Origin of the sequence: Halomonas sp. KAO, assembly GCF_015595025.1 — a bacterium.
Lineage (GTDB): Bacteria > Pseudomonadota > Gammaproteobacteria > Pseudomonadales > Halomonadaceae > Halomonas.
Genome location: NZ_JADNRL010000010.1, coordinates 173,712 through 230,728, shown reverse-complemented (window position 1 = coordinate 230,728; position 57,017 = coordinate 173,712). Strand labels below are relative to the sequence as shown.

Annotated in this window: 48 protein-coding genes (1 of these 48 only partly in view); 24 read left to right on the top strand and 24 right to left on the bottom strand. The window is 64.5% G+C overall.

The annotated features are described in order from the left end of the window. From IOC61_RS04995 to IOC61_RS04980, 4 genes are all read right to left on the bottom strand, one after another. Positions 1 to 42, bottom strand: the 5' portion of a protein-coding gene (locus IOC61_RS04995) for a hypothetical protein (RefSeq protein WP_195687766.1). It extends 201 nt beyond the left edge of the window; 42 of the gene's 243 nt are visible here — the first part of the coding sequence; it begins with the start codon at positions 40 to 42; its stop codon lies beyond the left edge, outside the window. 139 nt (positions 43 to 181) lie between these two features. Next, a complete protein-coding gene (locus IOC61_RS04990; protein WP_195687765.1) occupies positions 182 to 1,915 on the bottom strand; it encodes an NADP-dependent isocitrate dehydrogenase in 1,734 nt (577 codons plus the stop codon). Between the two features lie 102 nt (positions 1,916 to 2,017). Beyond that, on the bottom strand, positions 2,018 to 3,322 hold the full coding sequence (locus tag IOC61_RS04985; protein WP_195687764.1) for a cation:proton antiporter: 1,305 nt from the start codon (positions 3,320 to 3,322) through the stop codon (positions 2,018 to 2,020). 56 nt (positions 3,323 to 3,378) lie between these two features. After that, positions 3,379 to 4,650, bottom strand: coding sequence for a threonine ammonia-lyase (locus IOC61_RS04980; protein WP_195687763.1), 1,272 nt, complete (start codon positions 4,648 to 4,650; stop codon positions 3,379 to 3,381). A gap of 156 nt (positions 4,651 to 4,806) precedes the next feature. Between IOC61_RS04980 and IOC61_RS04975 the strand changes: the two genes are divergently transcribed. Both IOC61_RS04975 and IOC61_RS04970 read left to right on the top strand, forming a co-directional pair. After that, a complete protein-coding gene (locus IOC61_RS04975; protein WP_195687762.1) occupies positions 4,807 to 5,598 on the top strand; it encodes a tellurite resistance TerB family protein in 792 nt (263 codons plus the stop codon). Then, positions 5,598 to 6,071: a phosphatidylglycerophosphatase A gene (locus IOC61_RS04970; RefSeq protein ID WP_195687761.1), complete on the top strand. Its 474-nt coding sequence runs from the start codon at positions 5,598 to 5,600 to the stop codon at positions 6,069 to 6,071. The genes IOC61_RS04975 and IOC61_RS04970 overlap by 1 nt, the downstream gene beginning before the upstream one ends. Here the strand turns inward: IOC61_RS04970 and IOC61_RS04965 are convergent. Continuing rightward, positions 6,056 to 7,987 (bottom strand): alkaline phosphatase D family protein, encoded by a 1,932-nt coding sequence (locus tag IOC61_RS04965; protein ID WP_420706331.1) that lies wholly within the window; start codon positions 7,985 to 7,987, stop codon positions 6,056 to 6,058. The two genes, IOC61_RS04970 and IOC61_RS04965, sit on opposite strands and share 16 nt — an antisense overlap. A gap of 135 nt (positions 7,988 to 8,122) precedes the next feature. On the opposite strand from IOC61_RS04965, the gene IOC61_RS04960 reads away from it, so the two are divergent. After that, positions 8,123 to 8,689 carry an NnrU family protein gene (locus tag IOC61_RS04960; RefSeq protein WP_195687759.1) on the top strand — a complete coding sequence of 189 codons (567 nt, stop codon included), beginning with the start codon at positions 8,123 to 8,125 and terminating at the stop codon, positions 8,687 to 8,689. Positions 8,690 to 8,783: 94 nt separating this feature from the next. Continuing rightward, complete coding sequence (locus tag IOC61_RS04955; RefSeq protein ID WP_195687758.1) at positions 8,784 to 9,683, top strand: cation diffusion facilitator family transporter; 900 nt, start codon at positions 8,784 to 8,786, stop codon at positions 9,681 to 9,683. Positions 9,684 to 9,762: 79 nt separating this feature from the next. On the opposite strand, the gene IOC61_RS04950 is transcribed toward IOC61_RS04955, so the two are convergent. Further along, on the bottom strand, positions 9,763 to 9,990 hold the full coding sequence (locus IOC61_RS04950; protein ID WP_195687757.1) for a hypothetical protein: 228 nt from the start codon (positions 9,988 to 9,990) through the stop codon (positions 9,763 to 9,765). Here IOC61_RS04950 and IOC61_RS04945 point away from each other — a divergent pair. After that, on the top strand, positions 9,989 to 10,141 hold the full coding sequence (locus IOC61_RS04945; RefSeq protein WP_195687756.1) for a hypothetical protein: 153 nt from the start codon (positions 9,989 to 9,991) through the stop codon (positions 10,139 to 10,141). The two genes, IOC61_RS04950 and IOC61_RS04945, sit on opposite strands and share 2 nt — an antisense overlap. Positions 10,142 to 10,237: 96 nt before the next feature. On the opposite strand, the gene IOC61_RS04940 is transcribed toward IOC61_RS04945, so the two are convergent. Further along, a complete protein-coding gene (locus IOC61_RS04940; RefSeq protein ID WP_195687755.1) occupies positions 10,238 to 11,893 on the bottom strand; it encodes an FMN-binding glutamate synthase family protein in 1,656 nt (551 codons plus the stop codon). 57 nt (positions 11,894 to 11,950) lie between these two features. After that, complete coding sequence (locus tag IOC61_RS04935) at positions 11,951 to 12,520, bottom strand: gamma-glutamylcyclotransferase (protein ID WP_195687754.1); 570 nt, start codon at positions 12,518 to 12,520, stop codon at positions 11,951 to 11,953. A 355-nt stretch (positions 12,521 to 12,875) separates the two neighbouring features. Between IOC61_RS04935 and IOC61_RS04930 the strand changes: the two genes are divergently transcribed. The 4 genes from IOC61_RS04930 to IOC61_RS04915 all read left to right on the top strand — a co-directional run bounded on the left by IOC61_RS04930 (position 12,876) and on the right by IOC61_RS04915 (position 15,832). Continuing rightward, positions 12,876 to 13,082 carry a cold-shock protein gene (locus IOC61_RS04930; RefSeq protein ID WP_023005734.1) on the top strand — a complete coding sequence of 69 codons (207 nt, stop codon included), beginning with the start codon at positions 12,876 to 12,878 and terminating at the stop codon, positions 13,080 to 13,082. A gap of 150 nt (positions 13,083 to 13,232) precedes the next feature. Next, the gene (locus IOC61_RS04925) at positions 13,233 to 13,901 is read left to right on the top strand and encodes an alpha/beta hydrolase (RefSeq protein ID WP_195687753.1); all 669 of its coding nucleotides are present in this window, start codon (positions 13,233 to 13,235) and stop codon (positions 13,899 to 13,901) included. A 288-nt stretch (positions 13,902 to 14,189) separates the two neighbouring features. After that, the gene (locus tag IOC61_RS04920) at positions 14,190 to 15,527 is read left to right on the top strand and encodes a sensor domain-containing diguanylate cyclase (protein ID WP_195687752.1); all 1,338 of its coding nucleotides are present in this window, start codon (positions 14,190 to 14,192) and stop codon (positions 15,525 to 15,527) included. Positions 15,528 to 15,610: 83 nt separating this feature from the next. Continuing rightward, a complete protein-coding gene (locus IOC61_RS04915) occupies positions 15,611 to 15,832 on the top strand; it encodes a hypothetical protein (RefSeq protein ID WP_195687751.1) in 222 nt (73 codons plus the stop codon). 172 nt (positions 15,833 to 16,004) lie between these two features. On the opposite strand, the gene IOC61_RS04910 is transcribed toward IOC61_RS04915, so the two are convergent. Continuing rightward, complete coding sequence (locus IOC61_RS04910; RefSeq protein ID WP_195687750.1) at positions 16,005 to 17,399, bottom strand: PhoH family protein; 1,395 nt, start codon at positions 17,397 to 17,399, stop codon at positions 16,005 to 16,007. A gap of 230 nt (positions 17,400 to 17,629) precedes the next feature. Continuing rightward, entirely contained in the window at positions 17,630 to 18,658 is a 1,029-nt protein-coding gene (locus IOC61_RS04905) for a patatin-like phospholipase family protein (protein WP_195687749.1), read from the bottom strand. An 866-nt stretch (positions 18,659 to 19,524) separates the two neighbouring features. Between IOC61_RS04905 and IOC61_RS04900 the strand changes: the two genes are divergently transcribed. The 4 genes from IOC61_RS04900 (at position 19,525) to IOC61_RS04885 (ending at position 22,616) form a co-directional block, all read left to right on the top strand. Continuing rightward, positions 19,525 to 20,547 carry a hypothetical protein gene (locus tag IOC61_RS04900; protein ID WP_195687748.1) on the top strand — a complete coding sequence of 341 codons (1,023 nt, stop codon included), beginning with the start codon at positions 19,525 to 19,527 and terminating at the stop codon, positions 20,545 to 20,547. Between the two features lie 110 nt (positions 20,548 to 20,657). Next, complete coding sequence (locus IOC61_RS04895; protein ID WP_195687747.1) at positions 20,658 to 21,134, top strand: hypothetical protein; 477 nt, start codon at positions 20,658 to 20,660, stop codon at positions 21,132 to 21,134. 48 nt (positions 21,135 to 21,182) lie between these two features. Continuing rightward, a complete protein-coding gene (locus IOC61_RS04890) occupies positions 21,183 to 21,887 on the top strand; it encodes a C39 family peptidase (protein WP_195687746.1) in 705 nt (234 codons plus the stop codon). A gap of 15 nt (positions 21,888 to 21,902) precedes the next feature. Beyond that, positions 21,903 to 22,616 (top strand): hypothetical protein, encoded by a 714-nt coding sequence (locus IOC61_RS04885; protein WP_195687745.1) that lies wholly within the window; start codon positions 21,903 to 21,905, stop codon positions 22,614 to 22,616. A gap of 185 nt (positions 22,617 to 22,801) precedes the next feature. On the opposite strand, the gene IOC61_RS04880 is transcribed toward IOC61_RS04885, so the two are convergent. The 3 genes from IOC61_RS04880 to IOC61_RS04870 all read right to left on the bottom strand — a co-directional run bounded on the left by IOC61_RS04880 (position 22,802) and on the right by IOC61_RS04870 (position 26,476). Then, complete coding sequence (locus IOC61_RS04880; protein WP_195687744.1) at positions 22,802 to 23,899, bottom strand: transporter; 1,098 nt, start codon at positions 23,897 to 23,899, stop codon at positions 22,802 to 22,804. A gap of 21 nt (positions 23,900 to 23,920) precedes the next feature. Further along, a complete protein-coding gene (locus tag IOC61_RS04875; protein WP_195687802.1) occupies positions 23,921 to 25,291 on the bottom strand; it encodes a sigma-54 interaction domain-containing protein in 1,371 nt (456 codons plus the stop codon). A 453-nt stretch (positions 25,292 to 25,744) separates the two neighbouring features. Continuing rightward, positions 25,745 to 26,476, bottom strand: coding sequence for a murein L,D-transpeptidase catalytic domain family protein (locus tag IOC61_RS04870; protein ID WP_420706330.1), 732 nt, complete (start codon positions 26,474 to 26,476; stop codon positions 25,745 to 25,747). A gap of 114 nt (positions 26,477 to 26,590) precedes the next feature. On the opposite strand from IOC61_RS04870, the gene IOC61_RS04865 reads away from it, so the two are divergent. After that, positions 26,591 to 28,177: a L,D-transpeptidase family protein gene (locus IOC61_RS04865; RefSeq protein ID WP_195687743.1), complete on the top strand. Its 1,587-nt coding sequence runs from the start codon at positions 26,591 to 26,593 to the stop codon at positions 28,175 to 28,177. Positions 28,178 to 28,386: 209 nt separating this feature from the next. On the opposite strand, the gene IOC61_RS04860 is transcribed toward IOC61_RS04865, so the two are convergent. From IOC61_RS04860 to IOC61_RS04850, 3 genes are all read right to left on the bottom strand, one after another. Next, the gene (locus IOC61_RS04860; RefSeq protein WP_311430481.1) at positions 28,387 to 30,234 is read right to left on the bottom strand and encodes an ABC transporter ATP-binding protein; all 1,848 of its coding nucleotides are present in this window, start codon (positions 30,232 to 30,234) and stop codon (positions 28,387 to 28,389) included. A gap of 82 nt (positions 30,235 to 30,316) precedes the next feature. Then, positions 30,317 to 32,116, bottom strand: a complete 1,800-nt coding sequence (locus tag IOC61_RS04855; RefSeq protein WP_195687741.1) for a peptidoglycan DD-metalloendopeptidase family protein — start codon at positions 32,114 to 32,116, stop codon at positions 30,317 to 30,319. Positions 32,117 to 32,343: 227 nt separating this feature from the next. Then, a complete protein-coding gene (locus IOC61_RS04850; protein ID WP_195687740.1) occupies positions 32,344 to 33,213 on the bottom strand; it encodes a pirin family protein in 870 nt (289 codons plus the stop codon). Between the two features lie 100 nt (positions 33,214 to 33,313). Between IOC61_RS04850 and IOC61_RS04845 the strand changes: the two genes are divergently transcribed. The 4 genes from IOC61_RS04845 to IOC61_RS04830 all read left to right on the top strand — a co-directional run bounded on the left by IOC61_RS04845 (position 33,314) and on the right by IOC61_RS04830 (position 38,358). Beyond that, positions 33,314 to 34,210 (top strand): LysR family transcriptional regulator, encoded by an 897-nt coding sequence (locus IOC61_RS04845; RefSeq protein WP_195687739.1) that lies wholly within the window; start codon positions 33,314 to 33,316, stop codon positions 34,208 to 34,210. Between the two features lie 133 nt (positions 34,211 to 34,343). After that, a complete protein-coding gene (locus tag IOC61_RS04840) occupies positions 34,344 to 35,351 on the top strand; it encodes a glutathione S-transferase family protein (protein ID WP_195687738.1) in 1,008 nt (335 codons plus the stop codon). Between the two features lie 251 nt (positions 35,352 to 35,602). Beyond that, positions 35,603 to 36,478: an Hsp33 family molecular chaperone HslO gene (gene hslO, locus IOC61_RS04835; protein WP_195687737.1), complete on the top strand. Its 876-nt coding sequence runs from the start codon at positions 35,603 to 35,605 to the stop codon at positions 36,476 to 36,478. 326 nt (positions 36,479 to 36,804) lie between these two features. Beyond that, entirely contained in the window at positions 36,805 to 38,358 is a 1,554-nt protein-coding gene (locus IOC61_RS04830; RefSeq protein ID WP_195687736.1) for a phosphoenolpyruvate carboxykinase, read from the top strand. A gap of 197 nt (positions 38,359 to 38,555) precedes the next feature. On the opposite strand, the gene IOC61_RS04825 is transcribed toward IOC61_RS04830, so the two are convergent. Continuing rightward, positions 38,556 to 40,265: an AMP-binding protein gene (locus IOC61_RS04825; RefSeq protein ID WP_195687735.1), complete on the bottom strand. Its 1,710-nt coding sequence runs from the start codon at positions 40,263 to 40,265 to the stop codon at positions 38,556 to 38,558. A 309-nt stretch (positions 40,266 to 40,574) separates the two neighbouring features. Between IOC61_RS04825 and IOC61_RS04820 the strand changes: the two genes are divergently transcribed. The 4 genes from IOC61_RS04820 to IOC61_RS04805 all read left to right on the top strand — a co-directional run bounded on the left by IOC61_RS04820 (position 40,575) and on the right by IOC61_RS04805 (position 46,131). Beyond that, a complete protein-coding gene (locus IOC61_RS04820; RefSeq protein ID WP_195687734.1) occupies positions 40,575 to 42,944 on the top strand; it encodes a Tex family protein in 2,370 nt (789 codons plus the stop codon). A gap of 175 nt (positions 42,945 to 43,119) precedes the next feature. Further along, positions 43,120 to 44,730 (top strand): glutamate--cysteine ligase, encoded by a 1,611-nt coding sequence (gene gshA, locus IOC61_RS04815; protein WP_195687733.1) that lies wholly within the window; start codon positions 43,120 to 43,122, stop codon positions 44,728 to 44,730. Beyond that, positions 44,727 to 45,239 (top strand): disulfide bond formation protein B, encoded by a 513-nt coding sequence (locus tag IOC61_RS04810; RefSeq protein WP_195687732.1) that lies wholly within the window; start codon positions 44,727 to 44,729, stop codon positions 45,237 to 45,239. Before gshA ends, IOC61_RS04810 begins: the two co-directional genes overlap by 4 nt. A gap of 31 nt (positions 45,240 to 45,270) precedes the next feature. After that, positions 45,271 to 46,131 carry an alpha/beta hydrolase gene (locus IOC61_RS04805; protein ID WP_195687731.1) on the top strand — a complete coding sequence of 287 codons (861 nt, stop codon included), beginning with the start codon at positions 45,271 to 45,273 and terminating at the stop codon, positions 46,129 to 46,131. 117 nt (positions 46,132 to 46,248) lie between these two features. Here the strand turns inward: IOC61_RS04805 and IOC61_RS04800 are convergent, their stop codons facing one another. The 5 genes from IOC61_RS04800 to IOC61_RS04780 form a co-directional block, all read right to left on the bottom strand. Beyond that, a complete protein-coding gene (locus IOC61_RS04800; protein ID WP_195687730.1) occupies positions 46,249 to 46,929 on the bottom strand; it encodes an ABC transporter ATP-binding protein in 681 nt (226 codons plus the stop codon). A gap of 5 nt (positions 46,930 to 46,934) precedes the next feature. Beyond that, on the bottom strand, positions 46,935 to 47,678 hold the full coding sequence (locus IOC61_RS04795) for an ABC transporter ATP-binding protein (protein WP_195687729.1): 744 nt from the start codon (positions 47,676 to 47,678) through the stop codon (positions 46,935 to 46,937). Beyond that, positions 47,671 to 48,639: a branched-chain amino acid ABC transporter permease gene (locus IOC61_RS04790; RefSeq protein WP_324254685.1), complete on the bottom strand. Its 969-nt coding sequence runs from the start codon at positions 48,637 to 48,639 to the stop codon at positions 47,671 to 47,673. The genes IOC61_RS04795 and IOC61_RS04790 overlap by 8 nt, the downstream gene beginning before the upstream one ends. 73 nt (positions 48,640 to 48,712) lie before the next feature. Then, the gene (locus IOC61_RS04785; RefSeq protein ID WP_195687727.1) at positions 48,713 to 49,633 is read right to left on the bottom strand and encodes a branched-chain amino acid ABC transporter permease; all 921 of its coding nucleotides are present in this window, start codon (positions 49,631 to 49,633) and stop codon (positions 48,713 to 48,715) included. Between the two features lie 12 nt (positions 49,634 to 49,645). Next, positions 49,646 to 50,788 (bottom strand): ABC transporter substrate-binding protein, encoded by a 1,143-nt coding sequence (locus tag IOC61_RS04780; protein ID WP_195687726.1) that lies wholly within the window; start codon positions 50,786 to 50,788, stop codon positions 49,646 to 49,648. A 228-nt stretch (positions 50,789 to 51,016) separates the two neighbouring features. Between IOC61_RS04780 and rsd the strand changes: the two genes are divergently transcribed. Further along, positions 51,017 to 51,517 carry a sigma D regulator gene (gene rsd / locus IOC61_RS04775; protein WP_195687725.1) on the top strand — a complete coding sequence of 167 codons (501 nt, stop codon included), beginning with the start codon at positions 51,017 to 51,019 and terminating at the stop codon, positions 51,515 to 51,517. Between the two features lie 9 nt (positions 51,518 to 51,526). On the opposite strand, the gene IOC61_RS04770 is transcribed toward rsd, so the two are convergent. Both IOC61_RS04770 and IOC61_RS04765 read right to left on the bottom strand, forming a co-directional pair. Then, the gene (locus IOC61_RS04770; protein WP_195687724.1) at positions 51,527 to 54,604 is read right to left on the bottom strand and encodes an efflux RND transporter permease subunit; all 3,078 of its coding nucleotides are present in this window, start codon (positions 54,602 to 54,604) and stop codon (positions 51,527 to 51,529) included. A gap of 1 nt (position 54,605) precedes the next feature. Then, complete coding sequence (locus IOC61_RS04765) at positions 54,606 to 55,736, bottom strand: efflux RND transporter periplasmic adaptor subunit (RefSeq protein WP_195687723.1); 1,131 nt, start codon at positions 55,734 to 55,736, stop codon at positions 54,606 to 54,608. Between the two features lie 231 nt (positions 55,737 to 55,967). On the opposite strand from IOC61_RS04765, the gene IOC61_RS04760 reads away from it, so the two are divergent. Continuing rightward, positions 55,968 to 56,942, top strand: coding sequence for a malate dehydrogenase (locus IOC61_RS04760; protein WP_195687722.1), 975 nt, complete (start codon positions 55,968 to 55,970; stop codon positions 56,940 to 56,942). The last annotated feature ends 75 nt before the right edge of the window (positions 56,943 to 57,017 follow it).

Genomic DNA, 57,017 nt, shown 5'->3' with positions numbered 1-57,017 from the left:
CTGGTCGTCGAAGGCCATGATGGTGCGTTCGTGCTCGCTCATGGGGCTGTCTCCGGCAGGTGGGATGGCAGTCAGTATCGGCATTTTTGACGCCAGTAGCGAGTGGCAAAACGCAACGGGGCCTGCACAAAGGCAGGCCCCGTGGTGGTCAAACGCGATGTCGAGCGGCGATGTCGGGCGATCAGAGCCGGCTGGCCACGGCGTCGAGGAAGCCCTGCATATCGACCAGGGTCTCGCTAGCCGGATCGCTGGTCTTGCCCTTGAGGTCGCCGGTGATGAAGCCGGCATCGACGGTGTCGATCAGCGCCTCCTTGAGGCGCTGGGCGTACTCCATCAGCGCGGCGTTCGCTTCACGCTCGCCTAGGGTCTCCAGGGCGTTGGCCACGGCGAACAGCAGGGCGGAGGAGTTGAAGTGAGCCTCCTTGCCATCGGTCTCCAGGTACTTGAGGTAGAGATCGTGGGCCGTGCCATGGGGCGCCTCGAACAGCATGGTGCCGTCCTTGCTCTCGATGATCGAGCTGGCGGTGGCCAGGCTGCCGCCCAGGGCGGCGGAGATATCCGAGAAGATGTCGCCGTCCAGGTTCTGCGCCGGGTAGAGGGCGTTGCGGGGCGGATCGGTGATCATCTTGGTCAGCTGGCTGGAGGGCCGCATGATCATGAACGAGGGCGGCGCGGTGTCGTTTTCGGCCAGCTTGCGGCGCACGTCGGTGATCACGGTGCTGAACACCTCGTCGTACTCCATGTACTCGCGCTTGAGGCCGAAGTAGACCTCCTTGTTCTTGCGCGAGGCATCACGGAATACCTGCAGTACCCAATCCCTGATCGCCACATGGTCGTTGGACATCAACAGGATCGGATCGCCCTTCTTGATGTGGCGGGCATGCTTCTCCTCGCCGTCGACGATCACCTTGAGGATGCCGTCCTCGTCGGCGGGGGCGTTGAAGCTGCCGTACTGGTCGCCGCCACCGGCACTCATGCGCGAGATGGAGACCTGGGCCTTGCGGTCGGGAATGCCGAACTGCTTGAGCTGCTCGACCAGCTTGTAGAGCTTGCGCCCGGTGTTGTTGTCGGGCACGCCCCAGATGGCCCGCTCCGGCGGGTTGGCGACCAGGCGTGCGGCCTGGGCGTCGATCAGCTCATAGAAGTAGCTGAGACCCAGGGCTTCGGCCTGCTCGCGGTAGTGCTCTTCGAAGATGGTCTCGATGGCGGCACGCATCACGCCATCATAGCCGGCGATGACGGTATCCTTGAGGCCAAGATAGATATCGCGCTTCTCGTCGATGGCGCGCTGGAAGAAGCGGTGTGCCCAGGCCTTGACCTTCTCCAGGTCATTGGTTGCCAGCAGCCAGGGGTCACCCTTCTGCACTTCGCGACGGTGGAGCTCCACCGGGTTACCGCTGGAGCCCACGAACATCAGCCTGACCACGCCGGTGTCGCGGGAGAGCTCGTTGAAGCTGTCCTTGATGCCGCCGGTGTCCATGGTGTCGACCACGATATCGCGGCCGACCCACTCGGGGCGCTTGACCAGCAGGTTGCGGAACTGGATGTCCTCGCGGGTGATATTGCCGCCGATGCCCTTGCGGATGGCGCCGTTGGGGGATTTGGTGGCCAGCGGATGCAGTCGGCTGCTGTCGATGTCCGGGTGCTTGGCGAGCAGCTCGCCGAGCTGCGCGCGGTTGACCGTCATGCCGGCATTCTTGATGCCCACACCGTAGTGCTTGAGCGCCTCCACGGCATCGATCACCACCTGGCCATTGGTCACCAGGCGGTTCTCGGCGGAGAGGTCGATCTCGACGAGGGGGATCTCTAGCCGGGAGGTCACGAAGGTGTCGAGAATCTTCTCGAAGGCTACCTGAGCCATCTCGTCACCGTGGAGAATGACCAGGGGGGCCTCGACTTTGATCTTGCTGCTCATCGCCTCGTCTCATTTTACGTACAGAAGGGTGTATAGGGTACGCCGGAAGGTCCGATGGTGCCATGCCTCCAAGGGGGGAGGCAGGGTTGAGGCCTACTGGCATCAGCCGCACCTTGTGCGTTCTCGCTGGTGACGCCGCTCGCGAAGTGCCATGACGGGGGTGGCCATCACGCCATGCACGCAGATCGAGAGTGTCACCACAAAGGCGCAGGTCGCCCACAGCAGCTCGGTGTCTTGAAAGTCGCCGTTGTGCAGCGCATAGGCGAGATAGTAGAGACAGCCGATACCGCGAATGCCGAAGAAACTGGCGATCAGGCGGTCAAGGAAGGGTAGCCTTCGGCTACCCAATGTCGCCACAAGGCCGGCCAGCGGGCGTATCACGAAGATCAACAGCACGCCGAGCAGCGCGGCCTCCCAGGTGAGTGGAGCCAGTACCCCGCCGGCGATGGCACCGCCCAGAGCGATCAGGATGCCGGTCATCAGCAGCTGCTCCGACTGCTCGGCGAAGGTGTGCAGCGACCTGTGGGTCTGGTGCGTCCTTTCGCGATGCTTGATGGTCAGCGCCCCGATGAAGACCGCCAGGAAGCCGTAACCACCGACGGCCTCGGTCAGGCCGTAGAGCAGCAGCGTACCCGCCAGCGCTCCGGTTCCGGCCTTCATCCTCTGCTGTTCGGTCTCGATCGGCAGCCGCAGCAGGATGGCGGCGAGCAACCAGCCGATGGCGGCTCCCGCTCCGGCTCCCACGACGATCTTGTAGAGCACATCGACGAGCAGCCACTGCGTCAGCCAGCCGGATGGCGTCATCCCCTCGGCAAGCATCAGCAGGGCGAGATAGGTGAAGGGGAAGGCGAGGGCGTCGTTCAGGCCGGCCTCGGAGGTCAGCGTGAAGCGCAATTCATCCTCGCTCTGTCGAGGATCGATACCCTCACCCGGCGCCTCTCCTGGCTCGTCGACCTGCACGTCCGAGGCCAGCACCGGGTCGGTGGGGGCAAGTACGGCGCCAAGCAGCACGGCGGCGGCGGGGGCCAGGCCCAGCATCCCCCAGCCCAGCAGGGCCACGCCCAAGATCGACAGCGGCATGCAGATGCCCAGCAGGCGCCAGGTGGAGCCCCAGGTGCGCAGGCTCGGCAGGCGATCGATCTTCAACCCCACGCCCATCAACGAGATGATCACCCCGACCTCGGTCAGGTGTAGCGCCAGGCGGCCGTGCCGCTCGGGATCCGGTGGGGTCAGGCCAAGGGGCAGGGCGAAGGCGAGATAGCCCAGGGCCAGAGGGATGATCGGAAAGGAGAAGGGAACATCGCGGAAACGCTGGAGCAGCGTCGCCAGCGCCAATACGCCCAGGCCCACCACCACGACCATCAGGTTGTACTCGCCCAGTACCTTGAGCGTACTCGTCAGTTCCATAGGAGGTCTCCCGGTGTCGCTGAGCGTGATCGAAACGGTGTGACAGCCGAGTCAGGCTAGCCGGCACCGCTTGCAGTCTCAAGGCGCTCGCTGCCGGCCCAGCGCTCGTCCGGGTGGACCTCGTTGGCCGGCAGTACCGGGTCGTAGCCATCGCGGCGCAGCGCTTCGATCACCTCATGGGTGTGGTCGCTGCCCAGGGTCTCCAGGGTGGCTTCCACTTCGGTGGCGCGCAGCGAGAGGTCGGTAAAGGTGCGGTGGTGGGCAATATGGATGACGTTGGCGTGCTGTTCGGCAAGCTGTCGGGTCTGCTCGGCCAGGGCACCGGGGACGTCGGGGATCGCCACGCGCACGCGCACGATTCGTCCCGTGCGCACCAGGCCACGCTGAATCACCGAGGAGAGCGCCAGCATGTCGATATTGCCGCCGCACAGCACCAGGCCCACCTTGCGTCCACGATAGCGCTCGGGGTCGGAGAGCACGGCGGCCAGGCCGGCGGCGCCGGCGCCCTCGGCCACGCTCTTCTCGATCTCCAGCAGCAGCAGGATGGCGCGCTCGATCTCCGGTTCGTCCACCAGCACGATATCGCGTACCCGCTCGCGCACGATGGGCAGGGTCAGCCTGCCGGGCTGCTTGACCGCAATGCCCTCGGCCAGGGTGGCCAGGCCACACTGGATCTCCTCGTTGGCCAGCGCCTGCTGCATGGCGGGGAAGCGCCGGGTCTGCACGCCCACGATCTCGATGCCGGGCTTGAGCTCGGTGGCGGCGATGGCATTGCCACTGATCAGCCCGCCGCCGCCGATGGGAATCACCAGGGTGTCGAGGTCCGGGGCGTCCTCGAGCATCTCCAGGGCGATGGTGCCCTGGCCGGCGATGATGCGTTCGTCGTCGTAGGGGTGCACGAAGACCAGGTCGCGTTCGGCGGCCAGGCGGTGGGCGACCTCGCCGGCCTCGGCCACCCCTTCGCCCTCGAGGTGAACTTCCGCCCCCAGCTTGCGGGTGTTGTGCACCTTGAGGTTGGGGGTGTGGCGAGGCATGACGATGGTGGCACGGATGCCCAGGCGTGCCGCGTGATAGGCCACCGCCTGGGCGTGGTTGCCGGCGGACATGGCGATGACGCCGCGCTGTCGCTCCTGCTCGCCAAGCGTCAGCAGGTGATTGAGTGCTCCGCGCTCCTTGAAGGCGGCGGTGAACTGGTGGTTCTCGAACTTGATGTAGAGTTCGCAGCCGGCGATGCGGGACAGGGTATGCGAGAGCAAGCAGGGGGTACGCTCCACGCTGCCTCGGATGCGCTCGGCGGCGGTGCGAATATCATCGAGAGTGACGCTCATGGCGAGGGTGGCTCCTGTTTCCTTTCCGGTTTTCATGATGCGGTCTCGGGTGGTGGATGTCGAAATGAATAGCGAAACGGATGTTTCAAGGCCGGTGCCTGGGATAGAGTCGACCCAAGCCCCGTAGGGGGAGTGTTCAGCCAGGAGGAGAGCGCGATGAATGCCAGCAAGATACTCGAGCAGCTGATGAAGCAGGCCGGCGGTTCCGGCAGCCGGTCTAACGAGGGCGGCCAGGGCCTGGATATCAAGGGCATGCTCGATGGCCTCTCCCGCCAGTTTGGCGGTGGACAGGGCGGCGGTAATCAGGGTGCAAATAGAGAGGGTGGAGATAGCCAGGGCAGCGGCAGCCAGGGCGGTGGCTCGGGCTTCGATGTCAAGAGCCTGCTGGGCGGCGGCGCCCTGGGACTGCTGGTGGGCTCCAAGCGGGGCCGCAAGCTGGGCGGCAAGGCGCTCAAGTATGGCGCCATCGCCGGCGTGGGAGTGTTGGCCTGGAAGGCGTGGCAGAACTCGCGCGACGGCGCCTCCTCATCAGGCGGGCAGGGCGGTGCAGCGCCCGCCGAGGGTGAGCCGGTGGAACAGCTGGGGGGCGAGGCGCGCGAGCGGCGCAGCCTGGAGCTGCTGCAGGCGATGATCATGGCCGCCCGCGCTGACGGGCATATCGATGATCAGGAGCGGGAACTGATCGCCGGCCAGATCGATGCCCTGGGGGCCGATCAGGAGCTGCATGCCTGGGTGGAGCGTCAGCTTCAGGCGCCGCTGGACGCCGAGGCGCTGGCGGCGCAGGTCGATTCGCCCCAGGCGGCCCGCGAGATGTACCTGATCAGCGTGGCGGTGGTCGACGAGCAGAACGCCATGGAGCGCGCCTGGCTCGACCAGCTCGGCCGCGCCCTGTCACTGCCGGGGGAGGTGACCACGGAGCTTGAACACCAGGCCCGGGAGGCCGGTTGATGGTCGACCCTCTGATGACCCTGGCCACCGGCCTCGGCCTGGGGCTCTCGCCCTGGGCCTCGGGCACGCTGGGCTCGCTGCTCGGCCTGCCGCTGGCCTGGTGGCTGCTGGGACGCACTTGGCGGATACAGGTCGCGGTCACGCTGACGCTGCTGCTGGCCGCGGTGCCGGTATGTCACCTGGCCGAGCAGGCGCTGGGCGACAAGGATGATGGGCGCATCGTGCTCGACGAGATCGTCGCCTTCCCGGTGGCGGTAGTGGGTCAGGCGGCGGCGCGTCAGCCTCTGGCGCTGGCCTCCGCCTTCGTGGTCTATCGCCTGTTCGACGCCACCAAGCCGCCGCCGGTGAGCCTGGTCGAAACCATGCCCGGCGGCGTCGGCATCGTGCTCGACGACGTGATCGCCGCCGCCATGACCTGGCTGGTGATGGCCGGTGGCCTGATGCTCTGGCGGCGGCGTCAGGCCTCTTGGTGAGATTCCGGTGGAAAGCGCACCTCGAAGCCGCGGGCGTCCAGCTGGCGGATATCGCGGGGGCGGCCTTGTTCATCGAAGTCGACCAGGCCGATCCCGCTGCCGTTCCAGAGCCGCTCGCCGGCGCGGGCACGATCCGGGTCGCGGGGCGTGATGGCCAGGCGTCGGCGCTTGGTGAGCCAGTTGAGCGGTGACCAGGGCGCATAGAGCCAGCGGTTCAGGCGGTCGAACCAGTCGAGCAGGGTGTCGGGAAAGGCGTTCTTGATGCCGCTGGAGGTGATCTGCCAGAGCCGTGGTCCATGGCTGCGCTGGCGGATTCGGATGTCGTAGGCGAAGGAGTAATGCACGTCGCCGGAGAGGATGACGTAGTTCCCCGGGGTGCGCGAGTGGCGGAAGATATTGAGCAGCACCTTGGCGGCGCCGCGGTGAGCCATCCAGTTCTCGGCATCGACTACCAGCGGCTTGCCGGCCAGGCTAAAGAGTTTCTGGATCACTTCGATCAGCTTGACGCCGAACATCGGCGCCGGTGAGACGATGATCGTCGAGGGGTGGCCGAGCAGTGCCTGCTGGAAGTCGCTGAGCGCCTCCCAGTCCATCAGCCCCGAGGGACGCTTGGGACTGCGCTCGCTGCGCCAGCGCCGGGTTCGGGTATCGAGCACCACCAGAGGTGGCTCCCCCGGCACCTGATACTCCCAGCCTTCGAAGCGCAGCAGGCGCTGGATCATGGCATCCAGGGCCTCGCCGTCGAGCCAGCCGCCATTCCCCCTGGCGGCCTCGAGCACATGCGTGCATTCGTTCAGCGGTTCGGCCAGGCGTTCGGGGTCGTTGCCCCAGCCCTGGCACAACAGGTAGCCCAGCAGGGCGTTGCCGATGATGCGCCGCGAGAAGGGGTGGCCGTAGGCGGTGTGCTCCCAGTCGGCGGTGAGGTTCCAGTCGTCGGTGATATCGTGATCGTCGAAGATCATCAGAGTGGGCAGCCGAGCAAGCAGGCGTGCGCAGGCCGGCAATCCCGCCACGAAGCGCTCGATCACCGCCTGTTGTTCGCGGAACAGCGACGTATGCTCGGCGTCGAGCGTCGGCGGTCCCACCTCGACCAGCTCCCAGGGCGTCGGCGACCACACCAGCAGATACATGGCGACCATCTCGGCGAAGGTGGCCAGATGGTTGTGGGCATTGGCCGAGGTGAATATCGGCTTGCGCACGCCGCCGAAGAAGCGCTCTCGCAGATTCTCCGAACTCTCGACATCGGGCAACAGCGACTCGCGGTCGTAATAGTGTGCGGCGTCGCCATGCAACGCCCGGCTATCGGCCACCACGGCACCCTCCAGCGGCTCGTCGAACAGCTCCAGGCGATGGATCAGGGCATGAATCGCCACCAGCATGGGACCGGCGACATCGTCGGCGTAGACCTGGTCGCCGGTCATCAGCAGCCAGGCGGGGCGCTCCTCGGGGGCTGCGCGGCGCTCGGCCAGCCACGCCTCGGCGCGCACCAGACCGTCGCCGCCGTCATGGTGGGGCTTGCGACAGGAGCCATGCAGCAGCCGGTGGTGGCGACTGGCCAGCACGAAGGTGGGCAGTTCGCCATCGGCGTCGAGCAGGTGTGGCCCCCAGCCGGCGATGCCGCGCTCCTGATCACCATCGTGCAGGTAAAGGTCGTAGGTGATCAGGGCATCCCGAGGCAGCGGGTCCTCCAGCGGCAGGTCGATCAGATACAGCCAGGCGTGGCGCCCCACCGGCACTCGCCGGCAATGATCGTCGGCAATGGCTAGCCGGCGAGGCGATTCATTCGTGGGCACCAGCTCGAGCGATAGCGACAGGGGGCGGCTGGTGGCCAGCCACAGTGCCAGGCGGTCGGGAGCCAGGCGGCGCAGCAGGGGGCCGGCGAGCACATCGGGCAGGGGAGTCGTATCTTGTGGCATGGCCATCCTTTGCTGATGTCAGTCTGTTCGGTGAGCCCCGGCGATCGACCTCCCTGGCCCCAGCCAAGGCAAACGACTACGCTGGCAGCGGCTTTGTTCCACGCCGACCCCTTTTCATTGATGGAGGTTACGACCATGACCGTGCTGCTGATCGGCCTGTTGATCTTTCTCGGGGCGCACTCGGTGCGCATTCTGGCCGATGACTGGCGAGGCGCCCAGATACGACGAATGGGTGAGCTGCCCTGGAAGGCGGCCTACTCGGTAGTTTCGATTCTCGGTCTGGCCATGGTGATCTGGGGCTATGGGCAGACGCGCCTGGATCCGGTGTGGATCTGGCAGCCGCCGGTGGCGCTGCGCCATGTGGTGTCGCTGTTCATGATACCCGCCTTCGTGCTGCTGGTGGCGGCGTATGTGCCGCGTAATCACCTCAAGGCGAGGCTCGGTCATCCGATGATCCTGGCGGTGAAGCTTTGGGCCTTCGCCCATCTGCTGGCCAACGGGCGGCTGGGCGATATCGTGCTGTTCGGCGCCTTCCTGGTATGGGCAATCTTCGATTTTCGATCGGCTCGCCGCCGCCCACGTGCAGAGGTGCCAGCTCCGAGTGCGGCCGGTACCGTCACGGCCGTGGTGGTCGGCCTGGTGGCCTATCTCGTGTTTGCCTTTTATCTGCATACATGGCTGATCGGTGTACCGGTGATGTGACTGCCTTGGCGTCACCGACTCCATCCCCGGGCGGCTCGGGCGAGATACCGCTCGCCCCGCTGGGTTGACCCATGCCGACACTCGCGGAGAGGTCATGGCTCACGATCATTCTCATCAACACGACTCGAACAGCCACGACAGCCAGCGCCGGCTGTTCTGGGGCATCCTGCTCACCGCCGGTTTCATGCTTGCCGAGGTGGTGGGCGGTATCCTGTCAGGTTCGCTGGCGCTGCTGGCCGATGCCGGCCATATGCTTACCGATGCCGCGGCCCTGGGGCTGGCCTGGTTCGCCGCCTGGATCAGTCGCCGACCGGCGGACAGCCGGCGCAGCTATGGCTACCACCGGGTGCAGACCCTGGCCGCCTTCGTCAATGGCCTGACGCTGATCGCCATCGTGGTGTGGATTGGCATCGAGGCGGTGCGTCGCTTCATGTCACCGGTGGCGGTCATGGGAGTCCCTATGCTGGTCATTGCCACCCTGGGGCTGGTGGTCAACCTGCTGGTGTTCGCTATCCTTCACGGCGGTGATCGCGACAATCTCAATATCCGTGGTGCGGCCCTGCATGTGCTGGGTGACCTGCTCGGCTCGGTAGCGGCTATCATCGCCGCGCTGGTGATACTCGCCACCGGCTGGACGCCCATCGACCCGCTGCTGTCGCTGCTGGTCGCGGCGTTGATCCTGAAGAGTGCCTGGAAGCTGACCCGGGAGTCGGGGCATATCCTGCTCGAGGGGGCGCCGCAGGAGCCTACCGGCGAGCAGCTGCGCCGGGAAATTCCCGCGGCACTGCCGGCGGTGCATGATGTTCACCATGTGCATCTATGGTCCCTGACCCCGGCGCGCCACCTGGCTTCGCTACATGCAGCGGTGGACGGCGGAGAGGACCGCCAGGCGGTTCTGATCGAGATCAAGACCCTGCTGATGGAGCGCTACGGCATCTATCACGCCACCATCCAGCTCGAGGATCGCCACGACTGCGCCGATACGCGGGAGTGAGCTGCGGTTCAGGAGCGTTCTCGCAGCGCGCTGCCGAGTGCCTCACTCAGGGCGCGGTCGTCCTTCACCGGCAGTACCTTCATGGCGCCTCCTCCCGGCGGCGCATGGCATCGATCCTTACCCTCTCCATGCCGACCAGCTCGCCGCTTTCTGCGTCGAACTCGACCTCTAGGTGGAAGGCTGGCTCGATGAGGCGTGGCAGCCGAGGTGAGCTTTGACCTGACCAGCGGGAGAGCCTCAAGGAGGAGCGCAGGTGGCGTGACAGCGGTGCCTGGGGGCTCAGTGAGGCCGAGGTGCGCGATGCCATGGTACTGGCCGTGGCCGAGGGCCTGGTCGAGTTCGATGAGTTCCAGGCCGACCACGATGGTCGCATCGAGATCGAAGACTATGAGGCCGATGGTCGTGAGCTGAAGGTCAATACCCTCGATGGAGAGGTGCTCGAGGTCGAGCGCGACTGAGCCGTCGTCGGGGAGCCGCCCGGCAACCAACGCAGGCATGCAGAAGAGGACCCGGCGCATCAGGCGCCGGGCCCTCTTGTCGGGTGGTGGAATGAGCTAGTAGAGCTTGCTGTCGCGCAGTCTCGCCAGCGCTTCGGGCGGGGCGAAGCTATCGGCGCAGGCACTCTCCCAGTAGTCGCGGAACACCGGGTGGCGCTCGGCACCGCCCACCAGCAGCTCACCTGGAGTCAGGAAGTCGTGGAGCTCGGCGAAGCTCTTCACCTCGTGGCGTGTGAGGCGGTGGGAGATATGCTCCGGGCCCAGCTCGGAGGCGTGGCGAAGCCCCGCGGCGCCGAGCATCTCGGCCAGGGCGGCAACGGTATTGGCATGGAAGCTTGCCACCCGGTGCGCCTTGGTCGGCACGTCCAGGCGGCTGCCGCGCAGGGTATCCTGGGTGGCCACGCCGCTGGGGCAGCGGTCGGTGTGGCAGCTGCGGGCCTGGATGCAGCCCAGGGCAAACATGAAGCCCCGGGCAGCGTTGCACCAGTCGGCTCCCAGCGCCATGGCGCGTGCGATATCGAAGGCGTTGACCAGCTTGCCGGCCGCGGCCAGGTTCACACGGTCGCGCAGACCGGCCCCCACCAGGGTGTTGTGGACCAGCAGCAGGGCCTCGTCCAGCGGCATCCCCAGGCGGTTGATGAACTCCAGGGGGGCGGCGCCGGTACCGCCTTCACCGCCGTCGACCACCACGAAGTCGGGGTGCTCGCCGGTCTCGAGCATCGCCTTGACGATGGCGAACCACTCCCAGGGGTGACCGATGGCCAGCTTGATGCCCACCGGCTTGTCGCCGGCCAGTTCACGCAACCGCACGATGAAATCGATCAGCTCGCGAGGGGTCGTGAAGGCCGTATGAGCCGCCGGGGAGATGACGTCGCGTCCCGGGGGGACGCCGCGGGTGCTGGCGATCTCCTCGGTGACCTTGGCGCCGGGCAGGATGCCGCCGTGGCCCGGCTTCGCTCCCTGGGAAAGCTTGATCTCGATCATCCTGACGGCGTTATCCCGAGCGTTCTCACGGAAGCGCTCGGGGTCGAAGTCACCTGCCGAGTCGCGACACCCGAAGTAGCCCGAACCGATCTCCCATACCAGGTCGCCGCCGCGACGATGATAGGGCGAGATGGCCCCTTCGCCGGTGTCGTGATAGAAGCCGCCTTCGCAGGCGCCATCGTTGAGGGCGCTGATGGCGTTGGCGGAGAGCGCGCCGAAGCTCATCGCCGAGATATTGAACACGCTGGCCGAGTAGGGTCTGGTGCGTTCGGCCCCTACGGTGATACGCAGGCTGGTGGGGGCGATATGGGTTGGCGCCAGGGAGGGGCTTATCCATTCGTAGCCGGGATGGCGCATATGATGCAGCGAGCCGAAGGGGCGCTTGTCGCTGATGTTCTTGGCACGCTGGTAGATCAGCCGCCGCTGCTCGCGGGAGAAGGGCACTTCCTCGGTGTCGCTCTGGATGAAGTACTGGCGGATCTCCGGACCGAACGACTCCAGGTTGTAGCGCAGGTGGGCCAGGATCGGGTAGTTGCGGCTGACCGTATGGCGGCGCTGGCACAGGTCATAGGTGCCCAGAGCGGCGAGCAGGCCGAAGGAGAGTACCCCCCAGCCCCAGGTGCCACCGGCAACACTCAGGCCCACCAGGCTGGCAGCCAGGCCCAGCAGGCTGAGCGCGTAGGCGCCGAAGCGCAGAGGGGGGGACGCGAGGCGGGACAGGTGAGACATGATGCACTCCTTTGCGACTAAGAGACCGCCCCATTGCATGGGGCGGGTAAGGTAATGTCAATCGGCCGGAGGCAGGCGTGCGGCCAGGGCGAAGACGTGCTCATCCTCGACCTCGAGCTCGCGCAGTGCCGCGGCCAGGTTGACCAGATAGTCGCGATTGGGGCCACTGGGGCCGTGGGAGGCGGCGATCTGTGCGGCGATGGCGTCCAGCGGTGCCTCGCCGAGATAGGCGGCGTTGTCGGCGCCGGCCAGATAGACCAGCCCCTGGGTGCTGCCGCCGAGCCCGTCATCGAAACACAGCGTGGTTACCTCGCGCAGGTAGCCGTTCTTCTCGCGCACATCGAGCGGCGCGAGCACCTCGGGGGTGATGCGGTAGGCCATGCCATGGCAGACCGCCCCTGGTTCGCGCACCAGGGTGGCGACACGGCCCGGGGCGGCCTGGGTGCCGCGGTGGTCGTGAGAACCCTGCCAGAAGCGTCGCACCCAGCCATGGATATGTGCCGGGCGGCGCTCCAGGTAGGGGAAGTCGGCCTTCCAGATCAGCGAGCCGTAGCCGAACAGCCAGATGGCCTCGTGGCCGGCGAAGTGGTTTCTCTCGCGGTTCAGCCGGGTGGTGTCGTGACTCATTATGCTCCTTGAGAATCGTTCATTTTGTCGTGCTTGCATGAAAATATCAGATTCTTCGCAGACCGACGCGATGGTCAGCCGCGTGGCACTGGTGGTCCACCCAAGCCCGGTAAGCGACAGCGCACCGGGCAGGCGCAAGAGAGCCTCGGAGCATCGCCGCCAGTGACGCAAATAGTGTTTGACCTTCGCGCGGCAAGGGGGCATGCTGGGGGCAGTTGGTTAGCAAGTCGTAACACCCCAGGTAGGCATCGAACGCTCTAGCGCGACTCGATTTTCCCGGGAACGTTTCTTGTTTTACCCACTGCAACTCGGGTATTACCCGGCAAAATCAAAGTGCTATTGAAGGAATTCGATAATGGCTACCGGTACCGTCAAGTGGTTCAACGACACCAAGGGCTACGGCTTCATCTCTCCGGACGACAGCGGCGACGACCTGTTCGCACACTTCTCCGAGATCCAGGCCGACGGCTTCAAGACCCTGCAGGACGGCCAGAAGGTCTCCTTCGAGGTCACTCAGGGCAAGAAAGGCCTTCAGGCCTCCAACATCAAGGTCATCGACTGATCTGATGTGACTGCCCGGGCAGAGATGCCTGCAGTGTGATGAAAGGCTCGCCTCGGCGGGCCTTTCTGCTGTCTGGGGCACTGGCCCCGCCATGGCCAGCCCGGGCACATTGCGCTAGGGTGAGCCTTTTTCCGCTGGAGACCCCTGACCATGAGCGAGCCCGGTGAGCTGATCATCGACCCCAAGGGCGGCAAGCCTGCCGACGCCTGCGTCTTTATTCTTCACGGCCTGGGCGCCGATGGGCGCGACTTCGAGCCGCTGGTGCCGGCGCTATCGCTGCCCGCCGACGCCGGAGTGCGCTTTATCCTGCCCCACGCACCGCGCCTGCCGGTGACCATCAATGGTGGCATGGTGATGCCGGCCTGGTATGACATCAAGGAGATGAGCCTCGACCGCCGTGTCGACGAGGCGCAGCTGATACGTTCGGCCGAGCGCATTCAGGGGCTGGTGCGAGAACAGATCGATCTCGGTATCGAGAGTCGGCGCATCATTCTGGCCGGTTTCTCCCAGGGAGGCGCGGTAGCCTATCAGGCGGCGCTCTCCTTCGAGCAGCCTCTGGGGGGGCTACTGGCGCTCTCCACCTACTTCGCAACTGCCGAGAACATCTCCCTGGCCGAGGCCAATCGCGAGCTGCCCATCGAGGTGCATCACGGCAGCTTCGACCCGGTGGTGCCCGAGGCGCTGGGGCGTGCCGGCTTCGAGAAGGTCAAGTCCCAGGGCTATCCCGCCCACTATCGCCAGTACCCCATGGCGCATGCCGTCTGCCCTCAGCAGGTGACGGATATCGGTCACTGGCTAAGCAAGCAGCTGGTGAGCTGAGAGCCACTCTCTCACGACAAGTGTCGTCAAAGGTCGTCTCGACAGTTCGGGCGCCTGCAGGCAGGGTAGTCGTCACGATTTTCATGCCCGCAGGCTCTCCGAGACACTGGACGGTGCCTGGACCCCCTCAAGCGCGAGGGCCTGAATCATACCGGCGCCCGGCGAGTCGGGCGCCTTGCTTGCCGGCACCGGTACGCGCGGTACATGCCCGGGGTGAAACTGGGCTAGGCTGGTAGAAGGGCATGGAAAGGCCCGATTTTTGTGCAGGGAATAACGCGGGGAGAGGAGATGGCAGCAATCGGGGAGAGGTGGTTGCGGTGGTGGCGTGGTCGATCGGTCAGGGAGCCTGATCTGGATGCGCTGCTTCTGGAGTATTACCCGGGCAGTGTCATGCTGCTCGACGAGCAGGGGGTGGTATGCCGGGTCAACCCCGACTTCGAGCGCCATGCCGGCTTTCCGCCCGGCCAACTGCTCGGCAGGCGTGCCGTGACGCTCGATATCGACCCGCTGCATGGTGATATTTCCCAGGCCATCGAGCAGAGCGTGACGACTCTGATGCCTTGGCAGGGCGTGTTGCTGTGTCGCCGTGCGGATGGCTCCCTGCGTCACCAGACCACCATTATTCAGCCGCTGAAGCGTGATCACGGTCCCCTGCGGCTGTTGGTCATTCAGTATGACGTCACCGGCATGCGACAGCGGGCTCTCTACGAGCGCCAGCTGCTGGAGCGCCTGGATGGCACCGTCTCCAGGGTGCCGGGAGTTCTGTTTCGGCTCCGGCAGGATAGCGATGCCCGGCTCGAGTTCCTCTATGTCAGCGCTGTGCTGCGCTCACTGTTCGGCTTGACGCCGGAGCAGTGCCAGGAAGACCCCGAAACCCTGCTTGGCTGTTTACCCGTGGATGATCGACAGCGCCTGGAGACTTGCCTGGCTCAGTCTACGGTATCGTTTACGCCCTGGCAGCTGGAGTTCCGCCTCACGCTTCCTCAAGGGGTTCGCTGGGTTGAGGCTCGCGCTACGCCCCTGGCGCGTGGAGGTGGCGATGTGATATGGGATGGGCTGCTTATCGATATCGATGAGCGCAAGCAGGTGGAGCGCCGTGTGCAGCAGCTGGTGGCTACCGATATGTTGACCGGGGCCCTCAACCGGCGTGCCTTTTTCGAGCAGGGTGACGCAGCGTTGGCACGTGCCGCTCGCCACGGCGAGACTCTGTCGCTGGCCATGCTCGATATCGACCATTTCAAGAACCTGAACGACACCTATGGCCATGCTCTGGGAGATCTGGCGTTGCAGGCGTTTGCTACGACCTGTCGTGAATCGCTGCGCCCTTATGATCTCTTTGCGCGTATCGGCGGAGAGGAGTTTGCCGTGGTGCTGGTGGACAGCCAACCTGAAGAGGCGTGGAGCATGCTGGAGCGCGTGCGGGAGGCGGTCGCCGCCATTACGCTGGAGACGGGCAACGAGACGGTCCGCTTCACCGTCAGCCTGGGGCTTGCGGCGTTCGGTGGCGATACCTCGCTGGAGTCGGGACTCGCCCAGGCGGATCGCGCGCTTTATCGCGCCAAGCGGGCTGGCCGAAACCGGATCTGTGGACCCGAGACACTTATACAGGCTCCCGAAACTCAGTGAGAAAGTGAAGGTGGGGTGGCAATCCGCCCCTCACCTCGTCACGATGGCAGCACACCATCCCCAACCAGAAGGAGACCTTCAGCATGTCCGGACTATCCGAAGACCTACGCCTGCCGGTGCCCTGCCCGAGCTGTGGTAGCCATCTGATGCGCGTCTCCCAGGTGAAGAACCCGGATGACAAGGTGCATTGTGCCTCATGCGGCAAGATGATCTGTCTGTGGCATGAGGCCCAGACGGTGCTCAGGCAAGGACCTGGGAGCCAGAGCGAGGCGTTGATCGAGGCGGCGGTCAATCGCAACCGCTGAACATCGCTCCTGAAGGCAGCACACCCTCCTTGGCCACCCAGCTCCAGAGCGGGGGCACCGCCTGCTGCACAAAGGTTAGGTCTCCCCGCGCTTGTACCCCTCCTCCGCGAACTTCAGTTCGCGGAGGAGGGAAGGCGCCTACTTACCAGTTGCAGCTTCCGGCATAGCCGGGTTAAAGCAGCTCCTCCCCGGCCAGCGCCAGGCGAGAGCGCTCCACGCTCTTGAGGGTCACGTGGCCCGCATGGGGCCAGTCGCGGAAGCGCTGCACCAGCGCCGCCATGCCACAGGTATTGGCGGTAAGATAAGGCGTATCGATCTGTCCCACGTTGCCCAGGCAGACAATCTTGGTGTTGCGCCCGGCTCGAGTGACCAGCGACTTGAGCTGCTTGGGAGTAAAGTTCTGTGCCTCGTCGATGATCAGGAAGGTGTCGTTGAGTGTTCGCCCGCGCATGAAGCCGGGAGCCCGGATCTGGACACGTGCGCCAAGCAGCTGGCGGGTGGCTCCGTTGTCCCAGCTGGACTCGCCATCTTCATTGCGCAGCAGGTTATCCATGTTGTCATGGAAGGCCCCCATCCAGGGCGACATCTTCTCCTCCTCGGTGCCCGGCAGGAAGCCGATATCCTCGCTCATGGAGATAGGCGCTCGGGTGAAGACCATGCGCTCGAACCGCTTGCTGTCCAGGGTCTGTTGAAAGGCCGCGGCCAGGGTCATGAAGGTCTTGCCGGTGCCGGCGCTTCCGGCAATGGTGACGAGATCGATGTCATCGTCCATCAGTAGGTTGAAGGCGAAGTTCTGGCGGCAATCACTGGCGTGCACTCCCCAGACGCTGGCGCCGTGTCGATAGTTGGTCAGCAGCTTCAGGCGGGCGTGCCTGTCGCCTAGTTCGCGCACCACGGCCTCGAAGCCGGCATCGTCGTCGGCGACCAGCATCCCGGGGTGCCAGGCGACGGGGATCTCGCCGCTCAGGTGGTAGGTGAGGTGCTGGTGGTCGCGCTCCACCGTGACATCAAGGGCGAGGTCGTTCCATAGTTCACTGCCGGTATTGGGGTAGATCTTGACCCCTTCCAGCATGGCATCGCTGTCGGTGAAGACGCGATCGGTGAGGTAGTCCTCCACCGGCACGCCGAGGGCAGCGGCCTTGACGCGCAGGTTGATGTCCTTGGTGATCAGGATTACCGAGGCGTCACTGCGCTCGCCATGTAGTCGGCAGGTTTCGGCGAGGATGCGGTTGTCGGGGCTGTCTTCCAGGGTTTCGAGTGTAGTCAGGTCGGTATAGCAGAGCAGGCGCAGCCGGCCCTCGGGGCCGTTGAGGCGCGGTATGGGGATGCCTTCGCGGATCTGGTCGAGACCGGCATTGGCGGTGAGGTCTGACAGGGTGCGACTGACCTGGCGGGCCGAGCGGGCGATCTCGCGAATGCCGTTCTTGTGCTTGTCGAGCTCTTCGAGCACGGTCATGGGAATGACGACCTCATGCTCATCGAATTGGTAGATGGCGGCGGGGTCGTGCAGCAGCACGTTGGTGTCCAGCACGTACAGCCGGGTGGCCTTCTTGTCGATGCGTACCATCGGCGCAGCTCTCCTGAATGTCGCTAGACGGGCGTCATGTGACACCCCGATGTCGACACTGTCAGCGCTCGATGTCAGGAAGGTGACAGCGGCCTGACGGTGTCAGTAGCGCTGAGATATCCCTCCTCTGGCCTGGACTGTGGCGGGGCGAGTGGTGCCCCCGCATTGCTGAGCATGGTGGGCCATTCCGGTGCTGGCAAGGTGGGGGGCTTGCGGAGTGTCAACGCAGATTACGACTCCTCTATCTGATAGACCTGCTCCACGTCGAGAGTGGAGTGGTGACCGAGGGCTGGAAAGTGCTCCGCTAACCACGCCTCGGCAGTATTGCGTCCCGCGTCACGCAGATGGCAGAGGAAGGGCCATTCCGCATTCATCTTGCTCGAGATGGAGAGCTCGTCCAGCACCTCGTCGCCGATGATGCGATGAAAGAGGGTGTCGGCATAGCAGCCGATATCTACCTCCTGGTCGCCCAGCAGGCGCTGGAGCATGGCGATCATTCGCACCTCCTTGATCAGTGAGGCGTTGAAGGTGATCTCATTGAGACGGTTCATTATCGCCGCGGCGCTGGTGGGAAGTGCCTCGCGATAGATCGGGTTGATCTGCACGATGACGATATCCCGGGACTTGCAGTTTTCCATCAGTGGCATCAGCGAGGGATTGCCCATGTAGCCCCCATCCCAGTAGGCCTCACCGTCGATCTCTACGGCCTTGAATACCGTGGGCAGGCAGGCCGAGGCCATCACGGCATCGAGACTCATCTCCTCGCGCTTGAAGATGCGCTGCTTGCCGGTTCGCACATTGGTTGCGGTGACGAAGAGATGAAGATCCTGGCAGCGACGTACCCGCTCGAAATCGACGCGCTCGGCGACGATATCCCGCAGAGGGTTGAGGTCGAAGGGATTGAGCTGATAGGGCGAGAGCAGCCGGCTCATCAGATCCATGGTCACATACCCCGGGGAGTGATCCAGGCTCCAGTTGTCGGTCAGTATGTCCAGGGGGCCGCGGCGGATTGGGCTGGCCATGCCGGCTCGGCTGACTGCCTGCCAGAAGTCATGCAGTGCCTGGCGGGCGGTATCGCGGTCGCCGCGGGTCAGGGCATCGGCCATGACCACACCGTTCATGGCCCCAGCGCTGGTCCCGCTGATTCCCTCGATCTCGATGCGGGGGTCTTCCAGCAGGCGGTCCATGACGCCCCAGGTGAAGGCGCCATGGGCACCGCCACCCTGTAGTGCCAGGTCGATGCGTTTGGTCTCTTTCATGCTTCTCCTCGTCGGATATCGGTAATGCGGCAATGTATCGCCGCAGCATAGCGGTAGCGACCGGCGGGGAACAGACGGCTACTGCATGGCCTGCGTGAGAAGCTGGAGCCCGGACTGGTGGCGCGAGCCCGGGTGACCGAGAGCTTGTGGCATTTTCATCATGAGACAAAAGAGCATCGGTGCTGTTCCTGTCCATTTTCATTGGCTTTTTCTGTGTCAAAGCCAAGAACACAAACAGGCCGTGAGAGTACGTCCAATGTAAGGAATAGGTGGGTAATGTAAGGTAAGGCATCTTGCTGACTATATCTTCTGACGATTTCGACCTATTAAAAAGTTAGCGATACGCCCTAATAGTCTTATTAATGCGGCACTTTTCAGAGTCTCTCGAAACCTTAATTGGGGCGGAGTTTGGCCTGTATATAGGCCAATGTAGTCTCCCACTGTCTCAGCAATTGGACATTTTCTGTTAAGGCCTCTGGCTGCGTAATGCCGGTTTTCCTAAGAGAGCGGAGAAAAGTTTCTTTGTGTTGTCATGTGTTACATGCCCTGGCCGCCTTGGTGGCATGAGGGTTGCTTGGTATTTACCGACTGCGAACGCGAGCGTCATTCAAGGGGCCGGGAAATAAGCGGGTCAAACCGGTGACGCAGGTTCGTAGGCTGCAGCAGCAATAACAAATGGAGACATGATCATGAAAAAGCATCTTGTACTCGCGGGTACGCCTCTGCTGGCCTTGGTAATGGCCATCTCTACGGCACATGCCAACCCAACCGCAACCTTCTCTGATGGAGCCGATCAGGATGTAACCTCCACCGCTACCGCTGTTGGTGGTTCTAGTGGTGGTTCCACTGGCGGAGCAGGGTTCGGCTTGGGCGCTGGTGGTGCTGGTACTGGCGGTAGTGCCGATGGCGGCGACGACAACGACGGCGGCCTGCTGGGTGGTGGCGGTTCCGGTGGCGCGGGTGGCACCGGCGGCGCAGGTTCAGGTGGCTATGGCAGTGGTACCGGCATGGGCGGCATGGGCGGCTCTACCGGCCGTGGCGGCGACGCCTGGGCCATGAGTGAGTCCTACAACACCTCCACCAGTGTGATCTCTCGCCAGGATATGACGTCAACTGTCACTGGAGCCCGCATTAATATCAATGGTGGTGCTGGTGCTACCGGTGCTAGCGGTGGTGCCGGTGGTGCGGCATTCTCCCTCAACGTCGGTCTGGGTGTCGGCGGTAATGGTGGAAATGGAAATGGCGCTCAAGGTGGCGACGCCGGATCTCTGGGCCTTGGTGCCGGGGCAGGCGGTGATGGTACTGGTACAGGTACTGGCACCGGGACAGGTTCCGGCCTCGGCTTGGGCGCCGGCGGTAGTGCCGATGCTGGCAGTGGTGCGCTCTCCGCCTCCAATGCCGATAACGACCAGAACGGCGATGGTGGCTCAGGCGGCTTCCTCGCTCCCGGCGGTGCAGGTGGCTCCCAGAATGCCAACTCCACGGCCGGCGCCTCTTCCGGAGCCACGGCCGGCACTGGAGGTGCAGGCAGCGGCACCGGCACCGGTAGCGGTAGCGGTACCGGCACTGGTTCCGGTGCAGGTGGCGACGGCAGCGGTACCGGCTGGGCCAGCGCGGTGGCTGGCGATGGCGGCAACGGCTACGGTGGCGGTGGCGGTGGCGGCAGTGCTGCCACAGGTGATGCCTACGCTTATGCAGGTGGCGGCGGTGCCGGCGGTAACGGCGGTAACGGCGGTGCAGCCATCCTGCGCACAGGCGCGGCCAACGTCTCCGTGGGAGGCGGAGTGTTCGGTGGTATCAACAACATGAACGTGTCCACCGGCCTCTACAACTCTCAGCTGTCCGGTACCAGCGTGGCGGCTCACAGCAACGTGAGCATCGGCAACTGATCCGGAGCGCATGACGCGCTGCAACGACGCAAGAGTCGGGAGCCGGTGGAGGAATCTCCACTGGCTCCTTGATGAAACGTCCCTAGGGATGGAGTTTGGGAGGTCACGCCATGAAAAGTAAAACGGTTGGTTCATGCCCCGGCATGAGGCGTCATCGCCACACGGCGACGGTGCCCTTTATCCTGGCAGCGCTGCTTGCGGTAGGCGCGTCGTACAGCCAGGCGGAGACAGGCATCAACATGTACCAGGAAGTTTCCGTGTTCGCCGCGGGAGGAAGTGAGAGGCCGGTAGAGGGCACAGCGGGCTTTGCAGCCATGGAGCATATGGATCTTGCGACGATGGAACAAGCCAGGGCTCGAGAAGGACAGAAAATTGTCAACGTCAACACGGTCAAGAGCGTTCAGAAGATGAAGGCGTCGGTGAATGATACCTCCTTCGATATAGGGGGCAACATGGTGTCGGGAAATATCACCTTCGCGCGAGAGGCACTGGGTAGCTATAGCGGTACCGGCATCTTCAGCGCCGTGACTGGCAGCGGAAATTCTATCAATAACGCGGTGGGGATCAGCGTGTTTATCGCTAATTGACGCGGCGGGCATTCGCCACATGATACGTCCACCAAGAGATGATTCGCCATGAACGTGTTTCGGAATATTTGCTGTGGCGTGGCATCGCTGATGCTCGCCGTGAGCAGCATGGACGTTATCGCCGGACAAGTCACCATCGCCAATCGATTTGGCAACTTTCAGGTCGAGGCCAAGAGCCTGCAGGAGAAAGGCTGGGACAGGGTGGTCAAGCAAGAGTATGACTTCAGCTGTGGTTCGGCCGCCGTGGCGACGCTGCTGACCTACCACTATCAGCGTGACACCACCGAGGCCGAGGTCTTCGAGAGCATGATTCGCGCTGGTGATGCCGAGAAGATTCAGCGATACGGATTTTCCATGCTCGATATGAAGCGCTACCTGGATGGTAGTGGACTCAATGCCGACGGGTTCCGGATCGCGCTGGATGACTTCATTCGCATCGGTGTTCCTGCCATCACGATGGTAAACACCGGTGGCTACAAGCACTTCGTCGTCGTCAAGGGAATCGATGCCGACAATATTCTGGTGGGAGACCCCGCCGCCGGCACTCTGGTGGTGCCTCGCGAGCAGTTCGAGCAGCTGTGGAGCGGTACTGTCCTCGGTGCTCGCGCCGAGATTGAAGTGGCCCGCCAGCATTTCAACCATGATCAGGACTGGGCCGTTCGCCCCGAATCCCCGCTCTCCAGAGGTGTGAACCGTTCGAGCGTCGGTGCCAGCCTGCTGACCCTGCCCGCCTACAACGAACTGGGTCGGTGATGAGGAGATGACACGATGAACTCTCGGGCTTTTCGACAAGGTACGGCAAGCCGGCTTGGGTGGGGTTGTGCGACTGCGCTGTTCCTGGCGGCTGGCTCTCAGGCCGCAACGCTTTCTACGGAGGTGCTGGCAGAGGCTCCTGAAACGCCCACCCATCAGTACTACGGGACTGCCTCGCTTCACGACGTGGACAGGCTCTATGCCGAAGTATCGCGATCTCGTGGCGCCCAGGACGGTTTTTACCGCGGCACCGTGATCGCGGATGAGGAGATGGGCCAGATGCGCGCCGGCTTCAAAATCGGGGCGCTCGACGCGGACTTCGGCGCCCGGCTGCAGACAATGATCGACGACAGGGTCGAGCTGGTCTCTGTGGTCAATTTCACTCAGGCAGGCCCCAGTATCGTATCACAGACCCTGCGTGACCCTGGTGGGGTGGCGGCCCAGGTCGGTTCCGGCACGCTCTCGGTAACCGATGTGACGCCGGGTAGTGTGGACCTGACGGGGCTCGCCGACTTTTCGGGTATTGCCTTGAACGATACCAAAGGTTTTACCTCAGCCTTGCACAATATCACCAGGGAGGCCATCGTCAGCGGCGTGGTCAGCAACGCATCGAACCGGCACATCCAGCAGAGAATCGATATCAGTGTTCGACTCAACAACATAGGTGCCCTGGATGCGGCCAGAAAACGGGCTGCGATCCTCGATTCATTCTCCGGTATTCTGCGCTGACATCGATTTTTTCTACCGCTCTCGCATCGGTCATCGCCATAGCCATAAATCATAAAACATAAAGAGTGAGGCTGCCTGTAAATGGCAGTCTCACTCTTTTATATCTGTTACGTGTCTCTGGTCTCTGGTCTCTGGTCTCTGGTCTCTGGTCTCTGGTCTCTTGGCGTCGTGCTACGCGCGCCAGCCTAGAATACATTCATGCCGATGGGCATGCGAAACGTCAAGGTGGTGTCCGGGGCATCCTCGGTGATGCCAAGCTCGAGCCCGACATTGATATTGACATCGGGGTTGAGCGAGTAATTCCAGCCCAGCAGGAGGGAGCCGACGTTCAATGTCTGTGACTGTACCGAGGTGGTGGTACCAGTGTCGATATTGACATAGTCGGTCTTGGTCTTGCCGATAAAGTCATTCTTGTAGCCCAGCGTAAAGGACGTGCGAGGATTGATCGAGTAGGCCATGCCGAAGCTGAGACGAACGGCATCGCCCGGGTCGACGTCGCCGACAACGACATTGAGTGGGCCTGCATCATTCTCACCGGATAAGTTCTGGTTTACGTTGTCTTCCAGATGAAAGACATAGCCCAGGTTGGCGAAGTAGACCGCCGGTGCCGAGGGCAGCAGCATGGTGATGCTTGGCTCGATCGAGTGAAAGCCTGTGCCGGTTGAGAGCTCCAACGGATTACCTTCGCTGTTGCGGTCAATATCGAAGGGACCGTTACCGGTGGTGGTCTTGTATCGAAGGTTACCGATAAAGAAGGGCATGCCATTCTGCCCACGGTTCAGCTGATAGTGGGCGGCCAGTTCGATATCGCCCAGGCCGTCGCCGGAGAGTTCTCGGTCGAGGCTGAAGACATCATCCTCGCCATCCTCGATGGGAACATTGACCCTCTCGTTCTCGTCCCGGTAGACATAGGGCACCTTCATCTCGAGCTCCAGCCGATCGGTAACGCCCAGGCGGCCGGTCAGCGAAGCGGTATAGTTGTCGCGATCGACGTCCTGAGCCGTGAATACTCCGATCAGCAGTGTGCTGAGCACACTGACCCCTTCGAAGGTCATTCGATTGATGCTTTCGTGGGAATACTGGAACTCGGGCTCGAGTATCAGACGCCCACGTGGGGTGAGTACACCGCCATACTCCGCTATGGACTGCACATTGAACTGCGGTTCAGGCTCCGGCGGTTGCTGGCCGACAGGCTGAACAGCCTCCTGGGCCAGCAGGGGGGACGCACTGATGAACAGGAGGGGGGTTGTGACGCCGATAAGTACACGCTGATATGGGATCATGAGTGCATTTCCTGTGGTGGGTTAGGCTCGGCTATCGAGCGGTCGAGGAACGCAGTGCTTGTCTATCAGGCGGTACAGGGTGGCTCGAGAGATGCCAAGATCCTGTGCAGCGTGGAGAGCATGGTTCCTGTTACGAGCCAGTGCGGCAGCAATGGCCTCGCGTTCGGCACAGTTCCGAATATCCTCCAGGGAGGGGCGTGTTCTAATGACATTCTTTCGCCTTTCCAGGCCAAGGTCATCGGGCGTGATAAGGCGCTCCTCACACATCACCATGGCGCGACGGATCCGGTTGACAAGCTCTCGTACATTGCCCGGCCAGTGATGCTGACGCATGGTGACGAGACTGTCATGATTGAAGCCACGTACTCGGTATGGTGACTCGGCCCGAAACTTCTGGAAGTAGTGAGTTGCCAGGGCCTCAATATCCTCTGGCCGTTCGCGTAACGGCGGCATCCTGGCCTGCAGGACATTGATGCGATGATAGAGGTCCTCGCGAAAGTCACCTGATCGTATGGCTTGTTCAAGATCGACATGGGTCGCGGCGAGTATCCTGACATCCACCGCTATCTCATGCAGGCTGCCCAGCCGCTGGATACGGTGGTCTTCCAGGAATCGCAGCAGGTTTACCTGAAGCTCCATCGGTAGATCGCCGATCTCGTCGAGAAATAGAGTGCCTCCCGATGCCGACTCGATGATCCCCACCTTGCACTTGCCTGCACCTGTGAAAGCCCCTTTCTCATGTCCGAAGAGTTCAGACTGGATTAGGCCAGCAGGCAGAGCGCCGCAGTTAATGGCGTTGAAGGGCCCTCCATGCCTGGGTGAGTGCTCATGAATCAGTCTTGCCGTCAGCTCCTTTCCAGTACCAGATTCACCAGTGATCAACACCGGTGCGTCCACCAGGGCAATTTTTTCTATATCCTTGAGCAGTTTATGGATAGCATGAGACCTGCCGATCATTTCCCCTTTACAGCCAGGTGCAGCCGAGAAGTCGCAGGCCCCGGAGTGTGTTGCCAGTACCTCTGAAATGGTGAGGGAGCTCTCCAACACATGGTTGGCTTTATCGGGGTTCAAGGGCAGGATAAGGTAGGCATGGCAGTGCCTGGCGATAAATGCACGAGCTTGGTACTCCTGCAAATCATCAGCGCCTAGGAGGGCTACCCATAGGGTGCATGGTACCAGGCTGAGCAGCCTCTCCAGTTCGAGGGAAGGCATGGTGTAGGATGGCTCCATTACCACAATTCCGAGTGGCGGGGGAGATGTAAGAAGGAGCCGTTTGGCTTCTACCAGGCAGCTGGTACGTTGAAATTGCCATGAATATTGCTTCAGTGATAGCGCCGCGCTGGCCGTCAGGCGCTGGTCACCTATCATTAGAACATGGCGAGATTTATCCATCATCACCCTTTAGATGTTGCTTGTTATTTATTATTTGATACTGATCGCCTAGGCGATCAGTATCACCGGCCATGGGGGGCTTGTTCCCATATTGCTTAGCATTACCAAGGCTAAGCGCTTCTCACTCTCAAAATGTCGCTATTTGGTGTCAGGGTCTGGCAGTGGTTAGGCCCAATGATGTTGGAATCGTAGAATAGAGAAAGTGTTGTTGGTAGATTGATTTTTGTAAAGGTTTAGGACTAAAAGGTTGCTTTGTGTGTTTGTCAGCGCGGCAGGAGATGCCAGCGTCCGGTCGATTTCTTGCCGGCCTTGCCTCCGGTTAGTCGCAGGCCCTAGTTGGATTAGCCTCAACTCATACCCCAAGCATCAACCATGGCTAACAAGCTCCATAGAGCTTAGCCAATGCTCGTTGCTACTGCTTCTTTCAATTTCCGTTAGCCGCAACGGCTAATGCTAATCGTGTGACTGCATGGCCAGCTGTCTCACTCGATCGCGGTTGCAGTCGAGGTAGGTGGAGCTCGCCAGCCACTCCGGGTCGGGATAGTAGGCGAACAGGTACTGCTCTTCCTTGAGGCTGTCGATCAGCGGGTAGGTGATTTCCTGACGAACGGCTGGGCATCCCAGGCTGCGGCCCAGGCGCCCGGTCTGTTCGATAAAGGACTCGCTGACATAGTCGGCGCCATGCATCACGATGGCGCGATCGAAGGCCAGGTGATTGACGCCGGGCTCGAGACCCTCGAGGCGTAGCGAATAGCCGTTGCGTCCGTAGTAGGTGTTCATGGTGCGAAACAGCCCGAGACTCGACTGGTGGCTCTCCGGAGTGTTCGAGAAACGCGATGCCAGCGCATCACCGGAGCCGCGACCATGTGAGACGAACTCTTCGAAGAGCAGTTTCTTGCGACGCAGGTCGAAGACCCACAGGCGGGGCTCGCTGGAGGGCAGGGAGTAATCGATCACCGCCAGACGCTCGGCATCGGGATCGGCGCACGACAGGGCGTTGGCGGCCAGCGAGAGCACCTCGCGGTTGGCATTCGGTGCCAGGCGAGTCAGGGTTCGAGTCAGGGGGTCGACATTCACTAATCCGGGGGTATGAGCCTGGGCGATGGGCGTGCCAGCAAAGGTGCAGGCGCTGGCTATCAGGCTGCTTGCACAGAGCAGCCAGGCGGCAAGGGTTGATCGCATCATCACTTCGACTCTATTGGTTTCTCGCTATGATGTAAGGGCGAGCCAGGTTCATCAAATTAGCTATTAGTGATATTGGGGGGGGTGAACATGCCGCGACCTGTCGCGATAGCTGCGATGACGCTGATCATCATGCTGGTGTCCGGCATGGTGATGGGGGAGCCGTCGACGCCGCAGGAGCGCAGGATGACCGCGGTGGAGCAGGCCCTGGTGCCGCGGGGTGGAAGCCTGGAAGCCTTCTATACGGCGCGCGCGTTCCAGCCGGCCTGGACGCGAGAGGAGCAGGTGAAGGGGCTGGTCGAGGCCTTGCAGGGGGTGGCCCGTGATGGCCTGGATCCTGCTGACTACGGCGCCGACCGCCTACTGGCAGAGTATCGCCAGGCTCTGGCCAGCGATGAGCTTGCCCAGGCACGCTTCGATATCCGGGCGACCCGAGCCCTGTATGCGGCGCTGCGTCATCTCCATCATGGCAAGGTGGACCCGCACAGCATCGACCCGCAGTGGGAAGTGCCCATCAATGAGCGGCTGCCGCCTCTGGAGAGGGTCACCCACGCGGTGGAAGCCGGGCGGGTCGCGGCACTGCTCGACTCGGCGCGTCCGGCCTATGCCCCCTATGAGCGGCTACGCCAGGGGCTGGCCCGGTATCGGAATATCCAGCGCCTGGGGGGCTGGCCCATGCTGCCCGAGGGCGGGCCAGCACTGAGGCGTGGCGTGACTCATCCGGATGTGGCGATCCTGCGCGATCGCCTGGCCCAGATCGGGGAGCTGGAGGTCATGGCGGCAGACACCTCGATCCTGCCCGCGGCCAAACTGGAAGCGCCGGATCCGCAGCGCTTCGATGCCGCGCTTGAGGCGGCGGTAAGGCGTTTCCAGGACCGCCACCTGCTGGAAATGGATGGTGTCGTTGGCCCGCGTACCCGGGAGGCCCTGAATGTGCCGGTAGGCAGGCGCATCGACCAGATCCGTCTCAACCTCGAGCGCGCACGCTGGCTGATGCACGGCCTGCCCAATGCATTCGTGCTGGTGGATATCGCCGGCTACCGTGTCAGCTATTTTCGTCCCAATGGGGATGTCTGGCGGTCACGTATCGTGGTGGGCCAGCCCTACCGACGGACGCCCTCGTTGCGTTCTGAGATCACCCATCTGACCGTCAACCCGACCTGGACGGTGCCCCCGACCATCCTGCGCGAGGACGTGATTCCCAGCGTGCGCCGAGACCCGAGCTACCTGGCTCGGCGCAATATGCAGGTACTGACGCCATCGGGACGGCGACTCAGCCCGAGCCAGGTCGACTGGTCGAACCCGGGTAGCGTGATGATTCGTCAGGCCGCGGGACCGGGCAATGCACTGGGTCAGGTGGTGGTCCGATTTCCCAACGACCATCTCGTCTATCTGCACGATACTCCTGCCAAGGGGCTGTTCGCCCGCCAGCGGCGTGCCTTCAGTTCGGGGTGTATCCGAGTGCAGGGGGTGCTGCAGCTCGCTCAGCTGCTGTTCGACGATACCGGCAGCGATCGCGACCTTCGCGCCCTGCTGGCGAGTAGCCGTACCCGCAATGTGCCACTGGCCGAGCCGGTACCGATCATCCTGCACTACTGGACGGTGCATCCGGACGCGGGCGGGCGGATGGTCTTCCGGCCCGATATTTACGCGCGTGACGACGCCCTGCTGCGTGCACTGGACCGCCCGCTGGCATCCTTGTAGGTGTCATCGGTGATGGCCAGCTGCGCCACCGCCAATCGCTTATCAGCCGATCGCTGGATCGCCCGATAAATCGGGCTCCTACGGCGGGCTATGGCATCTGCTCTCGTAGAACAATCGCCCGATAAATCGGGCTCCTACGGCGCGCGATGGCAGCGACTTTCCTCGTAGGAGCGCGATTTATCGCGCGATAGGAGATAAGCGCTAGGGGCTTATTCATAGCCCTTGGCCTGGAGCCTGAACAGTCTGGCATAGCGGCCGTTGGCGGCCATCAGACTGGCGTGGTCGCCCTGTTCGAGGATCTCGCCGCCGTCGATGACCAGAATCTGGTCGGCGGCGCGCACCGTGGAGAAACGATGGGAGATGAGGATGGTCATCTTGCCCTGGCTATGATCGCGAAAGTCGGCGTAAACGGCCGCTTCGGCGGCGGCGTCCATGGCCGCGGTGGGCTCGTCGAGTACCAGGATATCGGCACTCTGGCGCATATAGGCCCGCGCCAGGGCGATCTTCTGCCACTGGCCGCCGGAGAGTTCCTGGCCCCCCTTGAACCAGCGTCCCAGCTGGGTGTGGTAGCCATCTGGCATGGTGGTGATGAAATCGTCGGCCAGCCCGCGGCGGGCGGCTTCCTGCCAGCGTGTCTCGTCCTCGAAGGCGGCTACATCGCCGGCCCCGAGGTTCTCGCCGACCTTCATCTGATAGCGTACGAAGTCCTGGAAGATGACCCCGATGCGTCGGCGAAGCGTCTGGACGTCCCATTCGCGCAGGTCGTTGCCATCGAGCAGAATTCGCCCCGCGCTCGGCTCATAGAGGCGGGTCAGCAGCTTGATCAAGGTAGTCTTGCCCGAGCCATTCGCGCCCACCAGCGCCAGGCTCTGGTTGGGACGAAGATGCAGCGAAATGCCTGAAAGGGCGGGCTTTTCGGCGCCGGGGTAGGTAAAGCTCACGCTCTCGAAGCGAATGCCGTCGCCAGGGCGGGAGCCCGTGGTCAGGCTGCCCGCCTCCGGGGCCACCGGCTGCTCCAGGTACTCGTAGAGGTTGGAGAGGTAGAGGTTGTCCTCGTACATGCCGCTGATCGAGGTCAGGCTTGCCGAGAGCGCCGCCTGTCCCTGCTTGAAGACCATCAGGTACATGGTCATCTGGCCCAGGCTCAGCGAGCCGGTGATGGTCTCCACCACGACCCAGGCGTAGGCGCCGTAGAAGGCCAGGGTACCGAGCAGGCCGAGCGCGAAGCCCCAGCTCTCTCGGCGCAGGGTGAGGCGACGGTCCTCGGCGTAGAGGGTGTCGAAGATCTTCCGGTAGCGCTCCAGCAGCAGCGGCTCCAGGCCGAACAGCTTCACCTCCTTGATGCTGTCCTCACGGGCCAGCACGGTCTCCAGGTACATCTGCATGCGGGTCTGGGGCGAGCGCCAGCGGAACAGCCGGAAGGCATCGCCGGAGAACTTGGCCTCGGAGATAAACACCGGCAGTGCCCCGATCACCAGCACCAGCAATGCCCAGGGGGAAAACTGCACCAGCAGGACGCCGAAGCTGACCAGCGAAATGCCGTTCTGGGCCAGGGCGAAGGTCTTGTTGACCAGCCCCAGGGGGCGGGTCGAGGCCTCACGACGGGCTCGGGTGAGCTTGTCATAGAACTCAGAGTCCTCGAACTGTGCCAGGCTAAGGGTGCCGGCCTTCTCGAGGATCATCACATTGACCTTCTGACCGAGCAGGGCTCGCAGCAGTGACTGCTGAGCGGAGAGCGCTCGTTGCGCCAGGGCGATGGCGGCGATCACCCCGCCTTCGGCGAGCACGTAGCGCAGCACCGGCCACCACGCCACGCTGCCCGTCTCGGCATGCTGCTCCATGGCGGCCACCACGGCATCGACGATCAGCTGACCGAGCCAGGCCGCCACCGCCGGCAGTACGCCGGCCACCAGGGTGGCAATCGCCAGGCCCACGGTGAGGCCCCGGGAGGTCTGCCACACCAGGACGAGCGCGCGACGGCTATAGCGAAATACGCCCAGAAAGGCCGCCAGGCGGTTTTCAGGAGGCGGAGCGGGGCGGGTTGAGCGCGATGACACGAGGCTCTCCGTAAGGCGGAAACGTAAGGCGCCCCGCACGAGGGCGGGGCGCTGTGGAGCAGCGGGGGCAGAGCAGGCGCGGTCAGCCCTCGTTGGACTCCTTCTTGGCATCACGCTCGCCGGTGCTGGCGACGACCGGGTCGATCTCCCCGGACTGCAGGGCGGCAAGCAGCGGTTCGGCTTCACGCTGGAAGGCCACCAGGCGGTCGCCCGAGAGGCTTCGGTTCTCCGGCAGCTTGACCTGCATGGCATCGACCTGGTTGTCGTTGACCAGCACCTCGTAATGCAGGTGAGGTCCGGTGCTGCGGCCGCTGTTGCCTGAGAGGGCGATACGCTGCCCCATGGTCACGCGTTCGCCGCTACGGACCAGCGGCCTGGAGAGGTGCAGGTAGCGAGTGCGATAGCCATTGTCGTGGCGGATCACGATGTAACGGCCGGCCGCGTAGTGGCTGCGCACCGACTCGACCACGCCGTCGGAGGGGGCGGTGACCGGTGTGCCGATCGGCATGGCGAAGTCGGTGCCCTTGTGCGGGCTGATGCGCCCGGTCACCGGATGCTTGCGACGCGGATTGAAGTTGGAGCTCAGCCGGTAACGCCCCTCGAAGGGGTAGCGGCTGAAGGCGGGGTCGAGGCTTTCCCCTTCCGGGGTGTAGAAGTTGTTGTCAGCGCTATTGCGAACCAGCGTCAGGTTGGTGCGCTCCCCCTCATACTGAACCGCCAGGACGCGTGGGTCGAAGCTTTCCCCATTGATCACGTCGGATTCGACCAGCACCTGAAAGCGGTCGCCGCGACGGGTGTCGCGGCGGAAGTCGAGTTTCTTGCCGAGGACATGGACCAGTCGCGAGACCTCGGCGCTCGAGAGGCCGGTGGCCTGAGCCGAACGGGTAAAGCTGCCGCTGACGGTACCGGCAAACAGCCGCTGGGCGGCCTCGCCGGTGTGTTCGATGCTGGCGACCTCGAAGGCTCCCCCGTCCCGCTCTGCCACGAAGCCGCTGCGGGCATCGCGCATCATGCGCAGCGAGATCAGCTTGCCATCCTCGTCCAGCTTGTAGTCGAGCCGGCTGCCGACCCGCCAGCGCTCGAGCATGTCACGGTCGGGTAGCTGCTCGAGCAGTGCCAGGGCCTCGCTGTAGCCCAATCCCAGATGTTGCTGGGCCATGCGCGTGAAGGCATCGCCGGGCTCCACGGTGTAGGTTTCCCACTCCGGGACATAGGGCTCGCGAGCGGCGATTTCACGCTCGAGCAGCACCGCTCCATCGTCGAGCAGGGTCAGCTCACTTTCGGGAATATCCTCGTAGGAGGTGGCATCCGCCACCAGGCTGCCGTCGTGATCGAGCATGCCGCTGCCGATGGTGCCGACAAGCGTGGCGATATGCACGGCGCCGCGGTCCAGCGTCTTGGCGTCAGGAGCGGCGATCTCCGTAGCCGCCATTATTGCCTGTTCGTTCAAGGAGCTTCTGGCCGGGGTCCTGGCCATCAACGGTGGACGCTCGCCTGGCGGCGTCGTGCCGTCGCTGAGACGAGCCAGCAGGGGCGGTGCCGTATCGGCGCTGCCGGCATTGGCCTTGTCGACCAGCTCCAGGTCAACCACCTCGCTGACCTTCAACTGGGTAATAGGCACACGCTGTCGTGTGGCATCCAGCGCCTGGTTGGCCATCTCGATGGCGTCTCCGACGGGGCCGCGCTGAAGGTTCAGCGAGGGCAGTCGGGAGTTGGCATCGGCGTCGAGGGGAATGATGACGGTCTCCAGCGACCGAGAGTCGCGCTGGAGATCCTGGTAGGTGGTGAGGATCTTCTGTGTGCCCAGCACGGTGACCATGGTGGCGACCGGTAACAGCAATAGCTTATGCGCGCGGGGCAGCGAATGTAGGACTCGCAGCATGGGTAAATAGCCGGTGAAAAGAGAGACAAGGTGAAAAAAGTCCTACGAACGATAGCGCATGACCGGGGTGTTGCCTAGGCTGTATGCATACACAGCAATGCTGCCCCGAGTGACCTTTTATCAGTGTCACGGGGGAGAAAAGAGGAGGTGAACGCTGTTTGTTAACTACCTATTGGAACCAAGCCGGCGGGGGATTGCAACCCCGGCCGGCCGTTTTCGGACGGTACTCAGGTCGTACCGTCGACAAGGGTACCATCGCGATAATCCTGCACCGCCTGGTCAAGTTCGTGCTGATGATTCATCACGAAGGGGCCATAGTGAGCGATAGGTTCGTTATGGGGGGTGCCCGCCAGCAGCAGTGCCTCGGCGCCCTCTGTACTGGTCAGTTCCAGACGGTTGCCGTCCCCCAGTTGCGCTAGCTGGCCCGCCGGTACCCGGGTCTTACCGACGTCAAGCTCGCCTGCGAATACATAAACCAGCAGGGTTGGCGTCTCGATGTCGAGTATCAGCTCGCTGTTCGCATCCAGGCGGACATGCGCCACGCTCGATTGCCCGGCCAGGGCGTCCAGGGACCCCGTGATGGATTCACCGTCGCTGCGCTGCCAGTGCCCCCCTAGGGCCACCAGCTCGCTGCCGCCCTGGGCGTCACCCGGATTGCTCAGGCGTGGCATCTCGTGGTTGCGCACATCGCGGTAGGTGGGCGCGCTCATCTTCTCGCTGGCGGCCAGGTTGATCCACAGCTGGAAAGCGTGCAGCCCCTGCTGGTCGGTGAGCGGCATCTCGGAGTGGATAATACCGCGACCGGTATGCATCCACTGGGCATCGCCGGCGTGGATGGTGCTGGTGTGGCCCAGGTGGTCTTCGTGAGTCAGACCACCGTGGATCACATAGGTCAGGGTCTGCATGCCGCGGTGGGGGTGAGGTGGAAAGCCGCCGATATAGTCGTCGGCTCGCTCGGAACCCAGCTCGTCAAGCATCAGGAACGGATCCAGGCTGCCACCGAAGTCGTGGATGCGACGAATCTTGACGGCATTGCCGTCCTGGCTGGGTTGGCTCGACTGCAGCTGTTGAACCTGGCGAACTACCGGAGAATTCATGTCATGCCCTCGTGGCAGTGAGTGTCATGGCTGGCATTCTAGGTCGTTTTTATCGAAAATTAAGTGCATGTTTTCGCTTTATTGATTCGAGGAGATCGAAATGTCCCGTGTCACCCTGACCCAGTGGCAAATGTTGGCGGCAGTCGTCGATCATGGCGGTTTCGCGCGTGCCGCCGACGCCATCCACAAGAGTCCCTCCACCCTCAATCATGCGGTCCACAAGCTTGAGGAGCAGCTGGGGGTCCAGGTCCTCGAGCCGGCCGGGCGCCGGGTGCGCTTGACCGAGGCCGGCGCGATGCTGTTGCGGCGAGCGCGACAGCTGATCGAGAGTGCCGAAGCCCTGGAGGAGGTGGCGGGCAGCCTTGCCGAAGGGCTCGAGGCCGAGGTGGTGCTGGCGGTGGACCAGGTGTTTCCCCCCGACGCTCTGGCCAGCGCCCTGGCGACCTTCTCCGAGACCTACCCCCATGTGCGCGTGCAGCTTCATGAGACGGTGCTCAACGGCGGCATCGAGATGCTTTACGACGGCAGTGCCGACCTGGTGATCTCGGGGGTCGCCGCTCAGGGGTTTCTGGGCGAGCCACTGGCCAGCGTACGCTTCGTGGCAGTGGCCCATCCAGACCACCCGCTGCATCGGCTGGAGCGGCCGCTGGATCTGCGCGACCTGGTGCAGCATCGCCAGCTGGTGGTGCGTGACTCGGCACTACGCCAGGCCATGGATGAGGGGTGGCTCAAGGCCGAGCAGCGCTGGACCCTGAGCCATCTGGAGACCTCCATCGACATGGTGGAGCGCGGTCTCGGCTTCGCCTGGCTGCCCGAGACACGAATCCGTCAGGCACTCGATGCCGGGCGTCTTGTCCCGCTTCCGCTTACCGCCGGCGGCATCCGCGAGACCCCAGTGCAGCTCATCCATCGTGACCGCGATCGTGCCGGACCGGCGACCCGGGTGCTGGCCGAGGCCCTGGCGACAGAGGTGCAGGGTGACATGAGTGCAGGGTGACTCAGTCGAGATAATTTTCGATTTTATCGAATAAAAATGCCCATAATATGCGATGGATAATCGACGGATTGATACTATGCTGGGGTGAAATCACCAACCGGCGGCATCTACCGTCTTATCGAGGAGGACTTCCATGGGACTGTTGATCGACGGCAAATGGCACGACCAGTGGTACGACACCGACAAGCACGGCGGCGAATTCGTCCGGGAATCCGCGCAGCTTCGCGACTGGGTCACCCGTGACAGTGAGAACGGTCCCGATGGGCAGCCGGGGCTGCCTGCCGAGGCGGGGCGCTACCACCTCTATGTCTCGCTGGCCTGCCCTTGGGCTCATCGGGTAATGATCATGCGCAAGCTGAAAGGTCTCGAGGATCTTGTCGGCCTCTCCCACGTCAGCCCGCTGATGCTCGATCAGGGCTGGACCTATCATCAAGATGAGGGGTCGAGTGGCGACCCGATCAACGGCGTGGCCTATCACCGTGAGCTCTATACGCTGACCGACCCCCACTACACCGGCCGGGTCACGGTGCCGGCACTGTGGGACAAGCAGGCAGGGCGAATCGTCAACAACGAATCGGCCGAACTGCTGCGCATGCTCAACGGCGCCTTCGATGAGCTCACCGGCAATCGCCTGGACTTCTACCCGGCCGATCTGCGCGAGACCATCGATGCGATCAATGCCGATGTCTATGACCATATCAACAACGGCGTCTACAAGTCGGGCTTCGCCACCGATCAGCGGGTCTACGAGAAGCACGTGGTGGCCCTCTTCGAAGCGCTGGATCGCATGGAGGCACGCCTGGCAGAGCATCGCTATCTGGCCGGTGAGTGGCTTACCGAGGCCGATATTCGCCTGTTCACCACCCTGGTGCGCTTCGATGCCGTCTATCATGGACACTTCAAGTGCAACCTGCGGCGCATCGAGGACTACCCCAATCTCTCCCACTGCCTGCGCGAGATCTACCAGTGGCCGGGGGTGAAGGAGACGGTAAACTTCGATCATATCAAGCGTCACTACTACTACAGTCACGAGACCATCAACCCCACCCGAATCGTGCCCCATGGCCCCGTTCTGGACCTGGAACGCCCCCACGACCGCGAGCGCCTGCCGGGGCAGGGTGTGCGGACCAAGCACTCTTGAGGAGAAGGCATGCGCCGCAGGACTATCGCAGTTACCGGAATTAAGGGGCGCTGGGGACAAGCCGAAGTGGAGGTCCTATGCCAGGGATGGCATCGGTAGCGTACAGGGAGGTATTCACAGCGCCTCCTCGAAGGCTTGTCGCCAGATAAGCCCCGAGCTACAAACTATCTCCGATAGCTTTGCTCCTCGTCGGAAAAGCGGCGAGCCTTTTTGCTAGAATGCCCCCAACTTCCCGACCCGATACGAGACCCATGACCGACCAGATCCAGCGCTTCCTGTTCGACAACACCAATGTGCGCGGCGAGCTCGTGACTCTCGAGCAGGCCTACGCCGAGGTTCTCGACCGCCACGACTACCCCGCCGCAGTGAATCGCCTGCTCGGCGAGCTGCTCGCCGCGGTGGCCCTGCTGACCGACACCGTCAAGCTCGATGGTACCCTGAGCATCGAGGTGCGCGGCAACGGCGCCCTGGCGCTGCTGATGGCCGAGTCCAACCCGGGTGGGGAGCTTCGCGCCATTGCCCGCATGGCCGAGGACGCGACGGCCGTCGATGAGCAGTCCGGGTTCCGCGAGCTGGTGGGAGAGGGGCAGATCATGATCACCCTGGACCCCCGGGAAGGGCACCGTTACCAGGGCATCGTCGCCCTGGATCGCGATAGCCTGGCCGACTGCCTGGCCGACTACTTCGCTCAGTCAGAGCAGCTGCCCACTCGGCTGTGGCTGGCCGCCGATGGGCGGGGTGCCGGTGGCCTGCTGCTGCAGCGCATGCCTGACGAGTCGCAGAACCAGGATGTCGACGCCTGGGAGCGTACCGTGCACCTGGCCGCAACCGTCAAGGATGAGGAGCTGTTGCACCTCGCCCCCGAGGAGATTCTTCAGCGTCTCTATCACGAGGAGACGGTGCGGGTATTCGACCCCAAGGCGCTGCGCTTCGGCTGCACCTGCTCCCGGGAGCGTATCGCCGATGCCCTGGTGGGCCTGGGCGCCCAGGAGCTGCGCGAGGTGCTGGCGGAGCAGGGCGGCATCGAGACCCAGTGTCACTTCTGTCATACCCGTTACGCCTTCTCCATCGAGGAGGTCGAGGCGCTGCTGACCGAAGGCGACGAGCCGCCCCCGGTGGTGCACTAGCCGCCTGATGAGGCCGTTGCTCGCGAAGGGATGCGCCGGCAGCGGCTCGAACCTGGAAGTCTCCGAGCTCCCCTGGCATGCCGATGCTGCGATGCAGTGTCGGCGTGTAGCGAAATTTCTTCATGTTGTAGAAAAACTACATGAATTTCGCCTAAAAAGGGCGTTTCCCGCCGAGATGCTTTTTGCCATAATGGCGCCGCCTTTCAGAGGCGATCAAGACCAGTAGACGGGTAACCGCACGGCGTGATCGTCACAGCCCCCTTGCTCTTCGCGTCACCGCCGACGCCAGGCACACGAGAGAATCGGCCGACGGCCCAGGAAACGACATGACCACACCTCAAGCTTCTCACGCTCACGTCAACCTCAGCAGCGCCGAACTGATCGAACGGTCGGTGTCCAGCGGCGAAGGCCGGCTGGCCGCCAATGGTGCCCTGGTGGTGAGCACCGGCGTTCGTACAGGTCGCTCGCCCAAGGATCGCTATATCGTTGACGAGCCGACCACCAGCGCGAAGATCGACTGGGGCAGTGTCAATCGTCCCTTCGATGCCGAGAAGTTTACCGCGCTCTGGGAGCGCGTCGAGGCGTACCTGACCGGCAAGGAGCACTATGTCTCCGAGCTGCATGTAGGCAGTGATCCGGACTACTACCTGCCGGCTCGAGTGCAGACCGAAACTGCCTGGCAGAACCTGTTTGGCCGCACCATGTTCGTTCGCCCCGAGGCCTACAACCCCTCCGCCAAGGAGGAGTGGACCATCCTCAATGCCGCCGGCTTCGAGTGTGATCCGGCTCGTGACGGCACCAACTCCGATGGCTGCGTGATCATCAACTTCGCCGAGAAGAAGGTGCTGATCGCCGGCATGCGTTATGCCGGCGAGATGAAGAAGGCGATGTTCTCCGTGCAGAACTTCCTGCTGCCGGGCTTCGACGTGCTGCCGATGCACTGCTCCGCCAACGTCGGCGAGGATGGCGAGACCTGCCTGTTCTTCGGCCTCTCCGGCACCGGCAAGACCACGCTCTCCGCCGATCAGGCGCGCTACCTGATCGGGGATGACGAGCACGCCTGGGGGCCGGGCACCGTCTTCAACCTCGAGGGTGGCTGCTACGCCAAGTGCATCGACCTCTCCGAGAAGAACGAGCCGGTGATCTGGAACGCCATCAAGTTCGGTACCGTGCTGGAGAATGTGGTCCTCAACGACCGTCGCGAGCCCGACTACGCCGACGACAGCCTGACCCAGAACTCGCGTGCCGCCTATCCGCTGGAGCACGTCGAGAAGCGGGTACCCGAGAACCGCGCCGGCGAGCCCAATGCCATCGTCTTCCTGACCTGCGACATGTCCGGCGTGCTGCCCCCGGTCTCGGTGCTCTCCAAGGAGGCCGCGGCCTATCACTTCCTCTCCGGCTACACCGCCAAGGTAGGCTCCACCGAGATGGGCTCCTCCGAGGGGCTGTCCGCCACCTTCTCCACCTGCTTCGGCGCACCCTTCTTCCCGCGTCCGGCGCGCGAGTATGCCGATCTGCTGATCAAGCGTGTGGCCGAGAAGGATGCCCAGGTCTATCTGGTCAACACCGGCTGGACCGGGGGTGCCTATGGCGAGGGCGGTGCGCGCTTCTCGATCCCGACGACCCGCGCCATCATCAGCGCCATCCAGACCGGTATCCTGCGCGAGGTCGAGACCCAGCATCTCGACGGCCTCAATCTCGATGTGCCCACCGCGGTACCGGGAGTCGACTCCAGCCTGCTCAACCCGCGCGACACCTGGGAAGACAAGGATGCCTACGACCGTCAGCGCCAGGAGCTGGCCGCCAAGTTCGTCGACAACTTCAAGAAGTTCGAGGGAGTCAGCGACGAGATCGTCAAGGCCGGCCCCAGCCTGACCTGATCGCATCGCCAGGGCCTGCTTGCGGCTCGATGTCATGACCAACAGGAACCCGGCACCGCCAAGGCGGTACCGGGTTTTTCATATGGGTGGGCGCCCATTGTTGGCATGTCGGGCCATGGCACCCACCTCGTAGGAGCGCGATTTATCGGTGGTCCGACACCTCGGCGATAAATCGCCTCCTACCGATATCCGATGACTCAGCCCCTGAGATCCGGGAAGTCTCCCTCCAGAAACTCCATTTCACCGCGCTGGTCGCTGGCCTTGTCGGCTTCGGCCTGACGCAGTTCAACACGACGGATCTTGCCCGAGATCGTCTTGGGCAGGTCGGCGAATTCCAGCCGCCGGATGCGCTTGTAGGGCGCCAGGCGCTCGCGGGTGAAGGCGAAGATATCCCGGGCCAGCTCGGCGCTGGGCTCATGGCCGGCGGCGGGAATGATATAGGCCTTGGGTACCGAGGTGCGCACCGGGTCCGGACTCGGCACGATGGCCGCTTCCCCTACCGCCGGGTGCTCGATCAGCACGCTCTCCAGTTCGAAGGGACTGATGCGGTAGTCGGAGGCCTTGAAGACATCGTCGGCCCGGCCCACGTAGGTGATATAGCCCTGCTCATCGATGCTGGCGACATCGCCGGTGCGATAGTAGCCCCCCTGCATGGCGGCGGCGGTGCGCTCCGGGTCGTTGGCATAGCCCACCATCAGGCCGGCGGGACGATCCTCGCCCAGCGCCAGGGCGACCTCCCCTTCGCCGGCCGGCTTGCCCTCGGCGTCGAGCATCGCCACCCGGTAACCGGGCAGCGGTCGGCCCATGGAGCCCGACTTGAGGGGCTGGCCGGGGGAGTTGCCGATCTGGGCGGTGGTCTCGGTCTGGCCGAAGCCGTCGCGAATGGTCAGCCCCCAGGCCCGACGCACCTGCTCGATGACCTCGGGATTGAGCGGCTCGCCGGCGGCGACCGCCTCGCGCAGGGCGACCCGGTGGGCCGCCAGATCCTGCTGGATCAGCAGGCGCCAGACGGTGGGCGGGGCGCACAGGGTGGTGATCTCGTAGCGTACCAGCACATCGAGCAGGGCGGGGGCATCGAAGCGGCTGTAGTTGTACAGGAAGACGCAGGCGCCGGCGTTCCAGGGCGCGAAGAAGCAGCTCCAGGCGTGCTTGGCCCAGCCGGGAGAGCTGATATTGAGATGGCGATCCCCCGGCGTCAGGCCGATCCAGTAAAGGGTCGAGAGGTGTCCTACCGGGTAGGACTGGTGCGTATGGGTCACCAGCTTGGGCTGCGAGGTGGTGCCGGAAGTGAAGTAGAGCAGCATGGGGTCGTCGGCCGGCGTCGGGCCGTCGGGCGTGAAGGCGTTGCTGTTCTGGTGTGAGTCGGCGAAATCATGCCAGCCCGAGGCGGCGCCCCCCACCGCGACACGCGTCAGGCCCGGATGTTGACCCTCGAACTTCTCGAGGTGCTCCGAGCCGATGACCAAATGCTTGACCTCGCCGCGGGCGATGCGGTCGTCGAGATCCTCGGCGGTCAGCATGGGGGTGGCGGGAATGATCACGGCACCCAGCTTGATGGCGGCCAGCATCACCTCCCATAGCGGTACCTCGTTGCCCAGCATCAGCAGCGCTCGCTCGCCGCGTCTCACTCCAAGCGAACGCAGCCAGTTGGCGACCTGGTTGGAGCGGCTGGCCAGTTCGGCGAAGCTCAGGCGTACCTCGCGGCCATCCTCCTCGACGATCCACAGCGCCGGGTCGTCGTTGTCGCGGGCCATGACATCGAAGTAGTCCAGCGCCCAGTTGAATTCGGTGAAGCGGGGCCAGCGGAAGTCTCTGCAGGCGGTGGTGTAGTCCTCGCGGTGCTCGATCAGGAAGTCGCGGGCGGCAAGAAAGCTGGCAAGGTTGGATGCGCTGTCGGCGGTCGGCATGACACGGCTCCTTTATTGTGATGGTTGAGCTGTAGTGATGGTTGAGCTGTCGTGGTGTGGACGATGGTGCTTGTCGTTGTTTTGGTGCATCGACCTGGTGCATCGATGATGATGCCTCGAAGGGTAACTCCCCCTCGGTGAGTCGGTGCTTTCCTAAGACGTCTCAAGAATCTAGCCGGATTCGATGCCGGCTGTCCAAGAACCAAGCGAACGCTAGGACTAAAGTCGTTGGGCGACCCGCGCGTGGCTCGCTTCGGCGTTTGTGATACCTTGTCGCGATTGATTATCGAGCATCAGTGAAGGGGTTACATGGACGCCACCAAACGCATTACCGCGCGCCTCGCCGAAGAGTTATCCATTCGTCCACAGCAGGTCTCCGCCACGCTGGAGCTGCTCGATGGCGGGGCGACCGTGCCCTTCATTGCCCGCTATCGCAAGGAGGTCACCGGCGGTCTCGACGATACCCAGCTGCGTCACCTCCACGAGCGCCTGGGCTATCTGCGCGAGCTGGAGGAGCGCCGGGCCACGGTGCTGGCGACCATCGACGAGCAGGGCAAGCTGACCGACAAGCTGGCCGGTTTGATCGGGGCCGCCGATACCAAGCAGCGCCTCGAAGACCTCTACCTGCCCTACAAGAAGAAGCGCCGCACCAAGGCCCAGATCGCCCGGGAGGCGGGGCTCGAGCCACTGGCCGACGCCCTGCTGGGCGACACGACCCTCGACCCCGAGGCCGAGGCGGCCGGCTATCTGCGCCCCGCGGAGGGTGACATACCTGCGGTGGAGGACACCAAGGCAGCCCTAGACGGCGCCCGCCAGATCCTGATGGAGCGCTTCGCCGAGGATGCCGAGCTGGTTGGCCGACTGCGCGAGCGGCTGTGGAGCGAAGGTGAGCTCAGTGCCCGAGTGATCCCGGGCAAGGAGCGTGAGGGCGCCAAGTTTTCCGACTACTTCGAGCATGATGAGCGGTTGGCCAAGGTGCCGTCGCACCGGGCCCTGGCCATGTTCCGCGGCCGCAACGAGGGCGTGCTGACATTGGCGATTCGTCTGCCGGGTGAGGAGGAGGCGCCGATCCATCCCGCCCAGGTGGCCATTGCCAAACACTTTTCCCTCCATGATGAGGGGCGTGCCGCCGACAAGTGGCTGCGTGACGTGGTGCGCTGGACCTGGCGAGTCAAGCTCTATACCCATCTCGAGACCGAGCTGCTGGGCCGGCTGAGAGAGCGGGCCGAGCTCGAGGCCATCGAGGTCTTCGCGGCCAACCTCAAGGACCTGTTGCTGGCGGCTCCGGCGGGCCAGAAGGCCACACTCGCCATCGACCCCGGCCTGCGCACCGGCTGCAAGGTGGCGGTGGTGGATGCCACCGGTCAGTTCCTGGCCCACACTACCATCTATCCCCATGCGCCCCGTAATGCCTGGGACGTCTCGCTGGCCGAGCTGGCCCAGTTGGTGGAGCGTCACGATGTCGCACTGATTGCCGTGGGCAACGGTACCGCCAGCCGCGAGACCGACCGCCTGGCGGGCGATCTGGTCAAGCAGCTGGCGGGCAGGCGCCCACTCGCCAAGGTGATGGTCAGCGAGGCCGGGGCCTCGGTCTACTCGGCCTCGGAGTATGCCGCCCGGGAGCTGCCCGACCTGGATGTCACCATCCGCGGTGCGGTCTCCATCGCCCGGCGCCTGCAGGATCCCCTGGCCGAACTGGTCAAGATCGAGCCCAAGTCCATCGGGGTGGGCCAGTACCAGCATGATGTCTCTCAGGTGCAGCTGTCGCGCAGCCTGGAGGCGGTGATCGAGGACTGCGTCAACGCCATCGGGGTCGATCTCAATACCGCCTCCAGCGCGCTGCTCTCCCGGGTGGCGGGCCTCTCGCCGGCACTGGCCGAGGCCATTGTCGCGCGGCGTAATGCCGAGGGCCCCTTCGCCAGCCGCAAGCAGCTGCTCGATGTCAGCCGCCTGGGCCCCAAGACCTTCGAGCAGTGCGCCGGCTTCCTGCGCATCATGAATGGCGACAACCCGCTGGATGCCAGCGCCGTGCACCCGGAGGCCTACCCGCTGGTCGAGCGCATCGCCGAAAGAAGTGGCCGCGAGCTCGGCAGCCTGATCGGCGACAGCGCGACCCTCAAGGCGGTAAAACCCGCCGACTTCGCCGACGAGCGCTTCGGGGTGCCCACGGTCACCGATATTCTCGTCGAGCTCGACAAGCCGGGCCGTGACCCGCGGCCCGAGTTCAAGGCCGCCGAGTTCCGCGAGGGGGTCGAGACCCTCAAGGACCTGGAGCCCGGCATGGTGCTCGAGGGCAGCGTCACCAACGTGACCCACTTCGGTGCCTTCGTGGATATCGGTGTCCACCAGGATGGCCTGGTGCATATCTCGGCGCTTTCCGACAAGTTTGTCGAGGACCCCCGCACGGTGGTCAAGGCCGGCGATATCGTCAAGGTCAAGGTGATGAACGTCGACCTGGAGCGGGCGCGCATCGGCCTCTCCATGCGCCTCGATGATCAGCCGGACGAGCAGGGCGCCGGCCGCCGCGGCGGTGAGCGGGCCCGGCAGGATGCCAGGCCCGGTGGCCACAAGCCGCCCCGCAAGGGCGGGCGCGGCAAGGGAGGGCCCTCCCGGGACGACGACAAGGGGCAGATGGGGGCCTTGGGGGCCGCGCTGCTCAAGGCGAAGCAGAAGCAGTGATCCGGTGGTCGGCGTTAACCACGCCTGACTCTGAAGCCGGCTAACTTTGCATGGCAGCCTTCAGGTACCATAATCAGCACATCGACGGGCGCCGCATGGGCGCCCGTCTCACTATCCGCGTGGCGTGCCGCCTCGGCGCCTTTCACCGCGTCTTTCCAACACAAGGGGTGTTACCTTGTCCGATACACTCACCAGTCTCGTTTCCCGCCTGGAGGGTCACGCCCGCCAGGGTGAGTTCAGCCGGCTGCGCCGTGGCCTCGAGAAGGAGGGGCTGCGCGTGGACCGCGAGGGGCACGTCGCCCAGTCGCAGCACCCCAAGGCGCTGGGCTCCAAGCTGACCCATCCGCATATCACCACGGATTACTCCGAGGCGCTGCTGGAGTACATCACGCCGGTCATGTCTCGGCCCGTCGATGCCATGGCGTTTCTCGGCGACCTGCACCGCTTCAGCTATCGTTACCTGGGCGATGAGCTGATCTGGCCGGCCAGCATGCCGGCGCGACTCGAGGGCAATGACAGCATCCCCATCGCCGATTACGGTACCTCCAATGGGGGCACCATGAAGAAGGTCTATCGCCGCGGACTCGATGTGCGCTACGGGCGCATCATGCAGGCGATCGCCGGGGTACACTACAACGTCTCGCTGCCTGACGATCTCTGGACACTGCTGCGTGATATCGACGGCGTCGGCGACATCCCGCTCAACGACTATCGCTCCCAGCGCTACTTCGGCCTGATCCGCAACTTTCGGCGCCACAGCTGGCTGCTGCTCTACCTGTTCGGCGCCTCGCCGGCCATCGACCGCAGCTTCCTGCCCGAGGGCCGGGTGCCCGACAAGCTCGAGGCCCACGCCCAGGAGACGCTGGTCTCGCGCTACGCCACCAGCCTGCGCATGTCGGACCTGGGCTATCAGAACAAGGTGCAGCAGCAGCTCAAGATCTGCTTCAACTCCCTCTCCAACTACGTCAACACCCTGCGCCATGCCATCTCCACGCCGTGGCCGGCCTACGAGGCGCTGGGGGTCAAGGAAGACGGCGAGTGGCGCCAGCTCAACGCCAATATCCTGCAGATCGAGAACGAGTACTACAGCGATATCCGCCCCAAGCGGGTGGCTCGCCAAGACGAGACCCCGAGCCAGGCCCTGGAGGCCCGCGGTGTGGAGTATATCGAGGTCCGCTGTCTCGACCTCAATCCGCTGCTCACCCTGGGGATTGACGAAGTCCAGATCCACTTCATCGATACCTTCGTGATGTGGTGCCTGCTCTCCGAGAGCCCCTGGATCCCCGATGCCGAGTGCGACACACTCGACGATAACCGCCAGCTGGTGGTGGAGCGCGGGCGCGATCCCGCGCTGCGGCTGAACCATGCGGGTGCCCAGCGCAGCGTAGCCGACTGGGGGGGCGAGATCCTCGACGAGATGCGCCTGGTCGCCGGGCTGCTCGATCGGCTGGAGGAGGGTACGCCCCATGCGGATGCCGTGGCCGCCATGGCCCCCCGGCTGGCGGATCCAGCGCTGACTCCCTCCGGCCAGCTGTTGGCGCGCCTGGAGGAGGGGGGTGAAGAGCTCTCCGATGCCATGCTGGCCATCGCCCGGGATCAGGCCAAGCGCCTGGGGAGTGAGCCCATGGAGTCTGGCCGCGAGAGGATCATGGCCGAGCTGGTGGAGACCTCCCATCGTCAGCAGGCAGAGATCGAGAGCGCGGATGAGGTCTCCTTCGATGATTTCCTGTGTGACTACTTCGAGCATGCCCGGGAGTCGCGGGTGGCCGATGGGGCCGGTCGATGAGTGCGCTTTCACGGCTCGAGGTGCGCCACTGGAGTCTCGCGGGCCTGGCCTTCTGTGTGCTGATGATGGCGGTGGCGCTGAGCCTCGAGCATCTTGTCGGTCTCGAGCCCTGTCCCCTGTGCATCTTCCAGCGCGTGGCGGTCATCGTCGCAGGACTGGTGTTCGCCGTGGCGGCCATCCACAACCCCGGCGGTCGCCTCGGGGCGGTGCTCTATGGCCTGCTGAGCCTGGGTGCGGTCGGCACCGGCATCGGTGTGGCCTGGCGGCATCTGTGGCTGCAGTCGCTGCCCGCCGATGAGGTGCCCAGCTGCGGCCCGGGCCTCGACTACATGCTGGATATCCTGCCGCTGCAGCAGGTGGTCAACAGGGTGCTCTCGGGCTCCGGGGAGTGTGCCGATATCGACTTCCTGCTGCTGGGGGTCTCCCTGCCAGGCTGGACGCTGGTGGGCTTTGTCGTGCTGGCGCTGGCGCCACTCGGCCTGCTGCTCACGGCCTTCCGAGAGCGATAACCCTCAGCCATAACCTTCAACGAGAACCGTCATGCTCTACCGGGACTTCGCCACCCAGGAAGCCATCGACGCCGCCTATGACCCCATGCGCGGGCGCGACGGGGCGTCGCTGGTGGCCGACTGGCGGGCGCGCAGCGAGGCTGCGCGGGGTCGCCATCGTGTCTCCCTCGATGTGCCCTATGGGCCGAGCCTGGCCGAACGGCTGGATATCTACCATGCCGAGGGCCTCGAGCAGGGCGAGAGGGCGCCGCTGCATCTCTTCTTCCACGGTGGCTACTGGCGCTCACTCGACAGCCATGAGTTCGGCTTTATCGTCGATGACCTGGTGGCTTCCGGCATCACGGTCGGCGTGGTCAACTACGCTCTCTGCCCGACGGTGCGCTTCGGCGAGTTGGTGCGCCAGGCACGGGCCGCGCTTGTGTGGGCCTGGCGTCATGCGGACGAACTGGACTGTGACCCCGCCGAGATCAGCGTTTCCGGCCACTCCGCCGGTGGTCATCTCAGTGCCATGCTGCTGGCCACCGACTGGCCAGGGGAGTACGGCCTGCCAAGCTGCCCGCTGCGCGGGGCACTCTGCATCAGTGGGCTCTATGATCTCGGGCCTTTCCCCTGGTCGTGGTTGCAGCCCAAGCTACAGCTGGACGGGCGCGACGTGGCGGAATTCAGCCCCGCCTTCCTGCCCTGCCGGGTACCCACACGGGTCAGCCTCGTCGCGGGTGGTGAGGAGTCCTCAGAGTTTGCCCGCCAGATGGAAGCGTATGCCGCCCACCTGGAGGGGCAGGGCATCGGTGTGGAGAACGCCGTGCTGCCCGGCGACGACCACTTCTCGATCCTCGAGCACTATCTCGATGGCGGATGCCTGGCCGCGACGATCAAGAGATTCCACGCTTGAACGGCAGGACTTTTCGCCCGATAAACCGGGCTCCTGTAAGTGCGCTATCGCGCGATGTCCCAAAGGTCAATCGCCGAAATGTCGGACCACCGATAAATCGGTCTCCTACGAGGCGCCTTATACCCCCAGATAACGGTCGCGAAGCGACTCGGTGAGTGCCTCGGGCGGCCCGCTCCAGGCGCTGCGCCCCTTCTCCAGCAGCACGCAGTGATCGGCCATCGGCAGCAGCTCCGACAGCGTCTTGTCGACGATCAGGATCGCCTGGCCCTGAGCCTTTAGGCGGCGGATGGCGTGCCAGATCTCCTGACGAATCACCGGGGCGAGCCCCTCGGTGGCCTCGTCGAGCACCAGCAAGCGTGGATTGGTCATCAGCGCTCGGCCAATGGCCAGCATCTGCTGCTCGCCGCCGGAGAGAGTCGCGGCGGACTGGCGGTCGCGTTCGCCGAGGCGCGGGAAGAGCCCTTCGACCCTCGCCAGGGTCCACTCACCGGGTCGCGCCGCCACCAGCAGGTTTTCGCGCACCGTCAGATTGGGAAAGCAGCGTCGCCCCTCCGGCACCAGCCCCAGTCCCAGGCGAGCGATCCGCTGGGGCGGTAGCCGTCGCAGATCATGTCCCTCGAACCGGATGTGCCCGGCGTGGGCCGGCGTCAGGCCGAACAGCGAGCGGATGGTGGTGGTCTTGCCCATGCCGTTGCGCCCCATCAGCGCCACCAACTGGCCGGCCTCAACCTCCAGGTCCACGCCGAACAGGGCCTGGGCGGGGCCGTAGCGCGTCTCGATGGCCTCCATCTTGAGCATAAGAGTCACTCTCCTAGATAGGCGTCGCGGACCCGCGGGTCGCGACGGATGGTGTCGACATCGCCATGGGCGATGACCCGGCCCGCGACCAGCACCGAGAGGCGCTCGGCGAGTCGGAATACCGCCTGCATATCATGCTCGATCAAGAGGATGGGCACCTCCTGCTTCAGCGACTCGAGCAGCTCGGTGAGCCGGGCCGAGCCCTCGGGGCCAAGGCCGGCCATGGGCTCGTCCAGCAGCAGGGCGCGAGGCTCGAGGGCCAGGGCGCAGGCGACCTCCAGGGCACGGCGCTCCCCGTGAGACAGCGCCGCCACCGGCGTCCAGGCGCGATGCTCCAGCCCCATGCGGGCGAGGGCCGCCATGGCGGGCTCCAGCAGGTGGCGGTCGCGGTGAACCGGCGTCCAGAACCGGAAGCTATGGCCACTCACCGCCTGTACGCCGATCATCACGTTACGGATCACCGTCAACGGCTCGGCCAGCGACGAGACCTGGAAGCTGCGACCCAGCCCGCGTCGGGCGCGGGCGGCGACGCTCAGTTCGGTGATCTCCTCGCCGTCGAGCAGCACGCGCCCGGCGTCGGGGCGCAGGTTGCCGGCGATCTGGGCGATCAGCGTCGACTTGCCGGCCCCATTGGGGCCGATCAGGGCGTGGATCTCGCCGCGACGCAGGGTGAGCGAGACGTCATCGGTGGCCGTCAGGGCGCCGAAGCGCTTGTGCAGCCCCTCGAGGACCATCACCGCGTCACTCATGGAGTTCTCTCCCAGGGCTCTCTCTCCCGGCCAGCCAGCCCATCACGCCGTGACGGGCGAACAGCACCACGCCGAGCAGCACCAGGCCGAGAAACAGCTGCCAGTACTCGGTCAGTCCACCGAGCAGGGTCTCCATGCCGATAAACAGCACGGCCCCGGCCAGGGGGCCGTAGAGGCGGCCGACCCCGCCGAGGATGACGATCACCATCAGCTCGCCGGACATGTGCCAGCTGAGCATGCTGGGGCTGACGAAGCCGTTGAGGTCGGCATACAGCGCCCCGGCCAGGCCGGTGATCATCGCCGAGACCACGAAGGCCAGCAGGCGTATGGGGTAGGGGGAGATGCCGGCGGTGGCCAGGCGGGTCTCGTTGAGCCGTGCCATGGTCAGTGCCGCACCGAAGCGCGAGCCCATCAGCCGCGAGGTGAGTGCCATGGCCAGCACCAGGCCGGTGAAGCAGATCAGGAAGAAGGTCAGCGGGTCCTGGGTATCGAGCCCCGGCAGCTGGTTGCGCAGATAGATGGGCAGGCCATCCTGACCCCCGTAGGTGGGCCAGGAGTTGGCGAAGTAGTAGACCATCTGGGCGAAGGCCAGGGTGATCATGATGAAGTAGACCCCGGCGGTGCGCAGCGAGACGGCACCGATCAGCAGCGCCAGCAGGCCACAGGCGAGCATCGCCAGCGGCCATAGCACCAGCATGTTGTCGCTGCCGGGCAGCAGGCCCATGAAAGCGCTGGCATCGAAGGCATGGTAGGCGCCGATACCGGCGATATAGCCGCCGAGGCCGAAGTAGGCGGCGTGACCGAAGCTGATCATGCCGCCATAACCCAGGGCCAGGTTGAGGCCCACGGCGGCCATGGCGATCAGCGTCAGGCGTGAGGCGAGGCTCACATAATAGGGGTGCCCCAGCAGATCGGCGGCCACCGGCAGTGCCAGCAGCAGGGCGAGCATAAGGAGTTGCACCACGCCTCGTCGACCGAGGCGGCGAGGCGAGGGGTGAGATGGGTCCTCGAGAGTGATGCCGGAAGGTGTCGGGTCAGTCATTGACGGTGAAGAGTCCCTTGGGCTTGAAGGCCAGGATGACGGCCATAAGGATATAGATCAGCATCGAGGCCAGGGCGGCACCCACATCGGTGGCCTCGGAGGGGGGCAGGAAGCCACGGAAGAACAGCGGCAGGAAGACCCGGCCCAGGGTATCCACCACCCCGACCAGCAGGGCGCCCAGCAGTGCGCCCTTGATGGAGCCGATGCCGCCGATCACGATCACCACGAAGGCGAGGATCAGCACCGGCTCGCCCATGCCCACCTGCACCGACTGCAGCGCGCCGACCATGGTCCCGGCCAGGCCGGCGAGCCCCGCTCCGAGGGCGAAGACCGCGGTGTAGAGGCGCGAGATATCGATGCCGAGGGCGCCGATCATCTCGCGGTCGCTCTCCCCGGCGCGCACGCGCATGCCCAGCCGGGTCCGCGAGATCAGCAGATAGAGCCCCACGGCAACCGTGATGCCCACGCCGATGATCACCAGCCGGTAGAGCGGATAGCGGGCGTCGCCGGGGAGGGTGACATAGCCCGACAGCCACTCCGGCGTGCTCAGCCACAGCGGCGAGGCGCCGAACAGCCAGCGAGTGCCCTCGGAGAAGATCAGGATCAGGGCGAAGGTGGCGAGTACCTGATCGAGATGCGAGCGGTGGTAGAGGCGACGGATCACGATCAGCTCCACCAGGGCCCCCACCGCGGCGGCCCCGAGCAGCCCCGCCCCCAGGCCGAGCATAAAGGAGCCGCTGGCGGCGGTGATCGCGGCGGTAATGTAGGCCCCCACCATGTAGAAGGAGCCGTGGGCCAGGTTGATCAGCCCCATGACCCCGAACACCAGGGTCAGGCCGCTGGCCATCAAAAACAGCATGGTGCCCAGCTGCAGGCCGTTGATCAGTTGTTCGAGAAACAGGGTCGCCGACACGTCAGGGCCCCGTCACATCTTGCAGTCGGGGTAGTAGATATCCTGGATATCCTCGACGGCGATGCCGAGCAGGCGATTGGTCGGCTCGCCATCCTCGCCGGCGACCACCTCACGCACGTAGATATCCTGGATGGGGTGCTGGTTGGGGCCGAAGCGGAATTCGCCGCGAACCGAGTCGAAGTCCGCCTCGCGCAGCGCCTCGCGGAAGGCATCCTGGTCGTCGGGGTGGGCCTTGCCCAGGGCGGAAAGGATCAGGTTGGCGGTATCGAAGCCCTGGGCGGCATACAGGGTCGGCATGCGATCGTAGGCTTGCTGGAAGCTCTCGACGAAGGCGCGGCTGGTGTCATTGTCCAGGTCGTAGGCCCACAGCGAGGTGTTCCTGGCGCCGATGGCGGCCTCGCCCACCGCCTTGATGAGGGTCTCGTCGAAGGAGAAGGCGGCGCCGAATACCGGCAGCTCCACCCCGGCGTTCTGCCACTGCTTCATGAAGGAGATACCCATGCCGCCGGGCAGGAAGAAGAACAGGCTGTCGGCATCGCTGGCGCGGATCTGGGCGATCTCGGCGGCGTAGTCGGTCTGGCCCATCTGGGTGTAGAGCTCGTCGGCGACCTCACCTTCGTAGAGGTGCTTGAACCCGGCCAGGGCGTCGGTACCGGCCGGATAGTTGGGGGCCATGATCAGCGGTCGCTCATAGCCCTGCTCCTTCATCCAGGCGCCCATGGCGCCGTGCAGGTTGTCATTCTGATAGGCAACGTTGAAGTAGTTCGCGTGGCACATTCGACCGGCGAGGGCCGACGGGCCGGCATTGGGCGACAGGTAGAAGGTTCCCTGGCGCACCACGGAGGGCACCACGGCCATGGCCAGGTTGGACCAGATGATGCCGGTCATCAGGTCCACCTCGTCGCGCTGCATGAACTCGTTGGCCAGGTTGCGCGCCAGGTCGGGCTTGCGGGCATCGTCCTGTACCAGCACCTCGATATCGTCGCGACCGGACTGCTCGATGGCCAGCAGGAAGGCGTCACGCACATCGACGCCCAGGTGTGAGCCGCCCCCGGAGAGGGTGGTGATCATGCCGATCTTGACCTCTTCGGCGTGGGCGGTGGCAAGACCGGTGGAGAGCAGCAGGCCGAGACCCAGGCGAGCGAGCTGTTTCATGAAGAACCTCAGGAGTAGCGTGGTGTTGTTGGCATCGACATAGACTACCAAGGAAACAGGATCGCCAGGCAGTGGAATATGGTTGCAATGGTCCTCTTGACGATGAGGGCCCTGAGCGTTTATTTCGACAGGATTGACAGCCCACCCCGGTAGCGCGACTCTGTTGCTGACCCGGCCGGGCGCTGGACGCCCTCGGTACCTTGCTCGACCCAACGAACGGAGGCCCCCATGCTGGAAGACTGCAAGAGCGCTCTTGAGCGCTGGGGTGGTGTACACAGGTTGATCGATCGCTGGCTGGATCAGCGCCGCGAGCTGCTGGTCGACTTCGTCGAGCTCAAGGAGGGGTGTGATGCCGAGCTCGAGGCGGTCAGCAAGGAGCGCATCGACGCCTTCAGCGAGCTGCTGATGGACTATATCAGCGCCGGACATTTCGAGATCTATCCCCAGCTGCGCGAGGAGGCCCGCGCCTTCGAGGATGACTCGGCGCTGCAACTGGCCGACCGCCTGCTGGAGCGCCTGGAGATGTCAACCGGGCTGGTGCTCGACTTCGATGCGGAGTACGCAAGCCCGGGGCGTGTCCGCCAGCATCTCGGCCGCCTGCCCGCCTGGCTGGAACGCCTGGCCCATGGATTGACCGAACGCTTCGCCCTGGAGGATGAGCTGATCGGCCGGATTCACGCCCGCCATGCGCCCGATGCGGCCCGGGCGGAAGCCGCCTCCCGCACGTAGAAGCCCGATTTATCGCGTGATAGTTTTAGTCCGGTGCTCGAAGCGCCCCCCAAGCACCAGCATGCACGGCGTCAGCAGCAGCGTCAGCCCGGTGGCGAAGGTCAGCCCGCCGGCGATGGCGCTGGAGAGCTGGGTCCACCACTGGGTGGAGGGGGCGCCGATCCCCAGGCTGGGGGCGAACAGGTCGACGTTGATCCCCAGTACCATGGGCAGAAGGCCCAGCACCGTGGTCACCGCGGTCAGCAGCACCGGCCGCAGGCGCAGGCTACCCGCCTCCAGGGCGGCATCGAAGGGCGCCAGCCCCTCGTCGCGCAGCTGGTTGTAGGTGTCGATCAGCACGATATTGTTGTTCACCACGATCCCCGCCAGGGCAATGATGCCCATCCCCACCATCACGATGCCGAAGGGCTGGGCGTTGGCCAGCAGCCCCAGCAGCACCCCCGCGGTGGAGAAGATGATCGCCGAGAGCACCAGCCCCGCCTGATAGAAGCTGTTGAATTGGGTCACCAGGATCAGCGCCATCAGCCCGATGGCGACCATGAAGGCGCCGGCCAGGAAGCGGCTGGCCTCCTGCTGATCCTCCTGCTCCCCGGCGATATTCACCTGCACCCCTTCGGGCGGCTCGCCGGCGGCCTCGAGCAGGGCGCCCAGGCGCTCGTCGGCGCTGGCGTCAGGGGCCACATCGGCCTCGAGGGTGATGGCGCGACGCCCGTCGATGCGGTGCAGGGTACCGACCTTGGGCGCCGGCTCCACCGAGACGAAGTGCGACAGCGGCACCTGGCCCCGGGAGGTGTTCAGGCTCAGTCGGCCGAGCTGGTCGAGGGTACGGTCGCCTTCCGGCAGGCGAATCCGGATATCGACCTCGTCGTCGACCCCCTCGGGGCGGTAGCTGGCGACCTGAACCCCGTTGGTCAGCAGCTGCACCGCGCTGCCCACGCTGCTGACATCGGTGCCGAAGCGGGCCGCCGCCTCGCGGTCGACGATGATCCGCCACTCCACCCCGGGCAGGCTGCGGTTATCCTCGATATCGCGAAAGCCCCCCAGCTCGTTCATCAGCTGGCGCAGACGCTCCACCGCCTGGTCGGCCAGCTCCGGCGTCTGGCCGCCAATCTCCAGCACGATCGGCTTGCCCTCGCCGGGGCCCATCTGCTGTTCGCGGAACTCCAGTACCAGGCCGGGAAGATCGGTGGTGCGCTCACGCATCTCGGCGAAGATCTCGGTCAGTGGGCGGCGGCGGTGCCAGTCGATCAGCTGGAACTGCAGCACGCCGATGACATCGGCGCCGAGCTGCGTGCCGGGGTTGGCGAAGGAGCGGGCATAGAGCGCCTCGACCTCGCTCATGCCGGCCAGGCGGGCCTCCACTCGCCGCACCATGGCGTCCTTCTCCTCGATGGAGAAGTCGCCGCGGGTGCGCACCACCACCTGGGCGGAGTCGGGCTCCACGCTGGGAAAGAACTCCACACCATGGTTGAAGCGCGCATAGGCGGTATAGATCAGCGCCATCAGCAGCAGCGTGAACAACAGGGTCAGTGCCGGGTGGGCGAGCAGCCGCGACAGGGCGCGGCGATAGAGGCGACCGCCACCGGTGGCCCTCAGCGGTGCGGCATGAGACGAGGCCTGGCGGGCGCCGAACACGCCACCCAGCGTTGGCAGAAACACCAGGGCCATGGCCAGGGAGGCGAGCAGGCAGAGAATCACCGTGGCCGGCAGATATTTCATGAACTCGCCGACCAGGCCCGGCCAGAACAGCAGCGGCATGAAGACCGCCAGGGTGGTGGCGGTGGAGGCGATCACCGGCCAGCTCATGCGGCTCGCCGCCTCCAGCCAGGCCTTGCGGGGCGACATGCCCTGGTGCAAGTTCCGGTCCGCCAGCTCACTGACCACGATGGCACCGTCGACCAGCATGCCGGCCACCAGGATCAGCGCGAACAGCACCACGATATTGAGGGTGTAGCCCACCGCCCAGATCATCAGGATACCGCTGAGGAAGGCACCCGGAATCGTCAGGCCGACCAGCATGGCGCTGCGCGCCCCCATGGCGGCCAGGATCACGATCAGCACCAGTACCACGGCGGTGACCACATTGTTGAGCAGCTCCGAGAGCATGTCCTCGACGAACTCGGACTGGTCGGTGATGGTGGTGATCTCGAGGCCCTCGGGGATCAGCCCCTCGGCCTGGGCGAACAGCGCCTGCACCTGCTCCACGGTGGCGATGATATTGGCGCCGGCGCGCTTGGAGATCTCGAGCACCAGCGCCGGCTGACCATCGATGCGGGCATGGCCTTCGGGGTCCTTGAAGGTGGGACGGATGATCGCCACGTCGCCGAAGGTGACGACGCGGTCGCCATCGACCTTGACCGGCATGGCCATCACATCCTCCAGGGTCTCGATCACCCCGGGCACCTTGATGCCCAGGCGGCCGGCGCCGGTATCCAGGCTACCGGCGGCGACCAGACGGTTGTTGCGGCTGACCAGGTTGAAGAGCGTGGCAAAGTCGATGCCATAGCTCTCCAGCACCAGGGGATCGACCACGATCTCCAGCAACTCCTCGCGGTCGCCGCCGATATCCACCTCGAGCACCTCGGCGATGCCCTCGATCTCCTCCTGGATCCGGCGGGCGATGGCCACGCGCCGGGTCTCGTCCACCGACCCCGAGAGGCCGATGGAGAGCACAGGAAACTGGCTGACATTGACCTCCATGACGCGAGGCTCCTCCGCCTCGGAGGGCAGCTCCGCCTTGGCGATATCGACCTTTTCCCGCACATCGGTGAGGGCCTGGTCGGCATCGAAGCCGGCGTCGAACTCCAGGGTCACGGAGGCGTGCCCCTCGCTGGACTGGGAGGTCATCTTGCGCAGCCCCTCGATGCTGCGCAGCTCCTGCTCCATGGGGCGCACCAGCAGCCGTTCGCCATCCTCGGGGCTGACCCCCTCCAGGCTCATGGCGACATAGATGATGGGAATGGCGACGTCGGGGTTGGCCTCCTTGGGGATCGCCTGCCAGGCGGCCAGGCCCGCCAGCAGCAGTGCGGTCAGCAGCATCAGCGTCGTGCGGGCGTGCGCCTGAGCGGCCGCGATCAGCTGGCGCATCTTAGCGATTCCTTGTGCCGCTGGCGGGTTTTTCGCCGTTACCCTCTGGGGCATCGGGCGTGACCGGGGTGACGGTCTCGCCGACCTCCACCATGCCGGCCCCCAGGGTGATCAGCCGCACGCTGTCGGGCAGCCCGGCCACCCGGGCACTCTCGAGATCGGCGTCCACCAGCGTTACCGGGGTCTGCACCACCCGGTTATCGGCGTCGAGATGTTTGATGGCCAGCTCGCCATCGGGGTTGAGTGCCAGCAGGGCCGGTGAGAGGCGATGCACGCGGCGCTCGGGCAGGGTGATCGCCAGGGTGGCGCTGGCACCGGCCAGGCGACGGCCCTCGGGGTTGTCGGCGCTGACCTCGACCCGGAAGCTGCGTGTCGCCTCCTCGGCGCGGCGGGCCACCATGCTCACCTCACCACTCAACCGCGAGCCATCCAGCAGCCGCAGCTCGGCCGACTGTCCCGCCTCGAGGGCCAGGGCGTCCCGTTGCGGCGCCCAGGCCACCGCGGTGAGCCGCGAGTCGTCCACCAGTCGCCCCCAGCTCTCTCCCGTCTGCAGCAGCTCGCCGGGCTCCACCTCGAGACGGTCGAGGGTGCCGGAGAAGGGGGCCGTGAGGCGGGTATCGTCGCGCTGGCGCCGCAGGGTGGCCAGCTCCGCGGCGGCACCGCTGACATTGGCCTTCAGGCGCAGGTAGTCGGTACGCGAGATCAATTCACGCTGGCGCAGGGAGTCGGCACCGGCCAGTTCGGCCTGAGCCAGCGTCAAGGCATCCTCGGCCTGGGTCAGGCGCGCGGGCAGCTCCTCCTGGGCCTGTTCGAGCAGCAGCTCTCCCGCCTCGACCGAACTGCCCTCCGCCACCGGCAGAGCCGCCACGCGCCCGGTGTGGCGCGCGCGCAGCTCCAGCGTGCGGTGCGCCTCCAGCTCGCCCTGCAACACAAGGGTGGGGGCATGGGTCTCGGCCTCACGGAGTGCTACCTCCACCCGGGGCGGCGCGATGTCGGCCTCGGCGGCCGGTGGAGCCTCCGGCGCGGTATCGCGAAAGCCCTGAAGCTCGCCCAGCAGCAGCCAGGCGAGCAGCATGATGACCAGTCCGATGGCGAGCAGGGCGGGTAGCGGGGGAAGGCGGTCGCGGGGCATGCGGGTGGTCCATCAACGAGCATGAAGCCGCCAGCATACTATTCTCGCGGTGGGTTCTCATGTACTGGTTTGCCGCACCCTGCTTGCTCACTCCTCACCTTTGTTGCATTGAGTTTTGTGCACTGCAGGCATACCATCTTGGCGGTTTGTTTTCAGGCCAGAGCGGGCTCGTTGCCCGCCCGGCTCGTCCTCACGGCGACAACCCGCGCGTTGACAACCCAAGGAGCCACCATGAAAGAACCCGTTCGCATTGCCATTACCGGCGCCGCCGGCCAGATCAGCTACTCCCTGGCCTTCCGCATCGCCTCCGGCGACATGCTGGGCAAGGACCAGCCGGTCATCCTGCAGCTGCTCGAGATCACCCCGGCCATGGACGCCCTGAACGGCGTGGTCATGGAGCTCAACGACTGCGCCTTCCCGCTGGTGCAGGAGATCGTCGCGACCGACGACCCCAATGTCGCCTTCAAGGACGCCGATTTCGCCCTGCTGGTGGGTGCACGTCCGCGTGGTCCGGGCATGGAGCGCAAGGACCTGCTGGAAGCCAACGCCGCGATCTTCTCCGTGCAGGGCAAGGCGCTGAACGACAACGCCAGCCGTGATGTGCGGGTGCTGGTGGTGGGCAACCCGGCCAACACCAACGCGCTGATCGCCTCCTGCAACGCGCCGGACCTGAACCCGGGCCAGTTCACCGCGATGATGCGTCTGGACCACAACCGCGCCAAGACCCAGCTGGCCCAGAAGGTCGGCAAGCATGTCACCGACGTGGAGTCGATGATCGTCTGGGGCAACCACAGCGCCACCCAGTACCCGGACCTGGCCCACTGCAAGGTGGACGGCAAGGCGGCCCTGGAACTGGTCGACCAGGAGTGGTATGAGAACGACTTCATCCCCACCGTGCAGCAGCGCGGTGCCGCCATCATCAAGGCCCGTGGCGCATCCTCCGCGGCCTCCGCGGCCTCCGCTGCCATCGACCATATGCGTGACTGGGCGCTGGGCAGCGACGGCATCGTCAGCATGGGTATCCCCGCCGACGGCAGCTACGGTGTCGAGCCGGGCATCATGTACTCCTACCCGGTGGTGTGCAAAAATGGTCAGTACGAGATCGTGCAGGGCCTGGAGATCGGTGAGTTCAGCCGCGAGCGGATGAACGCCACCGAGCAGGAGCTGCGTGAAGAGCGTGCCGCCGTGGAGCACCTGCTGGGCTAAACCCCGGCTGTACGCCTTTCGCGGTAAGTCGTAGGAGCGCGATTTATCGCGCGAAAAGCCCCGCCAGGTTCTTTT

Excerpts from the sequence above, each read along its gene's own strand:
- IOC61_RS04990 (WP_195687765.1), bottom strand. The coding sequence starts at position 1,915 with ATGAGCAGCAAGATCAAAGTCGAGGCCCCCCTGGTCATTCTCCACGGT.
- IOC61_RS04985 (WP_195687764.1), bottom strand. The coding sequence starts at position 3,322 with ATGGAACTGACGAGTACGCTCAAGGTACTGGGCGAGTACAACCTGATG.
- IOC61_RS04980 (WP_195687763.1), bottom strand. The coding sequence starts at position 4,650 with ATGAGCGTCACTCTCGATGATATTCGCACCGCCGCCGAGCGCATCCGA.
- IOC61_RS04975 (WP_195687762.1), top strand. The coding sequence starts at position 4,807 with ATGAATGCCAGCAAGATACTCGAGCAGCTGATGAAGCAGGCCGGCGGT.
- IOC61_RS04970 (WP_195687761.1), top strand. The coding sequence starts at position 5,598 with ATGGTCGACCCTCTGATGACCCTGGCCACCGGCCTCGGCCTGGGGCTC.
- IOC61_RS04965 (WP_420706331.1), bottom strand. The coding sequence starts at position 7,987 with ATGCCACAAGATACGACTCCCCTGCCCGATGTGCTCGCCGGCCCCCTG.
- IOC61_RS04960 (WP_195687759.1), top strand. The coding sequence starts at position 8,123 with ATGACCGTGCTGCTGATCGGCCTGTTGATCTTTCTCGGGGCGCACTCG.
- IOC61_RS04955 (WP_195687758.1), top strand. The coding sequence starts at position 8,784 with ATGGCTCACGATCATTCTCATCAACACGACTCGAACAGCCACGACAGC.
- IOC61_RS04945 (WP_195687756.1), top strand. The coding sequence starts at position 9,989 with ATGGTACTGGCCGTGGCCGAGGGCCTGGTCGAGTTCGATGAGTTCCAG.
- IOC61_RS04950 (WP_195687757.1), bottom strand. The coding sequence starts at position 9,990 with ATGGCATCGCGCACCTCGGCCTCACTGAGCCCCCAGGCACCGCTGTCA.
- IOC61_RS04940 (WP_195687755.1), bottom strand. The coding sequence starts at position 11,893 with ATGTCTCACCTGTCCCGCCTCGCGTCCCCCCCTCTGCGCTTCGGCGCC.
- IOC61_RS04935 (WP_195687754.1), bottom strand. The coding sequence starts at position 12,520 with ATGAGTCACGACACCACCCGGCTGAACCGCGAGAGAAACCACTTCGCC.
- IOC61_RS04930 (WP_023005734.1), top strand. The coding sequence starts at position 12,876 with ATGGCTACCGGTACCGTCAAGTGGTTCAACGACACCAAGGGCTACGGC.
- IOC61_RS04925 (WP_195687753.1), top strand. The coding sequence starts at position 13,233 with ATGAGCGAGCCCGGTGAGCTGATCATCGACCCCAAGGGCGGCAAGCCT.
- IOC61_RS04920 (WP_195687752.1), top strand. The coding sequence starts at position 14,190 with ATGGCAGCAATCGGGGAGAGGTGGTTGCGGTGGTGGCGTGGTCGATCG.
- IOC61_RS04915 (WP_195687751.1), top strand. The coding sequence starts at position 15,611 with ATGTCCGGACTATCCGAAGACCTACGCCTGCCGGTGCCCTGCCCGAGC.
- IOC61_RS04910 (WP_195687750.1), bottom strand. The coding sequence starts at position 17,399 with ATGGTACGCATCGACAAGAAGGCCACCCGGCTGTACGTGCTGGACACC.
- IOC61_RS04905 (WP_195687749.1), bottom strand. The coding sequence starts at position 18,658 with ATGAAAGAGACCAAACGCATCGACCTGGCACTACAGGGTGGCGGTGCC.
- IOC61_RS04895 (WP_195687747.1), top strand. The coding sequence starts at position 20,658 with ATGAAAAGTAAAACGGTTGGTTCATGCCCCGGCATGAGGCGTCATCGC.
- IOC61_RS04890 (WP_195687746.1), top strand. The coding sequence starts at position 21,183 with ATGAACGTGTTTCGGAATATTTGCTGTGGCGTGGCATCGCTGATGCTC.
- IOC61_RS04885 (WP_195687745.1), top strand. The coding sequence starts at position 21,903 with ATGAACTCTCGGGCTTTTCGACAAGGTACGGCAAGCCGGCTTGGGTGG.
- IOC61_RS04880 (WP_195687744.1), bottom strand. The coding sequence starts at position 23,899 with ATGATCCCATATCAGCGTGTACTTATCGGCGTCACAACCCCCCTCCTG.
- IOC61_RS04875 (WP_195687802.1), bottom strand. The coding sequence starts at position 25,291 with ATGGATAAATCTCGCCATGTTCTAATGATAGGTGACCAGCGCCTGACG.
- IOC61_RS04870 (WP_420706330.1), bottom strand. The coding sequence starts at position 26,476 with ATGATGCGATCAACCCTTGCCGCCTGGCTGCTCTGTGCAAGCAGCCTG.
- IOC61_RS04865 (WP_195687743.1), top strand. The coding sequence starts at position 26,591 with ATGACGCTGATCATCATGCTGGTGTCCGGCATGGTGATGGGGGAGCCG.
- IOC61_RS04855 (WP_195687741.1), bottom strand. The coding sequence starts at position 32,116 with ATGCTGCGAGTCCTACATTCGCTGCCCCGCGCGCATAAGCTATTGCTG.
- IOC61_RS04850 (WP_195687740.1), bottom strand. The coding sequence starts at position 33,213 with ATGAATTCTCCGGTAGTTCGCCAGGTTCAACAGCTGCAGTCGAGCCAA.
- IOC61_RS04845 (WP_195687739.1), top strand. The coding sequence starts at position 33,314 with ATGTCCCGTGTCACCCTGACCCAGTGGCAAATGTTGGCGGCAGTCGTC.
- IOC61_RS04840 (WP_195687738.1), top strand. The coding sequence starts at position 34,344 with ATGGGACTGTTGATCGACGGCAAATGGCACGACCAGTGGTACGACACC.
- hslO (WP_195687737.1), top strand. The coding sequence starts at position 35,603 with ATGACCGACCAGATCCAGCGCTTCCTGTTCGACAACACCAATGTGCGC.
- IOC61_RS04830 (WP_195687736.1), top strand. The coding sequence starts at position 36,805 with ATGACCACACCTCAAGCTTCTCACGCTCACGTCAACCTCAGCAGCGCC.
- IOC61_RS04825 (WP_195687735.1), bottom strand. The coding sequence starts at position 40,265 with ATGCCGACCGCCGACAGCGCATCCAACCTTGCCAGCTTTCTTGCCGCC.
- IOC61_RS04820 (WP_195687734.1), top strand. The coding sequence starts at position 40,575 with ATGGACGCCACCAAACGCATTACCGCGCGCCTCGCCGAAGAGTTATCC.
- IOC61_RS04810 (WP_195687732.1), top strand. The coding sequence starts at position 44,727 with ATGAGTGCGCTTTCACGGCTCGAGGTGCGCCACTGGAGTCTCGCGGGC.
- IOC61_RS04805 (WP_195687731.1), top strand. The coding sequence starts at position 45,271 with ATGCTCTACCGGGACTTCGCCACCCAGGAAGCCATCGACGCCGCCTAT.
- IOC61_RS04800 (WP_195687730.1), bottom strand. The coding sequence starts at position 46,929 with ATGCTCAAGATGGAGGCCATCGAGACGCGCTACGGCCCCGCCCAGGCC.
- IOC61_RS04795 (WP_195687729.1), bottom strand. The coding sequence starts at position 47,678 with ATGAGTGACGCGGTGATGGTCCTCGAGGGGCTGCACAAGCGCTTCGGC.
- IOC61_RS04780 (WP_195687726.1), bottom strand. The coding sequence starts at position 50,788 with ATGAAACAGCTCGCTCGCCTGGGTCTCGGCCTGCTGCTCTCCACCGGT.
- rsd (WP_195687725.1), top strand. The coding sequence starts at position 51,017 with ATGCTGGAAGACTGCAAGAGCGCTCTTGAGCGCTGGGGTGGTGTACAC.
- IOC61_RS04770 (WP_195687724.1), bottom strand. The coding sequence starts at position 54,604 with ATGCGCCAGCTGATCGCGGCCGCTCAGGCGCACGCCCGCACGACGCTG.
- IOC61_RS04765 (WP_195687723.1), bottom strand. The coding sequence starts at position 55,736 with ATGCCCCGCGACCGCCTTCCCCCGCTACCCGCCCTGCTCGCCATCGGA.
- IOC61_RS04760 (WP_195687722.1), top strand. The coding sequence starts at position 55,968 with ATGAAAGAACCCGTTCGCATTGCCATTACCGGCGCCGCCGGCCAGATC.